Origin of the sequence: Amycolatopsis sp. NPDC051372, from assembly GCF_040682095.1 — a bacterium.
Lineage (GTDB): Bacteria > Actinomycetota > Actinomycetes > Mycobacteriales > Pseudonocardiaceae > Amycolatopsis.
The window spans coordinates 111520-167264 of sequence record NZ_JBFBAF010000010.1 but is presented as its reverse complement, the minus strand read 5'-3'; the positions used below and the strand labels follow the sequence as shown (position 1 = coordinate 167264).

Sequence of the window (55745 nt, the reverse complement as noted above, 5' to 3'; positions counted from 1 at the left end):
CGACGATGATGAGCGTGCGCTCGAACTGGCCCATGTTCTCGGTGTTGATCCGGAAGTAGGCCTGCAGCGGGATGTCCACCTTCACGCCCTTGGGCACGTAGATGAACGAGCCGCCGGACCACACCGCCGTGTTCAGCGCGGAGAACTTGTTGTCGCCGGCCGGGATCACGGAGCCGAAGTGCTCCTGGAAGATCTCCGGGTGCTCCTTGAGCGCGGTGTCGGTGTCCAGGAACAGCACGCCCTGCGCCTCCAGGTCCTCGCGGATCTGGTGGTAGACGACCTCGGACTCGTACTGCGCGGCGACACCGGCGACGAGGCGCTGCTTCTCCGCCTCGGGGATACCCAGCTTGTCGTAGGTGTTCTTGATGTCCTCGGGAAGTTCTTCCCAGCTGGCCGCCTGCTTCTCCGTGGAGCGCACGAAGTACTTGATGTTGTCGAAGTCGATCCCGGAGAGGTCGGCTCCCCAGTTCGGCATTGGCTTCAGCTCGAAGAGCTTGAGCGCCTTCAAGCGGGCTTCGCGCATCCACTCCGGCTCGGACTTCTTCGAGGAGATGTCGGTGACGACGTCCTCGTTCAGCCCGCGGCGGGCGGTCGAGCCCGCCTCGTCGGAGTCGGCCCAGCCGAACGCGTACTTGCCAAGGGACTCGATGGTCTCTTCCTGGCTCAGTGGCGCGGTGGTGGGAGTGCGCTGCTCGGCAGCGGCAGTCATGCGGGTTTCCCTCCATTCGGGATCCGTGCTGTACGCCCCCGGTCCGCCCGCGCCGGCTGCGTCGCCGCAACCGCCTCGGTCGTCCCGGAGGGCCTGGTGCTGTCCGGCTCGGGAAGGGCCGGGATACCCGTCGTCACGGCGGGTACGTGTGTGGTGCACGCGTTGTCGCCGCGTGCGATCGTCGCCAGCCGCTGCACGTGGGTGCCGAGCAGCCGGGCGAACGCGTCGGTCTCGGCCTCGCACAGCTGCGGGAACTCAGCCGCGACGTGCGCGACCGGGCAGTGGTGCTGGCAGAGCTGTTCACCGACACCGACCTGGCGGGTCGACGCAGCGTAGCCCTCCCTGGTCAAGGCCGTGGCCAGGGCCTCGGCGCGCTCCGCGGGATCACTCGAACCGGTGATGGCGGAGCGGTGCGGGCCCACCAGCGCGTCGACGCGGCTCTCCGCGAACGCGCGCACGGCGCCTTCCCCTGCGTGCTCGGCGAGGAACCGGATGGCCGACACCGCGAGGTCGTCGTAGGCGTGCCCGAACCGGGCGCGGCCCGACTCGGTGAGCAGGAAGAACTTGGCCGGGCGCCCGCGTCCGCGCGGACCGCGCCGGGGCGCGTCACGGGTCTCGGCCTCGCCGTCGGCCACCAGTGCGTCGAGGTGCCTACGGACGGCCGTGGGGCTGATGCCGAGCTGCTCCGCGACCACCACGGCGGTCATCGGGCCCTGCTCGAGAAGCAGGCGTGCCACCTCGTGGCGCGTGCGTCCTTCGAGCGAATTAGCCTGGCTGACCTGCACAGGAACGCCGAGATCCGCGGCGCGCGGCTGATCGCCGAACTCCTCGCAGACCTCTACCTCAGGCGTCCCGTTCTTTTTCACAACACAAGTGTGTCTTATTTCCGGCGCAGGGGCAAAGGCGGGGTGTCCGGCAGTGACCCGCGTCACGGCCGGAGGGACTCGATACCCTTCCTGACGTGGCAGTCGGCGAGCAACCCGTGCAGCGGGACCCGGAAGTGGGCACACCCGGCGACACGGCGACGGCCGTGGCGCCACCTTCGCCCGTCCTCCCGCGCGAGCCGCAGCCGCTCGACCAGGCCGAACACCGCGGCCTCGACATCGTCCGGCGGTTCGGCACGGTCGGCTCGCTGTTCCTCGCGCTCGGTTCGCTCGGCGCCGGCGCGGCGCCCGTGATCAACCCGGTGCAGGACCTGCCGGTGCTGCGCCTGTTCACCCGCATCCCCACCGTCTCGCTCGCCATCGCGTTCTCCGGCATGGGCATCCTCGTGCTGAGCTGGCTGATGCTCGGCCGCTTCGCCCGGCCCGCGAGCGCCCGCCTGGCCAGCCAGGGCCAGCTGGCCCGAACGATCGCGATGTGGGTGGCGCCGCTGCTGCTCATCCCGCCCCTGTTCTCCCGGGACGTCTACAGCTACCTCGCGCAGAGCGAGATCGTGCACCGCGGGATGGACCCCTACACCCTGGGCCCGGCCCAGGCGCTCGGCGTGGCCGACCCGCTCACCGCGGGCGTGGCCAACATGTGGCGCGAGACGCCGGCGCCGTACGGGCCGCTGCTGCTGCGCCTGGGCGGCTGGCTCGCGCCGATCGGCGGCACCAACATCGTGACGGGCGTGCTGCTGCAGCGCGGCCTGGCGCTCGTCGGCGTGGTCCTCATCGTGTGGGCGGTGCCGCGGCTGGCGCGCCGCTTCGGCGTTCAACCGGTGACGGCGCTGTGGCTGGGCGCAGCCAATCCCCTGCTGATCTTCCACTTCATCGCCGGCGCCCACAACGACGCGCTGGCCATCGGGCTGATGGTCGCCGGGCTGGAGGTCGGCATCCGGCGGCTGCCGGTGCGCGTCAAGGGCGACTCCCCGCCGCCGATGGCAAAGGGTGAGCTGCTGTGCATCGCGCTCGGTGTAGCGATCATCACGCTCGGAGCCGCGGTCAAGGTGCCCGCACTGCTCGCGTTGCCGTTCTTCGCGGTGATGGTGGCGCGGCGCTGGCACGGGAGCATCAAGGACCTCGTGCGGGCCGGCGTGCCGATGGCGCTGCTGTTCGGTGCGGTGCTCGTCGTGGTCTCCTACGGCACGGGTCTGGGCTTCGGCTGGATCGGCGCGCTCGGCACCCCCGGCCTCGTGCGCTCGTGGATCTCCCCCACCGCCGAGCTGGCGAACCTCACCGGGGTGCTCGGCATCGCGCTGGGGCTCGGCAACCACACCGACGCGCTGGTGCCCATCATCGGCGCGCTCGGCTACCTGGTGACGGCGTTCGTCACCGTCAAGTTCCTGTGGGCCAGCTTCAAGTGGCGCTACCGGCCCATCATCGGGCTCGGGGTGGCGCTCGGCGCCGCGATGATCCTGCAGATCAACCTGCAGCCGTGGTACGTGCTGTGGGCCGTGATTCCCCTCGCCGCGGCGGCGGGCACGTCGCGGTTCCGCGTGGCCGCGACCGTGATCAGCGCCGGGCTGCCGTTCCTGCTGCCGCCCACCGGGAGCACGTTCGACGGCCACGCCTACATCCTGCCGTGGGCCTACGGCGCGGCCGTGCTCGTGACGCTCGGCGGGCTCGCGTGGGTGTACCGGCTTTCGCCGCTCCTGCTCTCCAGGACGTCCCCGGAACGGCCCGCCGTGGTGGACGTCGTATCGTAATTCGTTGTGGACAACCCAGCGGTCGAGATCACCGGCCTGGTGAAAAGCTACGGCTCCACCACCGCGGTCGACGGGCTCGACCTGCGGATGGAGCGTGGCTGCCTGCTGGCCTTGCTCGGGCCCAACGGCGCGGGCAAGACGACCACGGTGGAGATCTGCGAAGGGTTTCGCAAGCCTGACGCCGGAAAAGTCCGGGTCCTCGGCCTCGATCCCGTGAAAAACAGCGCCCGGCTGCGCCCGCGCGTCGGCATCATGCCGCAGGGCGGCGGCGCCTACCCGGGTGTGCACGCCGCCGAAATGCTCGGCTTGGTCGCGTCGTGCGCGGCGAACCCGCTCGACCCCGCGTGGCTGCTCGACGTGCTCGGGCTGGCCGGCGCCAAGCGCACCCCGTTCAAACGCCTCTCCGGCGGGCAGCAGCAACGGCTTTCGCTGGCGTGCGCGCTCGTCGGGCGGCCCGAGCTCGTGTTCCTCGACGAACCGACCGCGGGCATGGACCCACAGGCGCGGCGCCTGGTGTGGGAGCTGCTGGCCGCGCTGCGCAGCGACGGCGTGAGCGTGCTGCTCACCACGCACCTGATGGAAGAAGCGGAAGCGCTCGCCGACCAGGTCGTGATCGTGGACCACGGCAAGGTCGTGGTCCAGGGCTCGCCCCACGCGTTGACGCTGGAAGCGGGCGACGCCGCGCAGCTGCGGTTCCGCGCGCGCACGCGGCTGGACCTGTCGCTGCTCACGGCGGCGCTGCCGGAGGGCTATCGCGTGAGCGAGTCCTCGCCCGGTTCGTACCTCGTGGAAGGCGCGGTGGATCCGCAGGTGGTGTCGACCGTCACGTCGTGGTGTGCGCAACAGGGCGTGCTGCCCGAACAGCTGCAGGTGGGGCGGCGCACGCTGGAAGAGGTTTTCCTCGAGCTGACCGGACGGGAGCTGCGAGCGTGAGCATGACGTTCCCGGAAGGCACCTTCACCCCCGCGCCGGGCCGCGGCCCACTGGGCCGAATGCTGCGCACGCACGCGCGCATCGAGGCCGCTTTGACGTTGCGCCACGGCGAACAGCTGCTGCTCACGCTGATCATCCCGCTCGCGCTGCTCATCGGCCTGAGCCTGCTGGACATCCTGCCCGCGAGCCAGCTCGGCTCGACGTCCAAAGTGGACTGGATCACACCGCGGATCCTCGCGCTGGCCGTGATGTCGTCGGCGTTCACGGGGCAGGCCATCGCGCTCGGCTTCGACCGGCGCTACGGCGTGCTCAAACGGCTTTCGGCCACCGCGCTGCCGCGCTGGCTCCTCGTGGCCGGGCGCGTGGTCGCGGCGCTCGTGGTGGTCGTGCTGCAGTCGATCGTGATCGGCGTGGTGGCGGCGTTCCTGGGCTGGTCGCCCTCGGGTGCCGGAATCGCGTCGGCGATCGTGCTGCTGGTGCTGGGCACGGCCGCATTCGGCGCACTGGGCGTGCTGCTCGGCGGCGCCCTTCGGGCCGAAGCGGTGCTGGCGCTGGCCAACATCGTGTGGTTCGTGCTGCTGCTCGCCGGCGGGATCCTGCTGGCGCCTTCGGCTTTGCCGGCGGGCCTCGGCGTGGTCGTCTCGCTGCTGCCCTCGGGCGCGCTCGCGGAAGGCATGCGCGCGGCGCTGGTGGACGGTCACTTCGCCGTCGGGCCGATGGCGGTGCTCGCCGTGTGGGCGATCGTGTCCGGACTTATCGCGACACGGACCACAAAACTCACCTGAGTGCGGCGTGAAACGGGTGTGAGAAAAGCGTCGCCGTGCATGCGGTGGGAAAGCGCGGAATTGCGCGCGAGTACGATTCCCCCGTGCCTCTTCGCAGTTTGATCGCCCGCTTGCCCTATCCCTCCGTCGGCGTGCAACGAGCCGTCGGGATCGCCGCCGTGGTGGCGATGGGCGGCATCGGCGTCACGGGGTCCGTGGTGCGGGTGACGGGTTCGGGCCTCGGCTGCCCGACGTGGCCGCAGTGCGTGCCCGGCAGTCTCGTGCCGGTGCAGCACCCCGGGATCCACGCGGTCAACCAGTGGATCGAGTTCTCGAACCGCATGCTGACGGGCGCGGTCATCGTCGTGGCCGCCTTGGCGGTGCTCACGGCGTGGCGCATCCTCATCGACCACCCGAGCCGCAAGCGGCTGCTGGTGCTGGCCTGGACGATGCCGGGCGGCGTCGTGCTGCAGGCCGTGCTCGGAGGCATCACCGTGCTGGCGAAGCTGGAGTGGTGGACGGTCGCGATCCACTTCCTCGCTTCCACGCCGTTGATCTGGCTCGCCGTGCTGCTGCTGCGCGCGTTCCGCGAGGGCGACGAACCCGCGCGCCCGATCGTGCCGCCACTGGGCCGCAAGGTGCTGGTGCTGCTGACGGTGCTGATGTGGGCCGTCCTCATCGCCGGCACGACCGTCACCGGCGCCGGCCCCCACGGCGGCGACATCCACACCCACCGCCTCGACGTCCCCATCGAGAAGCTCGCCCAGGTCCACAGCGGACTCCTGATCGTCTACCTCGTGGTCCTCGCGGTCTTCGGCCTGCAGCTGCTGCGCGTGGGCGCGCCGAAGAGCGTGTGGCAGCGCTACGCGTGGGTCTGGGCGGTCGCGCTCGCGCAGGGCGTGCTGGGGACCGTGCAGTACGCGCTCGGCGTCCCCGAGGCGATGGTGTCGTTCCACGTGCTCGGCTCGGCCCTGGTCATCGTCGTCACGGCGGCGCTGTGGACCGGCACCCGAGACCGCGGCCCGGTGGTGTCGCTGGAACCGGCGCCTCCGACGGACCGCGAACTCACCCCGGCGGGCTGACGCCCCGGACGGCCACGCCTTCGTAACTCTCCGTCGGCTCGCCGTCGGCGCAGCGGACAGAACGGGCACCTACTCTTCGGCTCGGAATCGCCATCCGAAGCGCCGCGAGGTGACGCTCATGACGTCCGTCCAGTCCAGCACCGTGAAGCCGTTGATCTCCGGACGCCGGGGTCCGGCGGAGATGGTCGTGCTCAAGACTTTCCTGCTGGTGCCGTTCGTGGCACTGGTCGCCGCCGTTCCGCTGTTGTGGGGCTGGGGGCTCAGCTGGGTCGACGCGGCGCTGTTCGTGGTCTTCTACACGTTCGGCACGCTCGGCGTGACCGTCGGGTACCACCGGTATTTCACGCACGGCGCGTTCAAGGCGCCACGCGCGCTGCGGATCGCGCTGGCCGTGTCGGGGAGCATGGCGGTGCAGGGTTCGGTGATCTTCTGGGTCGCGAGCCACCGCCGCCACCACGCGTTCGCCGACCGCGAGGGCGATCCGCACTCGCCGTGGCTGTTCGGCACGTCGCCCGCGGCGCTGCTGCGCGGGTTCTGGCACGCGCATATGGGCTGGATGTTCAAGCGCGAGGTGACCAACGCCGACCGCTTCGCCCCGGATCTCGTCGGCGACCGCGACCTGCGGCTGGTGAACCGCTTCTTCGCGCTGTGGATCGCGCTCAGCGTCGCCCTGCCGGCCGCGCTGGGCGGGCTGATCACCTGGTCGTGGTGGGGCGCCGTCACGGCGTTCTTCTGGGCGGGCCTGGTGCGTATCGCGTTGCTGCACCACGTGACCTGGTCGGTCAACTCCGTGTGCCATCTGATCGGTGAACGCCCCTTCGCCAGCCGCGACAAGGCCGCCAACTTCTGGCCGCTCGCGATCCTGTCGATGGGCGAGTCGTGGCACAACTCGCACCACGCCGACCCGACCTGCGCGCGCCACGGCGTGCTGCGCGGCCAGGTCGACGTGTCGGCGCGCGTGATCTGGCTGTTCGAGCGCTTCGGCTGGGCCACCGACGTGCGATGGCCCCGAGCCGATCGCTTGGCCGCCAAGCGAAAGCAGCCCGCCTAGTACCGCACCGGCTCAGTTCACGATGAACTCATCCGCGAAGGTGCGCAGAGTTTCTGCGTCGAGCGCGTTCCCGAAGCCGACGATCAGCTCGTCGACCCCGGCGTCGCGGTAGCCGTCGAGCCGCTCGCGGATCGTGTTGATGGTGCCGACGAGCCCGTACGCGGCCAGGTCGCCGGGGAACACCAGCGGCGCCCACGCCGGCACGGCGGCGCGGGCTTCCTCGTCGGTGTCCGCGATGATGCAGTACGTCGTCGATGTCTTCGTGATCGCCGAGAAATCACGTCCCACCGTGTCGCAGTGGCGAGCGAGGATCCCGTACTTGCGGCGCACCTGTTCGGGTGGTTCCTGCACGTTGCAGAGATCGCCGTACAGCGCGACCAGGCGGAGCGTCACTTTCTCCCCGCCCCCGGCGATCATCACAGGTGGGTGGGGGAGCTGGACGCCCGTCGGCGAATTCACTGCGGAGTCGGTCGTGAAGTACCGGCCGGTGAAGGTCGCGGGTTTCCCGGTCCACAGTTCCTTGATGATCTGCAGCGCCTCTTCCAGCCGCCGAAGGCGTTCTCCCGCGCCGGGGAAGTCGTAGCCGAACGCCCGGTACTCGTCTTCGTACCAGCCGGCTCCGATGCCGAAGGTCAGCCGTCCGCCGGAGACGACGTCGAGGTTCGAGGCCATCTTCGCCAGGAGAGCGGGATTGCGGTAGCCGTTGCCGGTGACGAGCTGACCGAGCCGCGCGGTGCCGGTCTCGCGGGCCAGCGCCGCCAACGTAGTCCAGGCTTCGAACACGTACGACCCCGAAGGGCCGAACGGGATGAAGTGGTCCGGAGCCCAGATGGTCGCGAAACCGGCCGCGTCGGCGACCTGGGCCAGCTCGAGCAGCTTGTCGAACGCGGTGACCGGGTTCGTGTGGCCCGCGAACTCGTGGGTCGTCCCGGTGGGCAGGTAGTAGCTGATTTTCATGGTCTCTTGGACCGCCGGCGCCCCGCGAAGGAATCGTCGCGCGGCACCCACCGGCCGGACCGATTCCTTTTCGGCCCGTGCCGGGTCCAACTCCCCATGACGAGGCAAACCCCGCGGCGACTGGTGCTCAGCACGCTCGTGTCGCTCAACGGTGTGATCAGCGAGCCGCTGAAGTGGGCGGGGCCCTACTTCGGCCCGGGTAGCGCGGCCGCGTCGCTGGCCGCGCTCCGTGGCTACGAGGCCATGCTGATGGGCAGGCGGACCTACGACATCTTCTCCCGGCAGTGGCCGGCGACGCCGGGCGAGTACGCCGCACACCTCAACGCCATGCGCAAATACGTGTTCTCCTCATCCCTGCGGCAACCTCGATGGACGAACACCGCGGTGATCGACGACGATGTCGTCGACGCCGTCGCCGCGCTGAAGCGGGAAGCAGGTGGGGACTTGATCGTCTGCGGTCACGGCCGGTTCGGCCAGACGCTGACAGCGGCCGGGCTGATCGACGAGCTGGCCCTGACCGTCGTGCCGGTCATCGTCCCCGATGGTGACACCTTCGCCCGCCCCGGTGGCACTGGCAGCGTATGGGAGCTCCTCAGCGCGGAGCCCGGGGCCGATCCGGGCCTGGTGTCGTTGCGCTACCGACCGGCGCGAGGTTGACGGACTTGTCGGATACGTGGGACGAACTGGAGAGCTTCCGACCGGAGCTGATGGCACTGTGCTACCGGATGACGGGCTCGGTGCACGAAGCCGAAGACCTCGTGCAGGAAACCTGCCTGCGGGCCTGGCGCAGCCGAGACGCGTTCGAAGGCCGCTCCTCGGTACGGACGTGGCTGTACCGGATCGCCATGAACGTGTGCTTGACGACGTTGCAGGGCAGAGGGCGCCGAGTGCTGCCGGCCGGTCTCGGTGTCCCCGGCGAGGACCCCGACGTTCCACTGGCGACAGCCGACGTCCTGTGGCTCGATCCGTTGCCCGCGGACCCCGCCCACATCGCCGAACAACGGTCGACGCTGCGGCTCGCGCTGGTCGCGGGTCTGCAGTACCTGCCTCCGCGCCAGCGCGCCGCGTTCATGCTGAGGGAGGTGCTGGCGATGCCGGCCTCGGAGATAGCCGAGGTCCTCGGCACGAGCGTGCCCGCGGTAAAGAGCGCGCTCCAGCGCGCCCGGGCCCGGCTCGACGAACTGTCGCCGTCGCCGGAGGCCGTCGTCGAGCCGGATTCGGTCGAAGCGCGACGCATCCTCGACTCCTACATCGCGGCCTTCGAAACCGCCGACATCGGGGCGCTGACGCGGCTGCTGCGCGACGACGCGACCCTCGAGGTCATCCCGTCCGGTCTTTCGCTGTCCGGGAAACGGCTGTGCGTGCCGTTCCTCGGGGAGCACGTGCTCACCGAGCCTGGCCTGTACCGGATGTTCCCGACCGTCGCCAACGGACAGCCGGCCGCGGCGGCCTACCACCGCGACCACACCGCCGCGCCGTTCCGGCCGTTCGGGCTGGCATTGCTGACCGTCGACGCCACGCACCTGGTGTCGATCACGACGTTCCTCGACCCGGGCCTGGTGGGCGCCGCGGGCTTCCCCGAGGACCTCACGCAGCTCCCGTGACGGCTGCGGCGGGCCGACGACGGCAGGTGATCACTGAGCCGCGCCGGTCCGGTATCCGCCGGGCGTGGTCGCGAACTCCCGCCGGAACGCCTTGGCGAAGGCGAACGCGGAGCCGTATCCGACCGCTGAGGCGACCTGCGCGAGGGTCTTGTCGGTGCCGCGGAGCAGCCGGGCCGCGGTGTCCATCCGCCACCGTGTGAGGTAGGTCAGCGGCGGTTCACCGACCACCTCGGTGAACCGGCGTGCGAACGCCGCCCGCGACAGGCCGGCGAGGCCGGCGAGCTGCTCGACGGTCCACGCCTCAGCCGGTTCGGCGTGCATGGCCGCGAGCGCCCGCGCTGTGGGCGGATCGCTCAAAGCCGCCGCCCAGCTGGTCGTGGCGGCGGATTCGTGCAGCCACGCTCGCAGCAGATACACCAGCAACGCATCGACCAGCGACGGCGCCACGACGGCGGCACCCGGCGGAGCGTCGCGCAATTCCGTGTCCAGGAGCTCCACCATCGCGCGCAGCCCAGGATTCCTGCCGCGCAGGGTGGACAGGTGCACGACTTCGGGCAAGTCCCGCAGTAGCGGGTGCGGCCGGCTGCGCACGAGCTTGTAGGCGCCGCACACGATCGTCGACCGGGCGCCGGGCCCGGGTAGCTCGAAGCGTCCGAAGGGGGCTCCCGCAGTGCCGCGGACCGGCGTGAAAGCCGTGAGGGGCACGTCCTGAGCGGAGCTCATCGCGTGCGCGGCGCCACGCCCGAGCAGCACCGCGTCGCCGGGGCCCAGTTCCCGGGGGGCGAAATCGCCGTCGGAGAGCGGAGTCAGCAGGCAGGTGCCCTGGAGCACCACGTGGAAAGCGGCCCCCATGACGTGGTCGAAACGCAGCCCCCACGGTGAGTGCACCTCGGTGAGCGCGGCGACCGGCTGACCTACCCGCATCGCGGTCAGGATGTCCCCCAGCACGTCCACAACGGAACTCTACAACGCGGAGACGATGAGACAAAGGTTCGCGCTTCTCAGCCATTACTCGTCTCGTCTCCTCGCTCTACTTTGATCCTCGGAGACCGGATGAAAGGAGCCGCAGATGATCGCGAAGACGGTATGGGTGGAAGGCGCCACCGGTAAGGCGGGCAAGCGCGTGACCGAGGCGCTCACCGCCGCCGGGCTCGACGTGCGCGCAGCGAGCCGCCATCCGGGCGCGGCAACGGGTCACCTCACGCCCACCCTGTTCAACTGGTCCGACAGGTCCACTTGGGACACTTCGGTCGCCGACGCGGATGCCTTGTTCCTCAAGGGCCTCGACAGCGACGACGACGCGGCGGGCACGATTGCGAGCCTGATCGCCGCGGCGCCGCGCGCGCGGCACGTGGTGCTCATGTCGGCGTTCGGCGTCGACAAGGGGCCCGCCGCGGGCAACCGCGCACGGGTCGAGCAGGCGGTACGGGAGTCGGGTCGCGACTGGACCATCCTGCGGCCCAACTGGCTGATGCAGAACTTCGACGAAGACGAGGCCGTCTACGCGAGGGCGATCCGCGAAGATGACGAGCTGTACGCGGGCAGCGGCGGCCACCGCGCGAGTTTCGTCGACACCCGGGACGTGGCCGATGCGGCGGTCACGGTCCTGACGACCGACGGCCACCACGGCCGGGCTTACGACCTCACCGGCCCGGAGTCGCTGACCTTCGGAGAGGTCGCCGAAGTGCTCGCGAAAGCGTCGGGGCGTCCCGTCCGGCACGTCGACGCCGACCTGGCGCAGCACCGTGCCCACTTTGCCCGCTCAGGCCGGCCGGACGCCTGGATCGACCACATGATGCACCTGTTCGTCCTCGTTCGCGCGGACGCCTGCGATGGTGTGACCGACCACGTCGAACAGCTCACCGGACACGCACCCCGCACCCTGGCCGACTACGCCCGGGAGAACTTCGCAGAGGTCCGGGTGTAGCGCCCGGAGTGGTGGGGAACGGGGCGACGCGTGATCGGATGATCTCGGTTCGAGGGAGGACCTCCGGGTTTGGTGTGGATCACCACGATCTGCACCAGCCACGGAGGTCCTCGTGTCACACCATGATGCCCCGCTGAGCCTGACCGGCAGAGGCCGTCTGGCTCGTGTGTCGTGGATGAGGGCCGGCCGGATCAAGCCGCGAGCAGGCGCAGCAGGCGCGCGGTCTCCGTTTCGACGGCCGCGCGCCCGAGGCGGACGTACTTGCGCGGGTCGACGACGTCCGGCCGCTCGTCGAGGAACTGCTTGAGCGAGCGGGTGAACAGGCCGTTCAGGTGCGTCGAGATGTTGATCTTCGTCATCCCGCTCTCGACGGCGCCACGCAGCTCGTCGTCGGACAGGCCGGACGATCCGTGCAGCACCAGCGGCACCGCCACCGCGTCGCGCAGCCGCGAGACGAGCGCGCGGTCGACGCTGGCCGTGCGCGACACCATGGCGTGCGACGTGCCGACGGCGACCGCCAGCGCGTCGACGCCTGTGGCCTTCACGAACGCGGCGCCCTCGGCCGGGTCGGTGCGGGCGCCGGGAGCGTGGACGCCGTCCTTGCCGCCGACCTCGCCGAGCTCCGCCTCCACGGCGATGCCCGCCGCGTGGCACAGGTCGGCGATCTCGCGGGTGGTGCGCACGTTCTCGTCGTAGGGCAGACGGGACCCGTCGTACATCACGCTGTCCACGCCGAGCTCGACGCCTTCGAGGACCAGGTCCTGGTCCTCGATGTGGTCCAGGTGCACGAGCACCTCGACCTTCGCGCGCTTGGCGATCTCCAGCGACGCGAGCGCGATCGGCGCCAGCCCGCCGTGGTAGCGCACGCAATTCTCGCTGATCTGCAGCACCACGGGCACGCCGGCCTGCTCGGCGCCGCTCGCGATGGCCTCGGCGTGTTCGAGCAGGATCACGTTGAACGCGCCGACCGCGGCGTTGCGCTCACGCGCCGACGCGAGGATCCGGGCGAGAGCCGGGCGGGTGATCATGCGGGTTCTCCGTTCGGTTCGAGAAAACGTCGGTAGGCCTCGACATCGACCTCGCCCGCCACCGGGCGCAGTACGGCCGCCGCCCCGAGCGCGGCGGCGCGGCGAAGCGCTTGGACGAGGGGGACGCCGTCGACGAGCGCCGCCGCGAGGCCGGCGGTCGCGGCGTCGCCGGCTCCGGTCGGGTTTCCGGTGACGCCGGGGACGGCGGGGATTTCGATGGTGTCGTCCGGTGTGTGCGCGGCGATCCCTTCGGCGCCACGCGAGACGACCACGAGCCCGGCGCCTCGCCGCTTCAGTTCGGCGGCGCCGGCATTTTCGTCCACAGTGGACGTCGCGTCGAGCAGCTCCGCGAGGTTCGGCTTCACGACATCCGCCCCGGCATTCGCCGCTGCCACCAGTGCGGGGCCGGAAACATCGGCGAGCACCCGGGCACCGGCCTCGTGCGCCGCCCGCACCCAGTCCCCGAGCAACTCGGCCCGCGCCCCCCGCGGCAACGACCCCGAGACGACCAGCAGCTCCGCGCCCGCGAGCCGCCGTCCGAGCACCTCACCGAACGCGGCCCACTCGGCTTCGCTCGTCTCCGGCCCGGGCTCGGTGTAGACGGTCGGATGCCCCTCACCCACGACGGTCACCGTCGTCCGCGTCTCCCCCGCAAGCGGCGAGACTTCATGCGGCACAGTCAGTTCACCCGCGACCCACCGCCCGGCCTCACCTCCGAGCGGCAGCAGGGCCAACACCTCGACCCCCAGCCCGGCCAGCACCCGCGCGACGTTCAGCCCTTTGCCACCGGGCCGGCGCTGAACCTCCAGCACCCGGTTCGTCTCCCCGGGCTCGTGCCGCGCCACGCGGTAGGTGACGTCCACCGCCGGATTCGGCGTGACCACGACGATCATCGGGCCACTCCGGCGGCCGGTAAGTCCTTCATCGGCAACGTCGCACGGAGCACGGGAGCGCGCCCACCACGAGCGAGTCCTGAGCCGACAGGCACCGCGCCACCTCGGTGAGCTCGCACGATCACCGACTCGTGCCGAGCCACGCGATCGGTGGCTCCCGCTGCCGGACCGAGCACGATCACGCCGGTCATCGGGCCACTCCCGCGGCCAGCAAGTCCTGCGCCAGCAAGGTCGCACCGATGACCGCGGCCGCGTCGCCGTGGTGGGCGCGGACGACCGACGGCGCGCGGAGGATGCCGAGGCGGGCAGCGACCTCGTGGGTGAGCGGGTCGAGCAGCAGGGCGCCCGCCTCGGCCAGTCCGCCCCCGACCACGACGGTGCCGCAGCCCACGGCGGCGGTGGTCCAGGCGATGGACTCGGCCAGCACACGGACGCACTCGCGCCAAGCGGTAAGGGCGGCACCGTCGCCGCCGCGGACGCGTTCGGCGACTGTAAAGGCGTCGGGCGCGCCGGCGTGGCGCGCGAGGGCGGAGGCCGAGGCGACCTCCTCCACCCGTCCGCCACCGGCCAAGAGCACCTGGCCGATTTCGCCGGCCCACGGGCTGTCGAGCACCCGGCCGTCGACCACCAAAGCGCCGGCCAGACCCGTCCCGACGGCGGCGAACAACACCGGCTCCGAAGAACCGGCCGCCGCGCCCGTGCGGACCTCTGCGAGCGCGCCGGCGCGGACGTCCTGCCCGAACGCCAACGGCACGTCCACCGCAGCGGAAACGAGCTCCCGCACCGGAACGTCGCGCCAACCGAGGTTCACGGCCTGCAGGCACAGCCCCGCGCGCTCGTCGACGATGCCGGGCACGACGAGGCCCACAGCGTCGACCGGGTACCACTCGGTGGCGCGGCGCACGAGCCCCGCGAGCGCCTGCGGATCGCCCGTCGGCGTGGGTTCACGCCACTGCGCGAGCACCGCGCCGTCGTCGCCGGTGACGCGCGCCTTGACCGTGGTGCCGCCGACGTCGACACCGAGCACCGCCATCAGGTGAGGATGACCGAGCGCGTGAGCGAGCGCGGGTGGTCGGGGTCGAGCCCGCGGCGCACGGCCAGCGCGACGGCGAACCGTTGCACCACAACCAAAGCCGCCATCGGGTCGAGGTCGTGGTGGACGAACGTCGCGCCCGTGCGGGCGATGTCGTCGGCCAGGCCCTCGGGCGTCGCGCCGAGCGACCACACGAGCCGGCCGGGCTGAGCGATCGCGATCGGGCCGTGGCGGTAGTCCATTGCCGGGTACGACTCCGCCCAGAACTGCGCGGCCTCGCGGGTCTTCAACGCGGCTTCGAACGTGAGGCCCACCGCGGCGTCGCGGCCGACGAAGCTCACCTGCTCGGCGTCGAGCAGCTCGGTGATCGGCACCTGCAGCGCCTGCTCGGCCTGCGCCGCCAGCGCTTCGACGTCGTCGCCGAGCCCCGCGCGCAGCAGCGCGAGCGTGGTCGTCGCGAACCGCGTCTGCACCACGGATTCCTCGTCGGCGAAGGGAAGTTCGACGACCTCGTCGGCCACCGCGGCGGCCGGCGCGTCGCCCACGGCCGTGATCAGCACCGTGCGCTGCGAGTCGAGCGCGCCGAGCAGGTCGACGATCTCGGTCGTGGTGCCGGAGCGCGAGATCGCGACCACGCGGTCGTACTGGCGCTCACGCGGGTACTCGGAGCCGGCGAAGGCGTCGGTCAGGCCGTGCCCGCGCTGCTCGCGCGCGACGGCGTAGCTCATGGCGATGAACCAGCTGGTGCCGCACCCGACGACGGCGACGCGTTCCCCCGGCTGCGGCAGCGCGCTCGCGACGGAAGGGAACAGCTCGGCGGCCGTGCGCCACATCTGCGGTTGGGACGCCAGCTCACGGGACACGAAGGAGTCGGACATGGAGACCTTTCGATCCGAGGGCGATCGACGTGATCGCATGGTGAGCATAGACGATCATTCTTGATTGGAGTGAGCGATATACGTCATCTTCAATCATCCGGCTCAGTGGAGATGACCTCTAGGATGAGTCGGTCCTACCCCTCGACCTCGAACGCGAGCCGCCCGATGACACCCCAGCAACGCCTCAACGCCCTGCTCGAGCTGGTGAGCGAACGAGGGAACGTGACGATCACGGAGATCGGTGAAACGCTCGGCATCTCCCCCGCCACCGCGCGCCGCGACCTCTCGATCCTCGCCGACCAGCGCCTCATCACCCGCACGCACGGCGGCGCGGCGGCCCTCGGCGCCGGCTACGAGCTGCCGCTCCAGTACAAGATCGCACGCCAGGCCGAGGCCAAGACCGCGATCGCCCGCACCGCCGCCGAACTGGTCCGGCCCGGCGAGACGGTGGGGATCAACGGCGGCACCACGACCACCGAGGTCGCGCGGGCGCTCGGCAAGAGCGAGCGGTTCATCCGCGCCGACGGCGAAACCGGCCTGACCATCGTGACCAACGCCCTGAACATCGGTTACGAGCTGTCAGTGCGCGCGCACGTGAAGATCGTGGTCACCGGCGGCGTGGCCCGGCGCCAGTCCTACGAGCTGGTCGGCTCGCTGGTGTCCAACGCGCTCGCGGCGTTCGCCCTCGACACCGTGATCCTCGGCGTCGACGGGCTGAGCGCGCAGTACGGCGCCACCACCCTGCACGAGGGAGAAGCCGAGGTCAGCCGGCATTTCAGCCAGGTCGCGCGGCGCGTGATCGTGGTCGCCGACGCCACGAAGCTGATGAAGTCCACCTTCGCGCGCATCTGCCGGCTCGCGGAGATCGACGTGCTGGTCACAGACGCCGAAGTGCCCGCTTCGTTCGCCTCCGAGCTGGCGGCCGCGTCGGTCGAGCTCGTGGTCGCGAGCTGACCCCGGGCCGACCCCGGACTGACCAAGGCCCACGTAACGGTTCGCGCACGCGTCTGAGCAGACGCATCATCGCGTGTTGTGCATTAGTGATTGGTTTGCCATCATACGGATCAATATCACGCAGAGGTGAGGTGACCAGGTGGGAAACGGCGAAGCTGTCCGCGTGGGTGTGGTGGGAGTCGGCCAGCGGGCCGTCATCGCCCGGCACATCGCGGAATCCGGGCTGGCCGCGACCGTGGTGGCCGCGGCCGACCCGACCGAGGCCGGCCGCGCCCGGGCCCGTGAGCTGTTCGGCGAGATCGACGTCGTCGAGCAGCACACGGATCTGATCGACCGCAAACTCGTCGACGCCGCGATCGTGACCGCGCCGGACTGGACTCACGCCGAGATCGCCGTCGACCTGCTGCGCGCGGGCATCGCCGTCTACCTCGAGAAGCCGCTCGCGATCACGCTCGAAGACGCCGACGCCGTGCTGGCCGCCGCGCAGGAGTCGAACACGCCGCTCTACATCGGACACAACTTCCGGCACTCGGGCGTGACCCGCGCGCTGCGCGAAGTGGTCGACCGCGGCGAGATCGGCGAGGTCAAAACCGTGTGGTGCCGCCACTTCGTGGGCAACGGCGGCGACTACTACTTCAAGGACTGGCACGCCGACCGCAGCAAGGTCAACTCCCTGCTGCTGCAGAAGGCCAGCCACGACCTCGACGTGATCCACATGCTCGCCGGCGGTTACACCCGCCGCGTCGTCGGCATGGGGCAGCTCGCGGTCTACGGCGGCATCACCGACCGCGGCGGCCACGAGAACGAGCTGATGCACGACTGGTTCTCCTTCGACAACTGGCCCCCCGCCGCGCAGACCGGCCTCAACGAGGTGGTCGACGTCGAGGACGTCTCCCTGGTGCTCATGACCCTCGACAACGGCGTGCTCGCCAGCTACGAGCAGTGTCACTTCACCCCGGACTACTGGCGCAACTACACGGTGATCGGCACCGAAGGCCGCGCCGAGAACTTCGGCGACACCGGCGGCGGTGTGGTGAAGGTCTGGAACCACCGCCGCGGCTGGTCCGCCGACGGCGACCGCGAGTACCCGATCTCGGGCGTCGAAGAAGGTCACGCCGACGCCGACCTGCTCACGATGACCGAATTCCTGCGCTACGTGATCGACGGCGAGACGCCGACGCTCTCGCCGGTCGCCGCCCGCGAGGCCGTGGCCGCCGGCGCGCTGGCCACCCGGTCGCTGCGCAACGGCTCGGTCCCGCTCGACGTGCCCGAACTGCCCGCCGCCGTGCGCGCCCACTTCCCCGCCGGCACCCGCTGACCCTGATCGTCTCCCCCGCCCGCTGAAAGGAATCCCGATGGCTTCATTCCCCCGCCGAGCCCTGGCCGCGGTGGCCGGCACGGTGGCCGCCGCCGCCACGCTCGCCGCGTGCTCGTCCACGGGTGCGTCCACTGCGTCCGATTCGGACACCCCGTACAGCCCGCCCGACGCCGGCGTCTCGGCGAACCTGACCTACGCGGTCTGGGACCAGACCCAGGTGAAGGCGATCAACGCCAACCTGGCCGAGTTCAACAAAAAATATCCGAACATCAAGGTGAACGTGGACGTCACCCCGTACGCGAACTACTTCACCAAGCTGCAGACCGAGGCCTCCAGCGACAGCCTGCCCGACCTGTTCTGGATGAACGGCCCCAACTTCCAGCTCTACGCGAGCAACGGCAAGATCGCGCCCGTCACCAGTGAGGTGAAGGCCGGCGCGATCGACCCGAAGAACTACCCGCAGTCACTGGATCAGCTGTACACATTGGACGGCGTGCAGTACGGCGTGCCGAAGGACTTCGACACCATCGGCGTGTGGATCAACAAGGCACTGTTCGCCGAGGCCGGCGTGCCGATCCCGAGCAAGGACTGGACGTGGGCCGACCTGCAGTCCACCGCCACGCAGATCTCGCAGAAGCTCTCGAGCAAGGGCGTCTACGGCATCACCGCCGGTATGGACAGCGGCCAGAGCACGTACTACAACACGATCTTCCAGGCCGGCGGCTCGGTGATCTCACCCGACGGCAAGAAGTCGGGGTACGACAGCCCGGCCACCGCGAAGGGCATCCAGTTCTGGACCGACCTCGTGAAGTCCAAGGCGATGCCCACGATCAAGCAACTCACCGACACCACGGGCGACCAGTGGTTCGTCTCCGGCAAGTCGGCGATGTACCAGGGCGGCAGCTGGGCTCGCAGTGAGGTGGCCGCCGCGCCCGTCGCCAAGGACATCGCCGTGCTCCCCGTACCGAAGGGCGACCAGCAGGCCACGGTGATCCACGGTCTGTCCAATGTGGTCGCCGCGAACAGTCCCAACAAGCAGGCCGCGCAGGCGCTGCAGGTGTTCCTCGCGAGCAAGGAAGCCCAGCAGCAGCAAGGTGACCTCGGTGCGGTGATCCCCGCCTACACCGGAACGCAGGACGCGTTCGCGAAGTCCATGCCCGGTGTCGACCTGCAGCTGTTCCTGGACGAGGTCCCCTATGCCAAGCCGCTGCCGGTGTCGAAGAACACCGCCGCGTGGAACACGCTCGAGACCAACCTGCTGCCCGACGCGTTCGACGGCACCAAACCCGTCGACGCCGCGCTGAAGGACCTGGCGTCACAGATGAACGCGGACCTGGCCAAGGAATGAGCGCCGTGTCCGCCGACGTCTCCGAGTCCGCTCCGGCGCCCGCCGCTCCCGCCACCCGGCGGAAGCGGCGCGGCGTCCGGCGCGGGGACGGCCTGTGGCCCTGGGCGTTCGTGCTGCCGTTGCTCGCCGGGGTGCTCGCCTTCTACATCTGGCCGATCCTGCAGACAGCGTTCTACTCGTTCACCACCTGGGGCGTGTTCGGCGGCTTCAAGTGGTCAGGGCTGGACAACTACAGCCGGCTGTTCACCGACCCCCAGCTGTACCGGTCGCTGCTGAACACCCTGATCTACACGGCGGTGGTGCTGCTCGGCGTGCCGATCGCGGCGTGGCTCGCGAGCCTGCTCAACACCCCGGGCCTGCGGTTCGCGCAGTTCTACCGCGTGCTGTTCTTCCTGCCGTACGTGGCGATGCCCGCCGCCGTCGCGCTGGTATGGCGCATGATCTTCAACGGCGACTACGGCATCCTCAACTGGGCGTTGTCGCGGGTCGGGATCACCGGCCCATCGTGGGTCAACACCCCCGGCTTCGCGCTAGCCGCGGTGGCCGTGGTGGGCCTGTGGTCCTCGCTGGGCTTCTCGATGATCGTGCTCGGCGCGGGCCTGAAGAACATCCCGACGGAGCTGTACGAGGCCGCCGAGCTCGACGGCGCGAGCCGCTTCCGCCAGTTCCGCTCGATCACGCTGCCGCAGCTGGCGCCCAGCGTGTTCTTCGTGATCGTGGTGACCACCATCGCGAGCTTCCAGCTCTTCGACCTGCTGTATGCGTTGCTGGGCAACCACAACGCGGTGCTGCCGAAGACGATGTCGCTCGTCTACTACTTCTACGACGCGGGTTTCGTAGAGAACGACAAGGGTTTCGCCGCGGCCATCGCGATGGTCATCTTCGTGCTCATCGGTCTCGTCACGCTCGTGCAGTTCCGCTTGCAACGGAGGTGGACCGGCAATGCCTAGAACACGGCGCCGGCGGCAGTCCCACGCGCTGATCCACCTCGTGCTCGGGGTGGGCGGGCTGATCATGGCCTTCCCGTTCCTGTGGCAGATCGTGATGTCGTTGTCCACCAACGCCGAGGTGCAGAGCGTGACGCCCACGTTCTGGCCCGCGCACCTGCAGTGGCAGAACTACGCGGCCGTGTTCCAGCGGCTGCCGTTCCTGTCGCAGCTGTGGACCTCGGTGCTCATCACGGTGATCCGCACGCTCGCCCAGATCGTGCTCTGCACGCTGGCCGGGTACGCGTTCGCCCGCATGCGCTTCCGCGGGCGGGCGGTGCTGCTCGGTCTCGTGCTGTCGATCCTGCTGGTGCCCTCGCAGGCGTACCTGATCTCGCAGTACCAGATCGTGCAGGGCCTCGGCTGGCTCAACACCCTGGCCGGCATCGTCGCGCCCGGGCTGTTCAGCGCGTACGGCACCTTCCTGATGCGCACGGCCTTCCTCAACCTCCCGGCGGAGCTGGAGGAAGCGGCGCGCATCGACGGCAGCGGGCCGTTGCGGACGTTCTGGAGCGTGCTGCTGCCGGTGGTGCGCCCGAGTATCAGCGTGCTCGCGATCTCGGCCGTGCTGTGGTCGTGGAACGAGTTGCTGTGGCCGCTCGTGGTGTCGACGCGCGCCACGCAGATGCCGCTGTCTGCCGCGCTGGCCACGCTGGCCGGCGACGTGACGGTGAACTACCCCGTGCTGATGGCCGCCAGCCTGCTGGCGATGGCGCCGATCCTGATCCTGTTCATCCTGCTGCAGCGCCGGGTGATCGACGGGCTGGCGTCGTCGGGCTTGAAGTGACCGGGCTTGAAGTGACCGGGTTTGAAGTGACCGGGCTTGAAGTAACTAGGCCAGCTGCTGCCGCACCGCCGACGCGAACCTCAACGGGGCCCCCGCGTCGGCGTTGCGGAAGCCCAGTGACGGTTCGGCCAGCTCGAGCTCCAGCACCAGCGGGTGCCCGTCTTCACCGCGCACGATGTCCACGCGGGCGTAGAGCAGTTCGGCGCGCAGGATGCCCATGAGCGAGCACGCCGCGTCCAGGGCGTCTTCCGCGACGGCACGCACACCGGACGCCGGGACGGCCGGGGCGAGCTTCTCCGTGAGGAACAGGCCGGACGGATCGGTGCCGGCGCCGAGCATCGCCGCTTTCGTGAAGGCGTGCGAATAAACGCCGCCGAAGTACACGAGCGCGATCTCGCCCTGGGTGTCCACACTGGACTGATACGGCTGGATGACGGCGGTGCGGCCGTCTGCGTGCAGCTCGCGCAGGTGCTCGGCCGCACCGGCGGCGTCGGCGCCGAAGCGGGCGGCGCCGCGCGAGCCCGCACCGACCGAGGGCTTCACCACGAACGGCACCTTCGGCCACTTCGCCTGCTCACCCGGCTCGACCAGTGTGGTCGGCACCGTGGGCACGCCGGCCTCGATCAGCTCGGCGAGGTAGGACTTGTCGGTGTTCCAGCGCACGACCGCGGCGGGGTTGGCCAGCGTCGGCACGGTCTCGCACCAGTCTAGGAACTCGGCGCGGCGCTCGGGGTAGTCCCAGGTCGCGCGCAGCACCACGAGGTCGGCGCTCGCGTAGTCGGCGCCCGGGTCGTCCCACACGGCCCAGCGCACGGCGAAGCCCAGGTCGTCGAGGGCGGCCGCGGCGCCGGTGTCGTCGCCGTCGCCTTCCGGCATCTGCGCGCAGGCGACGAAGATCGCTTCGCGGTTCACCGGCCGGCTCGCGGACCGGCCATCTTGCGGCGGTGGGCCGCGCCGATCTTGGTCGCCTTCACCGTCTCGCTGTCCCATTCGGCGGGTTCGAGGTCCTCGACCGCCTCGACGAGCGCCGTGCCCGTCTCCGGGACCGGCACGATCACGTCGCCGAGGGCCCCGTCGGCTCCCACGAGCACCACGCGAGCGCCGGCGCGGCCGATGTTCTCGACCACCGCGCGCGACGGTTTCCCGTGCCGCGCCACGAAGTCACGGGCGGCGGCCAGCTGCCGGCCGGTCGGTGCGGGGGGCGTCTGCTCGGTCTCCTCAGCCACGTCGGCGAGCTTAACCGGTCTCACCCGGTGGCGCGGAACAAGCGTGGCGTCGGCCATAGTTGGCACTTGGTGAGAGCCGAACCCGACGCGAGGAGGAAACATGCCGTCCGCTGTGCAGGTCAGGACGACCGGTGGTCCCGAGGTACTGGAGGTCACCGAGGTCGAGGTCGGCTCGCCGGGTGCCGGTGAGCTGCTGGTGGACGTGGCCGCGGCCGGTGTCAACTACATCGACACCTACCAGCGTCAGGGCATCTACCCGATCGACCTGCCGTTCGTGCTCGGCCTGGAGGGCGCGGGCACCGTGGCCGAGGTCGGCGAGGGCGTGACGGCGTTCGCCCCGGGTGACCGCGTGGCCTGGCAGGGCTCGCTGGGCAGCTACGCGGCGCGCAAGCTCGTGCCCGCGGCCGGCGCCGTGAAGGTGCCCGACGGCGTGTCCGACGAGGTCGCCGCCGCCACGATGCTGCAGGGCATCACGGCCCACTACCTCGTCCGCTCGACGTACGAGGTCAAGCCGGGCGACGACGTGCTGGTCCACGCCGCGGCCGGCGGCGTCGGCCTGCTGCTGGTGCAGCTGGCGAAGGCGCGGGGCGCGCGCGTGATCGGCACGGTGTCCACCGAGGAGAAGGCCGAGCTGGCCCGCGGGGCCGGCGCCGACCACGTGATCCGCTACGACCGGGAGGACTTCGCCAAGGTCACGCGCGAACTGACCGACGGCGAGGGCGTGCACGTGGTCTACGACGGCGTCGGCAAGGACACCGTCGACGGCAGCCTGGCCAGCCTGAGGATCCGGGGCATGCTCGCGCTGTTCGGCGCGGCCAGCGGCCCGGTGCCGCCGATCGACCCGCAGCGCCTCAACTCGGGCGGCTCGCTGTTCCTGACCCGCCCGACGTCCGGCCACTACGTCCGCACGCGCGAAGAGCTCGACTGGCGCGCGGACGAGCTGTTCGCCGCCGTGACCGACGGTTCGCTGAACATCCGCATCGGCGGGCGCTACCCGCTGGCCGACGCCCGCAAGGCCCACGAAGACCTGCAGGGCCGCCGGACGACCGGGAAGCTGATCCTCATCCCGTGACACGTCATCCGCCGGGCCAGGCTCGCGCCCGGCCCGGCGGTTCAGCGTCCCGGCAGGACAGCACCCTCAGCGGCTGTAGTCGATGTCGAAGCGAGTGGAAAAATTGCGCTCGGGGTGGGTTGATGGACGGGGTCCGCAAGGACCGCAGAACATGGAGTACTCGAACACGAACTTCAGATTCGCGGTTCCGGAATTCTTCACTTTAAATGTGCAATAACCATACAAGGTGTACTTGGTGTTGTCGGACATGTTCCCCGGCACCGTGGAGTGCCAGACGTAGTCAACCGGTACACCGCGATGTGAATCGTGATACGTCAACTGCATGTGGCCAGCCGTGCAATCCATGGGGCTAGCAGCGATCGCTTGCACGGCTGGCGAGATACGAAAAGACCACGCCATAGGCACGGAATTCATCGGGCGAGTATCAGCCAAGCCAGTGAACCGACCATTCGAGTCCGATGCGTCAAACGATCGATGATCCGTCGTGAACGTGAAGTAGAAATCAGCACTGGCAGAACCCGCAGTCAACTCGGTGAAAATAAGCAAGAACGCACCCAGAAAAACACATCTAACCGTTCGCCTTCGGTTCATTGCCACCCTCGTTCGTCGACTTTACCCAGACTGCCCGGAGATGAAACTCATCCTGTTCGGCATGCTCGACGATCAGCTCAACCTCGTCACCAGCGTAGAGATGGAGAAAACCGCCAGCGAGCACTCCCCAACTGGTCGGATCAATCGAGGAGTAATGAACCCAGATCGGATCGTCGAAACTGTCGGAATCGACGATCCCCCACCCGTTGTACTTGTCCCACTGACGAACCCGGCCGATATACTTCCGACCATCGGACCACGCCATTCGAGATTTCACCTCCCCTTAAGCAAGGTATGAGCAGCGGGTTTCAAGGTCAACATCTCCTGAAAAATACACCCGAAAGCGCAGGACTCCATCAGCCCTTGTCCAGCGGTACCTCGACGGCATCGGTCACGAAGACCAAGGTCTCCTGCGGCTTGATTCCGGGACGGCCGTCACCGTATGCGAGGTCCGGCGGGATGATGAGCAACCTTCGCCCGCCTTGCTTCACGCCTACGAGGCCCTGATCCCACCCCGGAATAACCTCGCCGGCCCCAAGGCTGAGCGAGAACGGCTTCGAATCGAACGAGCTGTCGAGCACCTGCTTGTCCGACCAGGTCACGACCGTGTAGTTCATCGACAGTTCCTGGCCGGCCTTCGCGCCGTTGCCGGTACCCGCGACCAGGTCCTTCGTGATCAGCTTCTTCGGCGGATCGCAGTCGTCCGGGATGGTGATGGTCGGCGCCTGGCCGAAGGTCCCGGTGGTCTTGATGTCGTCCGCGGTGCACTCGCGGCCCTTGGTCTGAGCGCCGGCCGCAGCGGCCGAGCTCGACGGGGCGGCCGGGGCCGACGGGGTGCCGGACGGCTGGGCCGCGGTGTCGTCGCCGCCGCACGCGGTCAGGCTGAACGCCGCGGCCACGGCCACGGCGCCCACGGAGGCGATCTTGCCGATTCTCTGCATGCCCGGCACCCTAGCGCGCTGCCAGGCACCCATCCGACCACAGCCACGGCGGGAACAGTTGCGGCATACGAGAACGGTCCCGCCGGGGACCCGTCTACTTTTGGTCGGCTGGGTGACCGAGCCCCTTCAGCGCCTCCACGGCCTCACCGGTCTCGACCACGCCGAGCCGCTGGGTCGCACGCGTGAGGGCCACGTACAGGTCGTTGAGCCCGCGCGGTGACGCCGCGACGATCTCGTCCGGCGCGACCAGCAGAACGGCGTCGAACTCGAGGCCCTTGGCGCGCTCGACCGTGAGCACGCTCACGCGTTCGTCGGCGGTCACCGCGGCTTCCACGGCGGCGAGCCGGGCCGCCGGTGTGAGCACGGCCACGGTGCCACCGTCCACTGCGGACAGCTCCTGCGCGACGAGGCCGCCCAGATCGGCGTCGAGGTCGCTCGTCGCCTTCGACCACGGCGCCACGCCCGTCTCCCGGACCGACGCCGGGGCCGCGAGGTCCACGTCGAGCACGGCGAGCACGCGCGCGGCCACGGCCATGATCTCGGCCGGCGTGCGGTAGTTCACGGTGAGCTGCTCGAGGCGCCAGCGATCCGCGACGTAGGGCGAGAGGACCTCGTCCCACGTGCGCGCTCCCCCGGGCGTGCCGGTCTGCGCGACGTCGCCCACGAGTGTCATCGAGCGGTTGGGCGAGCGGCGCATGAGCAGGCGCCAGTCCATGGCGGACAGTTCCTGGGCCTCGTCCACGATCACGTGCCCGAACGTCCACGTGCGGTCCTGCGCGGCGCGCTGGGCCGCGGTCAGCTCGCTGCGCTCCTGCTGGCGCTCGGCGAACAGCTCGGCGTCGAGCACGTCGGACACGCGCAGGATCTCCTCGTCCTGGATCTCCTCGTCCTGCTCCAGGACGTGCAGCACGCCCTCGGCGTAGGCGCGCTCGACGCGCTCGCGGCGCCGGCGCTCGGCGCGCTCCTCGCTGTCGTCCTCGCCGAGCAGCTCGGCGAGCTCGTCGAGCAGCGGCACGTCGGCGGGGGTCCACTTCGCGTCGTGGCCGCTCTCCAGGTGCCCGCGGTCCGCCTCCGACAGCAGCTTGCCGGCGGCGCGATCGAGGTGTTCGCGCTCGGCGAACAGGTCGTCGAGCAGGCCTTCCGGCGTCAGTTTCGGCCACAGCTCGTTCACGGCGGCGGCCACAGCGGGGCTGGCGGCGAGCTCCGCGCGGATGTCCTGCACGTCCTGCGCGTCGAGCAGGTCCTCCCCCAGCTTGCGGGCGGCCTGGCGGGTGAGCGCGTCGAGCACGTCGGACACGAACAGGCGCCGCGCGAGGTTGTGGGGCCGGCGCGAGCGGCGCGCGCGGGTGCGGGCCTCGACGCAGGTCTTGCGGTCGAGCTTGAGGATCTCCCGCTCGTGCTCGATCTCCACCACGGGCTCGGGCACGCGCTGGCGGTCGCGTACGGCGTTGGCGAGCACGTCGGTCATCACCAGGCGCCCCTTGACCTCCGCGGCTTCCGGCGCCTCGATGCCTTCCGCGTCGAGGCCCGGATAGAGCTGCCCGATGGTGGCCAGCAGCACGCCGGTCTCGCCCAGCGACGGGAGGACCTGGCCGATGTAGCGCAGGAACGTGCTGTTGGGCCCGATCACGAGCACGCCGCGCGTGGTGAGCTGCTGGCGGTGCGTGTACAGCAGGTACGCGGCGCGGTGCAGCGCGACGGCGGTCTTGCCCGTGCCCGGCGCGCCCTGCACCACCATCACCCCGCCGAGCGGCGCGCGGATTATCCGGTCCTGCTCCGCCTGGATCGTGGCGACGATGTCGCTCATCTCGCCCGTACGCCGCCGCTCCAGGGCGGCCAGCAGCGCGGCCTCGCCCGCCAGCCCGAGGTCCTGGCCCTGGTCCGCAGCGCTCAGGTCGAGGATCTCGTCGTCGAAGCCCGTCACCTTGCGGCTCAGCGACCGCAGGTGCCGGCGCCGGCGCACACCGTCGGGCGATGCCGCCGTGGCGAGGTAGAACGGCCGCGCGACGGGCGCCCGCCAGTCCACCAGCAGCGGCTTGTAGTCGTCGTCCTCCTCGAACAACCCGAGGCGGCCGATGTAGGTCGTTTCCTCGGCGCTCTCGGGCACGAAGTCGAGGCGGCCGAAGCACAGCCCCTGCTCCACCGACCCGAGCTGCGCGAGCCGGTCGGAGTACAGCGTGGTGGCGACGTCCCGCTCGGTGCGTGCCTGCGGGGTGCCGCCGGTCTGCCGCAGCGTGGTGTCGAGGCGCCGCTGGGCCTCGACCCGCTCGGTGTCGAGCTTCGCGTACAACGTCGTGACATACGCCTGCTCACGCGCCAGCTCGGCGGCGTGCTCGGGCGTACCGTCCTCGAGGGCGCGGTCTGCTTCCCGGTCCGGGGACACGGACAAGTGAGATCCTGCTTTCGCATCGGGGGAAGGCGGCGGAGAGCCGGAAGAACACAACGGCCAACCAGACTACGCCATTCCCGAGCGCGGCTCAGGAGGATCGGAGGTCGTGGAGAGTGCGGAACAGCTCACCTTCACGCGACTCCGGGGTGGCGAACACCGGCGAACTCAGGTTGTGGACGTCGCCCGGATCGCCGTAGTAGCAGCGGTTCAGGGTGGCGGCGCGGGCAAACCGAGCGGCCCTGCGCAGAACGCGGAGTGACCGGACCGGGCAGGCGAGACCGGGCCAATCCTGTGAGAACTCGACGAGGCCGAACTCGTACCCACAGCCGACCGCGCAGCCGGCACGGAGGCCGTGGAGGCTGGTCCACACGCCAAAACGCCGCCGGGCCGAAGCCACGGCGGCGCTGCTGGTCAAAAAATCAGAACGGCAAGCCGAGCGTCGGCAACCCGATCGCCGAGTCCACGGCCAGCGCGACGAACACGATCATCAGGTACGTGTTCGAGCGGTGGAACAGCGACATCGGCTTCGTCTCCTCGCCGCGGCGGACCGCGGCCTGGAGGCGGTGGGCGTAGAAGAGGAACCAGGCTCCGGCGAGCACGGCGAAGGTGGCGTACAGCCAGCTGGTGACCGGCAGCAGCAGGAGCGTCCAGGCGACCATCACCCACGAGTAGATGACGATCTGCTTGGCCACGTGCTGCGGCGTCGCCACGACCGGGAGCATGGGGACGCCCGCGCGCTCGTAGTCGTCGCGGTACTTCATGCCCAGCGCCCAGGTGTGCGGGGGCGTCCAGAAGAAGATGACGCCGAACATCACGAACGCGGGCCACTGCACGGTGCCGGACACGGCGGCCCAGCCGATGACCACCGGCATACAGCCTGCGGCGCCGCCCCACACCACGTTCTGCGACGTGCGCCGTTTGAGGCCCAGGGTGTAGACGAAGATGTAGAAGAGGATGGTCGCGATCGCGAGGATCGCCGACAGCAGGTTCACGGTGAAATACAGGACCGCGAACGAAGCGACGCCGAGCACGAGACCGAAGATCAGCGCGTTGCGCCGCGGCACCGAATCCTTCACCAGCGGGCGCTTCTTGGTGCGGTTCATCACCTTGTCGATGTCCGCGTCGATCACGCAGTTGAGTGCGTTGGCGCTGCCGGCGGCCATCGTGCCGCCCACGAGCGTGGCGAGCACGAGCCACGGCGAAGGGATCTCGCGGCCCGCGAGGAACATCGCCGGGATCGTGGTGACGAGGAGGAGCTCGATCACCCTCGGCTTGGCGAGCGCGGCGTAGGCGCCCACAACCTGGCGGACACTTCGCCGGGCACCACGCGGTCGTTCACCGGTCGGGTGTTCGGCGCTGGTGTTCTCACTGCGTCCGTGCGCAGCGTTCACCAACGACATTTCACTCCCTGGGTCAGTTCGGGGCCGGGCTGCGATCCGGAAGACCGCGATGGAACTGGTGAAGCTCCCGGACCAGGCCCGCGTTCGATGTTAGACGTGGCGAATCCGGTGGGTGATCGAGGGTCCTCGACACGCCGAGGTCTGTCTTCTGCGTCACGCCACCGGGTTCACGCTCGACGACAACGGCGGCGCACGGTGTGTCCGGAAGGACCGGTCGCGGTGTCCGGCGAGTCCGGTCGGTCCCCTCGATCGTCCCTTTTGCACGGTCCGTGACCAGCGGCGGACGGCGGGCGACCCGCATGGGCGGGATCACCCGGCCGGAAGGGCCGGGCGCGGCCGTCGCGGCTGCCCGGAGCACACCCCAAGCACTAGGCTGTCGCGGACGGGCCGCGTGGCACCCCGGCGCAGTGCTCCCAGCAGGAATATCGTCCCTTCGGGATCGATTGAGATTACTGGCAGTGCACACCGGCTACACCATGACGGAAAGCAAGCGACAACCTCAGGACGGGGAGTTCGAGTTCAGTGTCCGAAACCGCCTCTACCAGCGAGAACAACCCTTTGCTCCGGCGTGACGTGCCCGCCGACTGGACCGGGACCGATTCCCGCGCCGTCGACACCGTCCGGGTCCTCGCCGCGGACGCCGTCGAGAAGGTCGGCAGCGGTCACCCGGGCACCGCGATGAGCCTCGCCCCGCTCGCCTACACGTTGTTCCAGCGGACCATGCGCCACGACCCGACCGACCCGCACTGGCGCGGGCGCGACCGCTTCGTGCTCTCGGCGGGGCACTCCAGCCTCACCCTCTACATCCAGCTGTACCTCGCCGGCTACGGCCTCGAGCTCGAGGACCTCAAGCAGCTGCGCACGTGGGGTTCCCTGACCCCGGGCCACCCGGAGTTCGGCCACACCAAGGGCGTCGAGACCACCACCGGCCCGCTGGGCCAGGGCCTGGCCAACGCGGTGGGCATGGCGATGGCCGCCCGTCGCGAGCGCGGCCTGCTCGACCCCGACGCGGCGCCCGGCGAGAGCATCTTCGACCACCACATCTACGCGATCGCCTCCGACGGCGACATCGAAGAGGGCGTGACCTCCGAGGCCTCGTCGATCGCGGGCCGCCAGGAGCTGGGCAACCTCATCCTCTTCTGGGACGACAACAAGATCTCCATCGAGGACGACACGAACATCGCGCTGTCCGAGGACACCGCGAAGCGCTACGAGGCCTACGGCTGGCACGTTCAGGTCGTCGAGGGCGGCGAGAACGTCACCGCGATCGAGGAGGCCATCAAGGCCGCCAAGGCGGAGACCGAGCGCCCGTCGTTCATCGCGCTGCGGACGATCATCGGCTACCCGGCGCCCACGAAGATGAACACCGGCAAGGCGCACGGCGCCGCGCTCGGCGCCGACGAGATCAAGTCGGTCAAGGAGATCCTCGACTTCGACGTCGAGCGCACTTTCCAGGTCGACGACGAGGTCATCACCCACACCCGCAAGGCCCTCGACCGCGGCAAGCAGGAGCACGCCGCGTGGCAGGAGCGCTACGACGCGTGGGCCGCGGCGAACCCGGAGCGCAAGGCGCTGGCCGACCGGCTCGCGACCCGCACGCTGCCCGAGGGCTTCGCCGACAACCTGCCCCACTGGGACCCGGACCCCAAGGGCATCGCGACCCGCAAGGCCTCCGGTGAGGTCCTCAACGCGCTGCGCGACCCGCTGCCCGAGCTGTGGGGCGGCTCCGCCGACCTGGCGGAGAGCAACAACACCACGATGAAGGGCGCCGACTCGTTCGGCCCGGCGAAGGCCACCACGTCCGCGTGGAATGCGAACCCGTACGGCCGCACGCTGCACTTCGGCATCCGCGAGCACGCGATGGGCTCGATCCTCAACGGCATCGCCCTGCACGGCGGCACCCGCCCGTACGGCGCGACGTTCCTCATCTTCTCCGACTACATGCGCCCGCCGGTCCGGCTCGCGGCACTGATGGGCCTGCCCACGCTGTACGTGTGGACGCACGACTCCATCGGCCTCGGCGAGGACGGCCCGACGCACCAGCCGATCGAGCAGCTCTCCGCGCTGCGCGCGATCCCGGGCCTCAACGTCGTCCGCCCGGCGGACGCCAACGAGACCGCCTACGCGTGGAAGGCCGTGCTGGAAGACGTGCACCACCCGTCGGGTGTCGCGCTCACCCGCCAGAACGTGCCGGTGCTCGAGGGCACCAGCGCCGAAGGCGTGAAGCGCGGCGGCTACGTGCTCGAAGAGGCGTCCGACGGCACTCCCGAGGTCGTGCTGATGGCCACCGGTTCCGAGGTCCAGCTGGCCGTCGCGGCCCGCAAGACCCTCGAGGCCGACGGCGTGCCGACCCGCGTCGTCTCGATGCCGTGCGTCGAGTGGTTCGACGAGCAGGAGCAGTCCTACCGCGACGCGGTGCTGCCGCCGGCAGTCAAGGCGCGCGTGTCCGTCGAGGCCGGGATCGCGCAGTCGTGGCACCGCTTCATCGGTGACGCGGGGGTGAACGTTTCGATCGAACACTTCGGTGCTTCGGCCGACGCCGCCACACTGTTCCGTGAGTTCGGGTTCACCCCGGAGAAGGTCGTCGAGGCCGCCCGTCGCTCGATCGCCAACACCAAGAACTGAATTTTCTTCCTTGAAGGGGATGAAGAAGGTATGAGCACCACCGATCGGCTCGCACAGCTTTCGGAGGCGGGCGTCTCCATCTGGCTGGACGACCTCTCCCGCGAGCGCCTCAACTCGGGCAACCTCGCCGCGCTGATCCGCGACAAGCACGTCGTGGGCGTCACGACCAACCCGACGATCTTCGCCAACGCGCTGTCAAAGGGCGAAGCCTACGACGCGCAGGTCAAGGAGCTGGCCGAGCGCGGCGCGGACCTCGACGGCACCGTCCGCGAGCTGACGACCAGCGACGTGCGCAACGCCGCCGACCTGTTCCGCGACGTCTACAACGCCACCAACGGCACCGACGGCCGCGTCTCCATCGAGGTCGACCCGCGCCTGGCGCGCGACACCGACAAGACGATCGCCGAGGCCAAGGACCTGTGGAAGGCCGTGGACCGGCCGAACCTGATGGTCAAGATCCCGGCCACCGACGAGGGCCTGCCCGCCATCACCGCGGCGCTGGCCGAGGGCATCAGCATCAACGTGACGCTGATCTTCTCCGTCGAGCGCTACGCGCACGTCATCGAGGCGTTCTTCGCCGGCCTGGAGCAGGCGAAGGCCAACGGCCACGACCTCAAGGGCATCCACTCGGTCGCGTCGTTCTTCGTGTCCCGTGTGGACACCGAGGTCGACAAGCGCCTGAACAAGATCGGCACCGACGAGGCCAAGGCTCTGCTGGGCGAGGCGGCCATCGCCAACACCCGGCTCGCCTACGCCAAGTTCGAGGAGCTCTTCGCGAGCGACCGCTGGCAGGCGCTGGCCGCCGCCGGCGCCAACGCGCAGCGTCCGCTGTGGGCCTCGACCGGCGTCAAGGACCCGGCGTACTCCGACACCCGCTACGTCGACCAGCTCCTGGTCCGCGACGTCGTGAACACGATGCCGGAGAAGACCATGGACGCGGTGGCCGACCACGCCGAGCTCACCGGTGACACGGTGACCGGCCGCGGCGCCGAGGCGCAGGCGGTGTTCGACAAGCTGAGCGCGGCCGGCATCGACGTGCCGGACGTGTTCGTGACCCTCGAGACCGAGGGTGTCGAGAAGTTCGAGAAGTCCTGGCAGGAGCTGCTCGAGACGGTGACCGGCCAGCTGAACAAGGCGAAGGGCTGAAGCCAGACCATGACAGGGGACGAAACCGGCGTCGAGCTCGTCGACGCCGAACTGGCAGGCAAGGCGGCGCCGCTGGTCGAGCGCCTTGTCGCCGACCAGGCCGCGTCGAAGCTCGCCGCGCAGGACGCGACGCTGTGGGGCCCGGACGCCGAGTCCGAGGCGTCGATCCGGCTCTCGTGGACGTCGCTGCACAAGTCGTCGCGGCCGCTGATCGGTGAGATCGAGGCGCTGCGCGCGGAGCTGCAGTCCGAGGGCGTGGACCGCGTGGTGCTCGCCGGCATGGGCGGCTCGTCGCTCGCGCCGGAGGTCATCACCGCGACCGCGGGTGTCGCGCTGACGGTGCTCGACACGACCGACCCGGGCCAGGTGGCCGACGCGCTGGCGGGCGACCTCGAGCGCACGGTGATCGTGGTGTCGTCGAAGTCGGGCGGCACCGTGGAGACCGACAGCCACCGGCGCATCTTCGCGAAGGCCTTCACCGACGCGGGGATCGACGCGGCGCGGCGGATCGTGGTCGTGACCGACCCGGGCTCGCCGTTCTCGGAACTGTCCGAAAAGGAGGGTTACCGCAAGACCTTCCTGGCCGACCCGCACGTCGGCGGCCGCTACTCGGCGCTGACCGCGTTCGGCCTCGTGCCGGCCGGCCTCGCGGGCGCGGACATCGCGCGCCTGCTGGACCAGGCCGCCGCGGTGGCCGAGGTGCTGGGCTCCGACTCGCCCGACAACCCGGCGATCAAGCTCGCGGCCGCCTGGGCCGCCGCCCACGAGGGCGGTGCGGAGAAGGTCGTGCTGGCCGACACCGGCTCCGGCGTCAAGGGCTTCCCGGACTGGGCCGAGCAGCTGATCGCGGAGTCGACCGGCAAGCTGGGCACGGGCCTGCTGCCCGTGGCCGTCGAGGGTCCGCAGGCCGCCGGCTTCGCCGACGCGAAGTCCGACGCGACTCCGGTCGCCGTCGGCGCCGCGGAAGGCGCCGCGAAGATCTCGGTGACCGGCCCGCTCGGCGCGCAGTTCCTGCTTTGGGAGTTCGCGACCGCGCTCGCCGGCCGGCTGATCGGGATCAACCCGTTCGACCAGCCCGACGTCGAGGCTGCGAAGAAGGCCGCACGCGCGTTGCTGGACGAGCCGGAGAAGCTGTCCGGCAAAGAAACTCCGGCCACTGTGGACGGTTCCGTCGAGGTCTTCGGCAGTGAAGGCGTTGCCACGGAAGGAAAGCTGGTGGACGTGCTGCGCGCGTTCTTCGGCTCGGTCGCCGACGGCGGCTACTTCGCTGTGCAGGCCTACCTCGACCGGCTCGACGACGCGTCGACCTCGCTGCTGCGCGGCGAGATCGCCAAGCGCACCGGCGTGCAGACGACGTTCGGCTGGGGTCCGCGGTTCCTGCACTCCACCGGGCAGTACCACAAGGGCGGCCACCAGAACGGCAGTTTCCTCCAGATCACCGGCGCGGTCGCCGAGGACCTGGGTGTGCCGGACCGCCCCTACACCCTGGGACAGCTTCAGCACGCGCAGGCCCTCGGCGACGGTCAGGTCCTCGCCGAGCACGGCCGCCCCGTGCTGCGGCTGCACCTGACCGACCGGGCCGCCGGGCTTGCCGAGCTCGTGCGGGCCGTACAGGAGGCCGGCGAGTGACGACCTGGCAGAACCCGCTGCGGGACCCGCGCGACAAGCGCCTCCCGCGGATCGCGGGCCCGTCGAGCCTGGTGATCTTCGGGGTCACCGGCGACCTGGCCCGCAAGAAGCTCATGCCCGCCATCTACGACCTGGCCCACCGCGGCCTGCTGCCCGCCGGCTTCTCGCTGGTCGGGTTCGCGCGCCGCGACTGGGAGCACCAGGACTTCGGCGAGCTGGTGCACGACTCGGTGCGCGAGCACGCGCGGACGCCGTTCAAGGAGTCGGTCTGGAACCGCCTCGCCGAGGGCATCCGCTTCGTGCAGGGCACGTTCGACGACGACGACGCCTTCGACCGCCTCGCCCAGACCGTGAAGGACCTGGACGCCGAACGCGGCACCGGCGGCAACACGGCGTTCTACCTCTCGATCCCGCCGGGCGCGTTCCCGGTGGTGACCAAGCAGCTGGCCCGCTCGGGCCTGGCCGACACCGACGCCACGACCTGGCGCCGCGTGGTCATCGAGAAGCCGTTCGGCCACGACCTCAAGAGCGCCAAGGAGCTCAACGGGATCGTGAACGACGTCTTCCCCGAGGAGTCGGTGTTCCGCATCGACCACTACCTCGGCAAGGAGACGGTGCAGAACCTGCTGGCGCTGCGGTTCGCCAACCAGATGTTCGAACCGATCTGGAACGCGAACTACATCGACCACGTGCAGATCACCATGGCCGAGGACATCGGCCTCGGTGGCCGCGCGGGGTACTACGACGGCATCGGCGCCGCGCGCGACGTCATCCAGAACCACCTGTTGCAACTGCTCGCACTGACCGCGATGGACGAGCCGCTGTCGTTCGAGCCGAAGGCGCTGCGCTCGGAGAAGGCGAAGGTGCTGGCGGCGACCATGCCGATCCGGCCCTTCGACGAGACCACCGCGCGCGGGCAGTACGCCGGCGGCTGGCAGGGCGGCATGAAGGTGCCGGGCCTGCTGCAGGAAGCGGGCTTCGCGAAGGACTCCAAGACCGAGACCTACGCCGCGGTGACGCTGGAGGTGCAGAACCGCCGCTGGGCGGGTGTGCCGTTCTACCTGCGCACCGGCAAGCGGCTGGGCCGGCGCGTCACGGAGATCGCCGTGGTGTTCAAGCGCGCACCGCACCTGCCGTTCGACTCCACCTCCACCGAGGAGCTGGGCCAGAACGCGCTGGTCATCCGCGTGCAGCCCGACGAGGGCATCACGCTGCGGTTCGGCTCGAAGGTGCCGGGGACCACGATGGAGGTCCGCGACGTCACCATGGACTTCGGCTACGGCCACGCCTTCACCGAGTCCTCCCCCGAGGCGTACGAGCGGCTGATCCTCGACGTGCTGCTGGGCGAGCCGTCGCTGTTCCCGGTGAACGAGGAGGTCGAGCTCTCCTGGGAGATCCTCGACCCGATCCTGCAGCACTGGGCCAAGGAAGGCGCGCCGGAGCAGTACGCGCCGGGCACGTGGGGTCCGCAGAGCGCCGACGAGATGTTGGAGCGTACGGGCCGGAACTGGAGGCGTCCGTGATCCATAATCGCGAAGCTGATCGCGGACGCCGACTGGGTGCGGGTATCCCGCAAAAGCACTGGAGGCGTCCGTGATCATCGACCTGCCATCCACCACGACTTCGCAGCTGAACAAGAAGCTGGTGGAGATCCGCGACCAGGGCGGTCAGGTCGCGCTGGGCCGGGTGCTGACCCTGGTCATCGTGGCGGACGACGACGCCAAGCTCGAGGAGGCCATCGAGGCCGCGAACCACGCCAGCCGGGAGCACCCGTCGCGCGTGATCGTGGTCGCGAAGGGCGCGCGCACGGCGGCTCCGCGCATCGACGGCCAGATCCGCGTGGGCGGCGACGCCGGCGCGAGCGAGGTCATCGTGTTGCGCCTCTACGGGCCGCTGGCCGCACAGGGCCAGAGCGCGGTCGTGCCGCTGCTGCTGCCCGACGCGCCGATCGTCACGTGGTGGCCGGGCGCGGGCCCGAAGGCCCCGGCGGAGGACCCGCTGGGCCAGATCGCGCAGCGGCGCATCACCGACTCGGCCGCGGAAAAGAGCCCCATAAGGGCTCTGACCACGCGGGCGAAGGCCTACGTGGAGGGCGACACCGACCTGGCGTGGACGCGGCTGACGCACTGGCGTGCGCAGCTCGTGTCGGCGCTGGACCTGCCGCCGTACGAGGAGATCACGGCCGCGACCGTCACCGGTGAGGCCGACTCGCCGTCCACGGAGCTGCTGGCGGGCTGGCTCGCCGAGTACCTCAAGGTGCCGGTAAAGCGGATCAAGAGCTCCAGCGCGCAGGGCATCATCTCCGTCGAGCTCGAACGACGTTCGGGTGCAGTGGAACTGACCCGGCCCGACGGCCGTGTCGGCACGCTGACGCAGCCGGGCCAGCCGACGCGGCGCATCGCGCTGCAGCGGCGGAGCAACCCGGAGTGCCTGGTGGAGGAGCTGCGCCGGCTCGACCCGGACGAGGTCTTCGAGGCGGCGATGCACGGGCTGCCCAAGATCACCGCGCCGACGACCGCGGCGAAGGCTTCGTCTGCGGCTGCTTCTGCTGCTGCTGCTGCGAAGCCGAAGGCCTCGGCGGCCAAGGCTCCGGCGAAGAAGGCCGGCAAGGCCAAGGCGGAAAAGAGCGGTTCGTGAGCCGCACGGAGGTCGTCGTCTACGAGAACGCCGGCCTCCTGGCGGCCGCCGCGGCGGCGCGGCTGGTCACCCGGATCGTCGACGTGCAGGCGGCCAAGGGCTCGGCTTCGGTCGTGCTCACCGGCGGCGGCACGGGCATCGCGGTGCTGGAGGAGCTCAACTCCTCCAGCGCGCGCGACGCGATCGACTGGTCGCGCTTGGACGTCTACTGGGGCGACGAGCGGTTCGTCCCGGCCGACTCCGACGAACGCAACGAGAAGGGCGCGCGCGAGGCCCTGCTGGACCACGTGCCGCTCGACCCGAAGCGCGTGCACGTGATGGCGCCGTCGGACGGCGAGTTCGGTGACGACGTGGACGCCGCGGCCGCGGCGTACGCGGAGGTGCTGGCTTCGCAGGCGGGTCCGGACGAGGGAGGCGTGCCCGCGTTCGACATCTGCCTGCTCGGCCTCGGCGGGGAGGGGCACACCGCTTCGGTGTTCCCGGACTCCCCCGCCGTCCACGAGACGCGGCTTTCGGTGGTGGCGGTGCGCGACTGCCCCAAGCCGCCGTCGACCCGCGTCTCGCTCACGCTCACGGCCATCCGCCGCGCGCGTGAGGTGTGGCTGATGACCGCTGGTGAAGCGAAGGCCGAGGCCGTGTCGCTGGCTCTCGCGGGTGCGCCGGAGGTGCAGGTGCCCGTGTCGGGTGCCCGCGGCTACCGGCGGACGCTGTGGCTCCTGGACCGCACGGCGGCCGGGAAGCTGACGAAGGTGTACGAGCCGCCGACCGCGTGACGCTCGTCGGTTCTCGAAGGCCGCCCCGGGTTCGCCCGGGGCGGCCTTTTCTGTCTCCGCGCAGCCGGTTCGCGGCCCTGACCGTGGGTTTCCGGGCCCGCTCGACCGGCTGACGCCCGCCACCCGTAAGCGTGAAGATCATTCATGTGCGAACGGAGCAGTGACCACTACTCCATCAAGCGGCTCACCAGTATGTGGGATCACCCGTAAGGTGAACGTAGGGTGTTGTGATCGACACCAGGTGACGTCAGACGTCTTCGCCTCACCTGGTTGCTGTAGTGATGGAGATCAGACGACCAAAGTTGTGGGTCCGGGTGAAACTTACCGTCGTCACACGTCTTCTCGTTAGCATCCGCACATTTGTTGCCCGCCGCGCGTCCCGATCGGGTGTCCGGCGCATCTCATCATCAAGTCCACAAGACGAATGGGGTCGCCACATGAGCACTGAGGGACTCTCGATTCCAGGAATCTCGATGGGCAGCCCCGGCGCGGGGGCCGCCGATCGGGTCCGGCGGTTCAGCCTGCGCGGTGCGTTCGCTTCGCTGCGCCGGCCGATCGCGACGACGGTCGGAGTTGAGGCCGTCGCCGTGCTGCTGGCCGTGCTCGACGTGTGGCTGGTGATCCCGCCGAAGGCGCCGCCGTACTCGATCTACCTGTCGGCGGCCGCGTGTCTCGCGGTGGTGCTGCGGCGGAAGCTCCCGTTCCTCGCGGTGGTGCTCGCGGTGCCGGGCTTCCTCGCCGGGTGGGCGCAGCTGGCGTCGATGATCACGCTGGGCACGCTCGCGACCAAGCGCCAGATCCACTGGCAGACGTGGGTGGGCGCCGGGCTGGTGTTCACCTGCCGGTTCGTGCAGTGGCCACTGGACGACTTCGCGCAGCTCAGCTGGCGCGAGCACGTGCTCGACGGCATCTACGGCGTGCTCGTGGCGGGCATGCCCATCGCGATCGGCCTGCTGATCGGCGCCCGCGCGGAGATCTCCGCGAAGCTCGCCGAGCTGGCCAAGAGCCGCGACCGCGAACGCCGCTTCCACGCCGACGCCGTGCGCGCCGAGGAGCGCGCCCGCCTGGCCCGCGAGATGCACGACGTGGTCTCCCACCAGATCACCCTCATCGCCATGCAGGCCGGCGCACTGCAGGCCCAGGCCACCGACGGCCCCGCGCTGCAGACCGCGCAGGTAATCCGCCAGCTCTCCACCCGCACGCTGGAGGAACTGCGTTCGCTCGTGAGCGTGCTGCGCTCCGGCGCCGAGGACGACGGCCCGCGCCCCGGCATCGGCGAGCTGGACCACCTGATCCGCACCGCCGACGTCCCGGTCCACCTGACCGTCGAGCGCCTGCCGGACACCGTGCCGAGCCAGGTGTCGGCCGCCGCGTACCGCACCGTGCAGGAGTGCCTCACCAACGTCCACAAGCACGCCCCCGGCGCCACCGCCACCATCCGCATCCAGGGCGGCAGCGGCGCCCTGAACATCGAGGTCCGCAACGAACGCGCCGAACGCGCCGGCGAACACCTCCCCTCGGGCGGCCACGGCCTCACCGGCCTCGCCGAACGCGCCCGCCTCCTGGGCGGCAGCTTCGAAACCTCGGACACCGAAGACGGCGGTTTCCGCGTGCGGGCCAGGTACCCCCTGGACCGCTGACCCTCTGACCTTCCCCGGTCCCCCGCAGGTCGAAGGGGTGGCCCCAGTGCGCGCCGCGATCCGGCTGCGCCTGGGTGCCACCCCTTCGCCGCGTTCGGGGCTTCTCGGGTTCGGGCTCGGGTTCGTCGGGTTCGGGTTCGTCAGGTTCGGAGCTCGCGCTGACCGGCCCCCGCATGTCCCAGAAGCCTCTGGCGGAGTCTTTGCACTGCGCCGACTCCGATTTGCCGGGTGGGCGTTTGGTGCTGTTCGCCAGACACCCCGCCTCGCCAGACACCCCGCCTCGCCAGACACCCCGCCTCGCCAGACACCCCGCCTCGCCAGACACCCCGCCCTCCCTGGGGGGCCGTGCCCAGTTCCATTCTATCGGCCGCCCCCGACAGAACCTGCTCGAAAGCCGGTCGAGGGCCGAGTTGTCCACACCCGGGGTCTGGTGTGGACAACTCGCGCTCGCGGCCTCAAAGGGCTTGCCGGAGAAGGGGTTTCAACCCTGGCCCGCGCTCCGGCGACCGCGCCGGGCGGAACCGAGCCACGAGCGACCGCACCGGGAGCAGTCGCACCACCAAGACCAACACCGCAACCAGCATCTGCGCCAGCACCGGAAGCAGCCTCGCCACCCCGTACCCAAGCCGGCGCCAACACACCGGAACCCCCCGAAACGCGAAAACCACCGGCCAGAGCCGAACCGAATCGGCCTGGTCGGTGGTTTCCGACAGGGAAAACCTAGATCAGTTCCCGGCGCTGACGCAGACGCTCGAGGGCCTCGGCGAGGATCGCTTCGCCGTCGGCGTCGCTGCGGCGCTCCTTGACGTACGCGAGGTGCGTCTTGTAGGGCTCGGTCCGGGGCGCGGCGGGCGGGTTCTGCTCGTCCTGTCCGCCGGGCAGACCGCAGCGCGGGCAGTCCCACTCGTCGGGGATTTCGGCCTCCATCGCGAACGACGGACGGGCCTCGTGGCCGTTTGCACACCAGTAGGAGATGCGGCGCCGCGGCGCCGACTCACCCCGCTCCGATTCGCCCGAAGGACCGGCACCCACCCGGGTGCCTCGAATCGCGTTACCGCCAACCATGAATCCTCACACCTAGGAATCGGCGGCGCGCCCCCCAATAGGCACGCCGATGCACACAGAGCCCCTGACTCGCCGGGCCCCGAGCGGGGAGTCCGGTCAGACCTTGAGCAGCAGGCCGAGGCCCACGATGCTGATCAGCCAGATGGCACCCAGCAGCAGGGTGATCCGGTCGAGGTTCTTCTCGGCCACGCTCGAGCCCGAGAGGCTGGACTGCATACCGCCGCCGAACAGCGACGACAGACCGCCACCCCGGCCGCGGTGGAGCAGCACGGCCACGACCAGCAGCACGCTGGAGACGATCAACAGGATTTGCAGGAACAGCTTCATGTCATCCTCTGTGCTCATCGGAGAATGCAGGGGTACGGCTCGAATATCACCGTACCCCTGGACTCGTCCACTGCTGTGTGACGGACCGGATACACAGGTTACCCGGTAGTGGCCTCGATCAGGGCAGGGGGCCACCCGCCGCGAGTGCGCAGAGTTTGGTGAACTCGTCACCGTCGAGGCTCGCGCCACCCACGAGAGCACCGTCGATGTTCTCGCAGCCCACCAGCTCGCCCACGTTGCCCGACTTCACCGAACCGCCGTAAAGCACCCGAACGGCCGAAGCGACCTCGTCGCCGTACTTCTCCGCCAGCACCGTGCGGATGGTCTTGCAGACCTCCTCGGCGTCGGCCGGCGTCGCCACCTTGCCGGTGCCGATGGCCCACACCGGCTCGTAGGCCACGACGACGTCCTTGACCTGCTCGGCCTTGAGCCCCTTGAGGCCCTCGATCAGCTGGGTCGTCGCGTGCGCGTGGTGCTCGCCGGCCTCGCGGACCTCGAGCTTCTCACCGACGCACAGGATCGGCGTGATCCCGTGCTTGACGGCCGCGCGCACCTTCTTGTTGACCAGCTCGTCGGTCTCGGCGTGGTACTCGCGCCGCTCCGAGTGGCCGATGGCGACGTAGGTGCAGCCCAGCTTCGCGAGCATCAGGCCCGACACGTCACCGGTGTAGGCACCGGAGTCGTGCGGGGACACGTCCTGCGCGCCGTAGGTGAGCGACAGCTTGTCGCCGTCGGTGAGGGTCTGAACGCTGCGGATGTCCGTGAACGGCGGCAGCACCGCCACGTCCACCTTCGCGTAGTACTTCGCCGGCAGCGCGAAGGCGATCTTCTGAACCAAGGCGATGGCCTCGAGGTGGTTCAGGTTCATCTTCCAGTTGCCGACGATCAACGGCTTGCGTGCCACTAGTGCTTCTCCTCCAACGCCGAAACGCCGGGCAGTTCCTTGCCCTCCAGGTACTCCAGGGAGGCGCCGCCCCCCGTGGAGATGTGGGAGAAGCCGTCCTCCGGCAGGCCCAGCTGCCGCACCGCGGCCGCCGAGTCACCGCCGCCGACCACGGTGAACGCGTCGCTCTTCACGAGCGCCTCGGCCACGACACGGGTACCGCCCGAGAACGCCTCGAACTCGAACACGCCCATCGGGCCGTTCCAGAACACGGTGGCCGCGTCGGCCAGTTTGCTCGCGAACAACTCGCGGCTCTCCGGGCCGATGTCGAGGCCCTGGCGGTCGGCCGGGATGGCCGTGGCGGCCACGACCTCGTGCTCGGCGTCGGCCGCGAACTCGGTGGCGGCCAGCACGTCGACCGGCAGCACGAGTTCCACGCCGCGCTTCTCCGCTTCGGCGAGGAAGCCCGACACCTGGTCCAGCTGGTCGGCCTGCAGCAGCGACTGGCCCACCTCGTGGCCCTGGGCCTTGAGGAAGGTGTAGGCCATGCCGCCGCCGATGAGCAGGCGGTCGACCTTGGTCAGCAGGTTGGCGATCACGCCGAGCTTGTCCGACACCTTCGCACCGCCGAGCACCACCACGTAGGGGCGCTTGACGTCGTCGGTGAGCTTCTTCAGCACGTCGAGCTCGGCCAGCACGAGGCCGCCCGCGTAGGCCGGCAGCACCGCGGCGATCTCGTAGACCGAGGCCTGCTTGCGGTGCACCACGCCGAACCCGTCGGACACGAACGCCCCGCCGGGGACGAGCGCGGCCAGCTCGGCGGCCAGCTCGGAGCGGTCCACGGCGTCCTTGCTGGTCTCGCGCGCGTCGAAGCGCACGTTCTCCAGCAGCGCGACGCCGCCGTCGGCGAGGCCGCCGACGAGCGCCTTGGCCGAGTCGCCCACGAGGTCACCGGCGAGCGGGACCACCGTGTCGAGCAGCTCGCCCAGCCGCTTCGCGACGGGCGCGAGCGTGTACTTCGGGTCGGGCTCGCCCTTGGGTCGGCCCAGGTGCGCCGTGACGACGACCTTGGCGCCCGCGCCGGCGAGCTTCTCGATCGTCGGCAGAGCCGCGCGGACGCGGCCGTCGTCGGTGATCCGGTCCGCGGCGAGCGGGACGTTCAGGTCGCTGCGTACGAGTACGTAGCGGCCCTGAACGCCCTCGCTCAGCAGGTTTTCGAGGTTCTTGACCGTCATCGGGTTCAGGAGAGCTTCGAACCGACGAGCTTGACCAGGTCGGCGAGGCGGTTGGAGTAGCCCCACTCGTTGTCGTACCAGCCGACGACCTTGACCTGGTTGCCGATGACCTTGGTCAGCGGCGCGTCGTAGATGCACGACGCCGGGTCGGTGACGATGTCGGCCGACACGATCGGGTCCTCGTTGTAGCGCAGGTAGCCCGACAGCGGGCCCTCGGCGGCGGCCTTGTACGCGGCGTTGACCTCTTCCAGCGTCGCCGGCTTGGTCAGCGTGACCGTGAGGTCGGTGGCCGAGCCGGTCGGCACCGGGACGCGCAGCGCGTAACCGTCGAGCTTGCCCTGCAGCTCCGGCAGCACCAGGCCGATGGCCTTCGCGGCACCGGTCGAGGTCGGCACGATGTTCAGCGCGGCGGCGCGGGCGCGGCGCAGGTCCTTGTGCGGCGCGTCCTGCAGGTTCTGGTCCTGCGTGTACGCGTGGATCGTGGTCATCAGGCCCTGCTCGATGCCGAACGCGTCCTGCAGGACCTTGGCCAGCGGGCCGAGGCAGTTGGTGGTGCAGGAGGCGTTGGAGATGATGACCTGCGAACCGTCGTACTTGTCGTCGTTGACGCCCAGCACGATCGTGAGGTCCTCACCCTTGGCGGGCGCGGAGATGATGACCTTCTTGGCGCCGCCGGCGATGTGGGCCTTCGCGGCGTCGGCGTTGGTGAAGAAGCCGGTCGACTCGACGACGACGTCCACGCCCAGCTCGCCCCACGGCAGGTTCGCCGGGTCGCGCTCCGCCAGGGCCTTGATGGTCTTGCCGTCGACGACGATGCCGTCGTCGCTCAGGCTGACCTCGCCCGGGAAACGGCCAAGGATGGAGTCGTACTTGAGCAGGTGGGCCATCGTCGCGACGTCGCCGAGGTCGTTGAACGCGACGACCTCGATGTCGTGACCGCTCGCCTTCACGGCGCGGAAGAAGTTGCGGCCGATCCGGCCGAAGCCGTTGACACCTACGCGAACGGTCACTGCTGCCACTCCTCTTATCGCTGTGTTTCCGAACCGGGGCCCACGCCCCGGAAGACTTCCGGGCTCGGCGCAACCCTAGCGTGCGGGCGCGGTCGACCCTGACTGCCCCGACGAGACTTCCACCACTGCGCCGAACCGTCAAGAATCGATTAAGAAGCCAGCTCACGAGCTTGCGACAGGAAATCCGGCGGTGTCACAGGAGGGGTGCGGACCACACGCTTGATCGGTCTTGGTGCCGCGGTTCACGCGGTGGCCTGACGGGGGGTGGAGTCCGGAAGGTCGGGATCGGGGGGCGGGCCCGGGCGCGTCGCGAGCAGGATGCGCGGGGTGGCGCGTCGGGCCGCGGCCGCGTCTCGCGGGTGTGCGGCCGGCTCGCCGAGGCGCGGGGTTGCCGTGGACCTCCTGCCCGGTGCGGGCGGCGAAGGCCGAAGCCGTGGAGATCGTGTCCGCCAGCGACACCACCGCGATGCCCACCGCGCCGGCCAACAGCGGCGCGAGATCGGCCAACCCCACGTGCGGGAACGTCAGCGGAGGAAACCCGGCCGGAAGAACGCCGACCACCTGCACGCCGTGCTCGGCCAGGTCGAGCAGCGGAACCGCGATGAGCGCGAGCACGACGACGACCAGGACCGCGGGGACTTTGCGCACCCATCGCTGCAGCACCAAGATCACCGCGAGCGCGCCGAGGCCCACCGCCGCGGCCGCGCCGACCACCTCGCCGCCCGCGATTTGCCGGGCCACCGCGCCGATTTCGGCGATGAGCCCCTCCGCGTCGACGCTGAACCCGCACAGCTTCGGCAGCTGGCCCACCACGATGGTCAGAGCCAGCCCGTTGAGATACCCGATCATCGTGGGCTTCGAGATGAGGTCGGCGATGAACCCGAGTTTCGCGACCGAGGCGACGATCATGATCACCGCCACCATGATCGCCAGCATCGACGCCAGTGCGACGGCCCGCGCCGGGTCGCCCTCCGCCGCCACGAGCGGCAGAATGGTCGCCGCGATCATCGGCCCGAGCGAGGAGTCGGGCCCCAGCACGAGGATCCGTGACGGCCCGAACACCGCGTAACCCAGCAGGCACAGGATCGACGTGTACAGACCGGTGATCGCGGGCAACCCGGCGAGCTCCGCGTACGCCATGCCTTGCGGCACCAGGAGCGTCGTGAGGACGACACCCGCCACCACGTCCTTGACCAGCCACTGGCGCCGGTAGGTCCGCACCACCCGCAGACCGGGGATCCATTGGACCATGGCGCCGATCCCTTCTGTCGACAGCCGGTGCCTGCGATGGTAATCAAGCCACCGGTACCGGTCCTCGCCTCAGAAGGAGGAGCCAGCGCGCGGATTCCGTCCACTGTGGAGATCGTCCGCCGACGACGGTCAGTCCGTGACGCCGGCCGCGTCCAGCAGGGTCCGCGCGGTGGCGAGGGCCAGGCCGCGCAGGTCGTCGGCGCCGACACCGGCGAGGCTGCCGGCCCCGTCGTAGAGGACGGCGAGCTGGCGGGTGAGGAAGTGGGGGTCGGTGGCGACGCCCCGCTCGGCTTCGGCGCGGAAGAAGCCCTCCAGGTGCTCCTTCTTGAGATGGGCGGCCGCGACGCTCGCGGGGTGGGCGGGGTCTTTCAGTTCGAGCTGCGTCACGAGGTAGGCGCAACCCCGGTAGTCGGGTGACGTCGCGAAGGCTTCCAGCTGCCCGAAGACGTACAGCAGTCGCGCGCGGGGGCTGGAGCTGAAACCGAGCGGGGGCAACAGGAAGGCCGCGTCGTCGTCGATGCGGCGTTGCAGCGCGGCTTCGAGCAGGGCGTCTTTGCTGTCGAACAGCTCGTACATCGATTTTTTGAGATTCCCGCCCGCCGGCACAGCGCGTTGGCACCGACGGCGACGCCGTCGCGGTAGAAGAGCTCGATCGCGGCACGCAGGAGCCGCTCGCGCTGGGACTCCCGGACGACCCGACCTTTGCGACGGGTGCGGCGGTTTCGGTGTTCGTCCTCGGTGAGCCGGCCGGGGCGTCGGGCTTCCTGCCGCTGGCGCTGATCCGGACGGCGGCCGTGCCCCTCGCCATCGCGCTGCACGTCGTGTCGCTCAGACGCCTGGCTGCCGCACCTCGCGACGCCGGGATGGTCGGCGCCGCAACCGCTTGACCGGCGCGCACGTCGGAGTCACACCGCGTGCCCGCAGTGGGGGCACGCGGTGTGAGCCCCCAGGCTGGGGGCCAGCACGTCGGCGGCCGACACGACGAGCAGGCCGTGCTCGGCGGCAAACGACGCCAGTTCCTCCGGTCCGGCCAGGTCGCCCGCCTCCCGTTGCGACACGATGCCGCTGAGCACCGCGGCTTCCCGCTTGCCCGCGAGCCGCACCAGGGCGAGGGCGGCCTCGCCGCGCCCGGCGCGGTGCTGGGTGTTTTCGCGGGCCGTCCGGATGGGCACGACATGGCGGGGCCGGGTGAAGTCGGCCGGCGTGGCCACGGGATCGGCCAGTAGCCGGATGGTGCGAGCCCGGTCGGCCGCGGAGATGCCGGTCGTCCCGCCGGCGCGGGCGTCGACCGTGACGGCGAAGGCTTCTCCTCCGCACGAGGGCACCCCCGGGTGCATCAGTGGGAGCCCGAGGCGGTCGCACTCCTCGTCCGGCAGGGCGACGCAGACGAACCCGTCGGTGTAGCGCACGGACACCGATACCAGGTGCGGCGTGGCGTCCTGAGCGGCGAACACGAGGTCGCCGTGCGTGCCCGCCACCACCACCGGCCGGCCGGCCGCGATCGCAGCCGCGGCCCGCTCGGCGCTCACCGTGTCGAACCGGCTGCCTGCTGAGGAAAGCTGCTGTGTCATCGTCGTCTTCCTTCGTGGGCTCCGGCGATGGAGAGTCGGCCCTCTCCGCCGCCGGACCCGGGTCGCTCAGCCGGCGGCGGGCTTCGAGGCGATGCGGTGGAAACCACCGCGGTCGAACAGCAGCGGCTCGGCGCCGTCCTGCGCGTCCGGCGAGCTCATCTCCAGCACCCGGCCGAGGACGAGGTGATGGTCACCCGCCTCGTGCTCGGCGTCGATGTCGCAGTCGAGCCACACGAGGCTCCCGGCGAGGACGGGGTTTCCGGTCGCGGTTTCGGTGTGCGCGACCCCGCTCCACCGGTCGACGCCCTTGCGGGCGAACGCGGAGGCGACCTCCCGGTGGCCGTGGCCCAGCACGGACACGGCGAACCGGCCGACGTCGCGGATCAGCGGATAGGTGCTCGAGGTCAGGGCGACGCCGATCAGGATCAGCGGCGGGTCAAGGGAAACGCTGTGGAACGACTGGCACGTGAACCCGAGACGCTGCCCGTCGTCCGCGGTCGCACCGACCACCACGACACCGGAGGCGTAACGCCCCACGGCGTCGCGATACGCGCGGGAATCACCGACGCTCGTCAACTGTCGCGTCACGGGATCCGCACCCCCTCGGCCAGGCGGGCGAGCTGCCCGATCGTGCGGGCGTAGCGCGCGGCCGCCTCGTCGGCGAGAGCGTCCAGCGCGTCCATCGACGAGGTCTCGAAGTACCACCCGGCTCCCGGAACCACGGCGCCGAGCTCGGTCAGCAGCGGCGCGAGGTGGCTGTCGACGCCCATCGAGGGGCGGGGCTCCCCCCGGTCATCACGGGGATCGCCGTCACCCCGGCCAGCGCGCCCGCCGCGTAGCGGTCCAGGAAGGCCTTGACCAACCCGGTGTAGGTGGCCTTGTAGGTCGGGCTCGCGATCACCACGAGATCACTGCCGGCAACGCGCTCGGTCAACACCGACATCACCTCCGAAGGCCACGCGAAGATTTCGGCGGAATGGTCCCCGGCCGGCGGTTCAGGAAAAACAAGTTTGACGTCCGCGGACGCGCCGCAGATGATGGGTGCACACCAGCGAACGAAGGGACAGGTCATGACGAACACGCGGAAGCGAGGGACGCAGCGCCGGAATCCGGCCGCCGCGATCGTCGCCGTGCACTCGTCGGGCCGGAAACCCTTCGGCTGCACTGTCAACGGCATTACCGACGGCTCCCCACCTCCGAGGTGACACGTCATCAGGTCGAGGGAGCCGCCCATCGGGAAACCGATCCGGGCGGCTTTCTCTGTTTCGCGCTGTCGATTTACCGGTGAGCTTCCGGAGAGAGCGCGGCGGTCTCCAAAACCGTTCGCCGAAGGTTCGACTCCTTCCACCGGTGCTTCACGCCGCCTTTCCGGTGGCGTGTTCCTTGACATTTTCACAGTGGATTTTTTCACGCCACGGACTCGCGGCGTCGCGCGGTCGTGGTGAACTCGGCGGACACGTCGGTCTTCCAAACCGAAGCAGAGGGTTCGATGCCCTCCGGCCGCTCGCAGCAGTAGTTCGCCTCTTCAGCTCACCAGGCAGAGCACCCGTCTCGTAAACGGAAGGACCGGGTTCGAGTCCCGGAAGAGGCTCGTGACGGCGGAGCGCGGCCTCCGCCCGCACCCGAGGTGGAGCACAGCGGTCTGTGCAGCGCCGGCGATGAAGCGCCGGACCAGGTTCGACCCCTGGCATCTCGACTCGAGCGACACCCGTTGCCGCGCAGAGGGATCAGCCTCGCGATCGCGCGGGTGTCCCTCGCTTTCCGGATCGCTGGCTCAACGGCAGAGCAGCCGACTCTTACTCGGCGGGTTCGGGGTTCGACTCCCCGGCGATCCACTTTCGCGCCGTCCCCGGCGCGAGGGCCGCTAGCTCAACCGCGCAGAGCAGCCGACTTTTACTCGGCGGGTTCAGGGTTCGACTCCCTGGCGGCCCACTCTTTCCCCTGAGGCGCAACAGGCTGCGCACCCGACCGTTACTCGGGAGGTACCAGGTTCGAGTCCTGGCGGGGGAGCTCGCCGCGCCCGGCGTCCCCTGTGGACCCGGGCACGACCGCCGGGAGACGCGCCGGAGCGCAGACGATCCTTGCAAGATCGCCGCAGTGGGTTCGACACCCACGTCTTCCACTCCGCACAATCCACCCGGCCCCGCGCGCGTGGCTCAGCGAAAGAGCACCCCGCCGACGCCGGGCAGCCCCGGGTTCGACCTCCGGCACGCACACACCGCCGCCACTGGCTCCCGATGGCAACGTCCCGTAGCGCAGCGGAAGAACGCCCCGCTCACACCGGGGAGGCCCCGGGTTCGACCCCCGCCGGGACGACCACGGCCGATGCCGGAGAACCCCCGCGTCGCGGCCCCGGCGCGGCCGGTACGAGTCCGGCCGCGAACCGGCCTTCCGGGAGTACGCTGCTGACCAGCGACCGTGTTCGTTCCGGCGCAAGCTGGGCCGGGACTCGGCTACGCGGTCTTCGGACGGAGGCGACCATGTCGTTGTTCCACACCGCATCCAAATGGGCCAACGCCACCGCGCGCAAGGCGAGGGGATCCCTTCCCCTCGCCGGCAAACGCCGAGGCGCACCCGACCTCGGCACGATGATCTTCCACGGCAGCTCAGTCACGGCGGTTCCGCGACGCCTGGGCACCGATTGTGCGCTACACCGGCCAGGGCCTCTCCGTGACCAACCTCAGCGACGTGCCCATGGTCATCGGAACCGTCGACGACGCCGGAACCTTCACGACCGGCGTGATGGTGCTGCCCCAGGAGTCCCTCGACGTCTCTCTCCTCACCGACCCGAACGCCGCGGCCTACGCCGTCCGGATCGCTCCCGGCGCCGCGTCGATCACCGGCGCGTCCCTGAAGTGGCACGAAGGGCCGAGCAACTCGTAAGCAGCAGTGACCACGGGTCGGGACCGACGCGCCGGAATCTCAGCACTGCTCACCCCACAGCGGCAAGGACGCGCTGCACGTCCTCCACACTGCCATGACCAACGCACGCGAAGGCGTCTTCCGCTCTACACCGGTGGTCGGACGGCGTTGCGCTACCACACCCAGCTTTGCCGCTTTGTCGACGTTTCGGCGGCGGCCGTCGTCGAACCTGCACCCCGTCCCGGCGTAACGTTCTACAAAACCTCGTCGACGCCGACCCGATCCGCGGCGCGTTCGTCTCCCCACTACTGCTGTGGTGCGACGGCACAGCCGAATCGGCGCCGCACGAAGTCGAAGCCTTCGGTCCGGTCAGCAGGCTCATGCCCCTACGAGGGAGCCGAGCCGGCGGTCGCGCTCGCCGCGCGCGGGACCGGCAGCCTCGCGGGCTCGATCGTCAGCGACGACCCCGTGTTCGCCCGCGAGGTCGTGCTGGGCGCCGCCCCCTGGCACGGCCGGCTGCTGGTGCTGAACAAGACGAACGCGGAAGAGTCCACCGGACACGGTTGTCCCTTACTCCACACCGTCCACGGCGGCCCGGGCCGCGCCGGCGGCGAAGAACTCTGCTGGCCACGTTCGACGCCTGAAATCCGGCCGCCGTCACCGAAACGTTGCGGCGCGGTCAGTCCTGTCGGAGTTCTCGTTCGAACCAGTGGTGGGCATAGGACTCGTCGTTGAACGCGTCGACTTCGACGAACCCCGCGGTTTCGTAGAGGCGCCGGGCTTCGACGAGCGCTTTGTTCGTCTCCAGCCGCAACGTGTGCATGCCCCGCGAGGATGCCTGCTGCGCCAGGGAATCGAGCAGTCGCCGGCCCAGACCCAGCCCCCGGACCGTCGGCGAGACCCACATGCGTTTGATCTCGGCGATCCCGGTGTCGGCGTGGAGTTTCAGGGCGCCGCAGCCCACCGGGGAGTTCGGCAGGGCCGCGACGAGCAGCAGGCCCGAGGGCAGCGTCATCTCGTCGTCGCCGGCCGAGATGCTCTTCGCGGGGTCGAAGCCCGCATCGAAGCGGTGGCCGAGCTCGTCGAAGTAGGACCGGAGGCAGTACCGGGCGTCGGGGCCGCGCGGGTCGGTGATCTCGATGCGGACGAGCGATGCCGTGACCAGCTTCTCGACGTCGGCCATCGCGCTCACCAGGCGTTCTCGCTGCGCGACGGTCAGCGGTTCCAGCATCGACCCGGCCAGCTCGTCCGACGCGTGGTCGAGCAGGTCGCGCTCGGCGAGGCCGGCGGCGGTGAGCTTCACGGTGCGCACCCGCCCGTCGTGGTCACCGGGATTCGTGGTCACCAGTCCCTGCGACTCCAGCAGCCGAAGCTGGCGGCTCACGTAACCGGAGTCCAGCCCCAGGCGCCCGCGCAAGACCCGGATTTCCGACCCGTCCGGCCCGATCTCCCACAACAGCCGCGAAAGCCCGAGCGAACGCTCGCGCGACAAGTACGCGTCCTCCAGCGCCCCCACCCGCTGCGTGACGACGCGGTTGAACCGCCGGACCGCTCCGACCTGCTCCTCCATTCTCTGACCATAGTCAGAGAATTCCGCGGGACGCAAGTTCTCACCGCCGGTGCAGGCCGGCGCCGAGGTACTCCAGCCCCGAGCCGACCAGCAGGGTCGCGGCCCTGGCCCGAAGCAAGGGGATCAGGGCCTCGGGTTACACCCGGCGGCCGCGACTCTGAATGTCCACATCGGACAACCACCCTCACCAGCACACAACCGAACAAAAGCAAGCCCTGGTCCCATCCCCTGAGAACCCTTGTGCCCGCCCGGACCAGCTCTTATGGTCCGTCAGACGTCTGACGTCTGAGGAGGCAGCGGATGGTGGCGAACCGTGTCGACGGCCCGGCCGACCGAACCGAGCGTGACGGACCGGTGGACTCCCAGGACGACCTCGACCGGCGGGCAGACCGGCGCCACCGGTGGGTGGTCCGCGGCGGGCAGTGGGGCGTCGGCGTGCTGATCATCGTGCTGTGGCAGCTGGCCGGTCAGGTGTTCGGGTCGTTCACGGTGAGCAGTCCGTGGCTGATCGTGCAGCGCATCGTCGAGCTGGTCACCGGGGGCACGCTGTGGCCGGACCTGGGGACCACGCTGGCGGAGACCTTTGCCGGGCTGGCGATCGGCATGGTCATCGGCGTGGCGCTGGGTGTGCTGATCGCGCCGTCGAAAACCGTCGGACGCTGGTTCTACCCGTACATCATGGCGCTCTACAGCCTGCCGCGCGTGGCGCTCGCGCCGCTGTTCATCGTGTGGTTCGGGATCGGCCTGGAGTCGAAGATCTTCATGGTCGTGACCATGGTCGTGTTCGTCGCCTTCTACAACACCTACCAGGGCATGCGCGGCATCGAGCCGGACCTGCTGGAGATGACGCGCAGCTTCCGCGCGCCGTGGAGCGCCCGGCTGCGCTGGGCCATCCTCCCCTCGATCGCGCCCTGGATCCTGACCAGCCTGCGGCTGTCGATCGCGCTGGCGCTGATCGGCGCGGTGATCGCCGAGCTCGTCGGCGCGAGCCAAGGCCTGGGCTACTACATGGGGTACGCCGCCAACGTGCTCGACACCACCGGAGTCTTCGCGGGTCTGGTGATCATCACCGTGATCGCCATGCTCGCCGAACAGCTCGTCGCGCTCGTCGAGCGACGGGTCCTGCGTCACCGCGCCACCCGCTGAGGTCCCCTCCGAGACAGATGAGGACACACCGATGACCACCCTCTCCCGCATCACGGCCACCGTGGCCGCGCTCGCACTGGCCGCGACCGCCACCGCGTGCGGCAGTTCGTCGGCCGGCAGCGGCGGCGACACCAAGACGATCCGGGTCGAGCTGTTCTGCAGCGGCCTGGCACCCATCGCCGCCGAGCTCGCGCAGAACAGCGGGATCGCGGCTCAGAAGGGCATCACCATCGAGCCGATGTGCGTCACCAGCGGCTCCACGGCCACCAACGCGCTCATCGGCGGCAGCGCCGACGTGTTCATGGGCGACATCGGGCACGTCGTGCTGGCGCAGAAGAAGGGCGTGAAGATGCGCGCCTACGCCGTGGCCAACGACCGCTTCTCCTACCTCATGGTCGCCCGCAACGACATCGCCTCGGTCAAGGACCTCGCCGGCAAGAAGGTGGCCGTGACCGCGCCGGGCACGCTGTCGGACACGGAAATGCAGAAGGCGGCGCTGGACGCCGGGCTGAACCCGAAGAAGGATCTGACCGTCGTCAGCGGCGGGGCCGGCGCGACGATGCAGGCCGAGCTCAACGGCGGCCAGGTCGTGGCCGGGATGACGAGCCAGCCCGACACGCTGCAGCTGCTGCGGACCGGAAAGTTCAAGGTCCTGTGGCAGGAGCCGGACTACCACTACGTCGACATCGTGGCGATGGCCGACCAGGACTGGGTTTCCGGGCACCAGGACCTCATGAAGACCTTCCTCGCCGCGATGGACGAGGCGTCCGCGCAGGCCAAGGCCAACCCGGACCAGGCGGCGACCTGGATGAAGAAGCAGGGCTACAAGATCAGCGACGCCGACCTCAAGACGATCGTCACCGAGGCCATCAAGAGTGTGCCCGACGGCCTCAAGGCCCAGGACGCGGTCGTGAAGTCCTCGACGGATCTGTTGGTGCGCACCGGGTTCCTCACCAACCCGGTCCCGTCCACTCAGGACATCTTCGACTACAGCCTGCTGCCCGCGAAGTAGCCGGGAGGACCACGATGACCGCGAAACCCGAGGCCCTGGCGCCCTCGGCCGGGCCCGCCAAGTCGACTCCGAAGCTCAGCCTGCGCGAGGTCGGGCTCAGCTACCGCACTTCGAAGGGCCGGTTCGTCGCGCTCGACGACGTGACCCTCGACCTCGCGCCCGGTGAGTTCGTGGCGCTGGTCGGGCCCAGCGGCTGCGGGAAGTCCACACTGCTCAAGCTGATCGCGGGCCTGCTGCCCACCACCACGGGCGAGATCCGGCTCGACGGCGCACCGGTGCCCGAAGGCGTGCCGGAAGGCGTGGGCCTGGTTTTCCAGTCCGACGCGCTGTTCCCCTGGCGCACCGTCGCGGACAACATCCGCTTCCCGTTGGCGTTGAAGGGAGTCTCCGCCGAAGAGCAACGCGCGGAGGTGCGCCGGCTGGTCGAGCTGGTCGGGCTCACGTCGTTCGAGCAGAGTTACCCCAACCAGCTCTCCGGCGGCATGCGTAAGCGCGTCGGCATCGCCCGCGCGCTGGCGTACGACCCGGACGTCTACCTGATGGACGAACCGTTCGGGCCGCTGGACGCGCAGATGCGGATCCGCCTCGGCGGCGAATTCCTCTCGATCTGGGAGAACCTCGGCAAGAGCGTGGTCTTCGTGACCCACGACGTCGAGGAGGCCGTGGCGATGGCCGACCGCGTGCTCGTGATGAGCCGCGGTCCCGGCACGATCAAGGAGGAGTTCCGCATCTCCCTGGACCGGCCGCGGCACTTCCAGGAAGTCCGGTTCGAACCCGAGTTCCAGCGCCTGCAGCGGGCGATCTGGCGAAGCCTGGCCGAGGAGTTCGACGAGTGATCATCGACTGCCACAACCACGTGCTGGCCACCGCACTGCCACCCGGTCACGACCGGTTCGTGCGCGAGATGCGCGCGCCCGGGCACCGGCGGGCGGGACGGCTGCCCGCCTACCGGCCGGCCACCGACGAGGACTGGGTCGGTCTGGAAGGCGACCTGGACCCGATCGACCCGGGCACGCTCGTCGACGACCATGTGAGCGCGGGCGTGGACCGCGCGACCGTGCTGGCCGTCGCGCCCTCGACCTACACCGCCTACGGTGAACGCGGGACCATCGACCTCGGCCGCGTGACCGATGTGGACGGTCCGCTGGAAGTGGCCAAGAGCAACGACTACATCGCCTCGCTCACCCGGCGCCACCCCGAGCTCATCGGCATGAGCGCCGTGAACCCGAAGTTCCGCGGCGTCGAGTGGGCCCGCGACGAGCTGACCCGCGCCGTCGGCGAGCTGGGCCTGCAAGGGCTGAAGCTCTACCCCATGTACGACCACTACGCCCCCGCCGACCGCGACCTCGCCTTCCCGATCTACGAACGCGCGGTCGAGCTCGGCATCGGCGTGATGGTCCACATGGGGACGTCCTCGGCCAAGGACACCGTGCTCGACTACGGCCGGCCCGGCGCGCTCGACGAGGTCGCCCGGCACTTCCCCGACCTGCCCTTGCTGGTGTGCCACGCCGGGTTCCCCTGGGTCGACGAGTGCCTCGCCATGGTGGCCCGCCACGACAACACCTACCTCGACATCAGCATGTTCGCCACGAAGTCCACGCAGCGCCAGCTCTACGAGTTCCTCCTGCGCGCGCGGCAGCTGGGCTGCCCGCTGTCGCGGATCTGCTGGGGCACCGACTACCCCGGCGGCGGCAAACCGGCCGTCCTGCTGCCGAAGCTCACCCTCGTCAACGACGTCGCCGACCCCGGCGCGCCGATCTCGCGCCTGGACGTGGCGAACATGGTGGGCGGGAACTGGGCGCGCTTCGCCGGGCTGACCGACTGGAGCGAGCAGGAGACGCTGGAGCAGCTTGAGGCGTGGGAACCTCGGTGGCGCGACTCGTGACAGCTCGTGATCACCCGTCTGCCTGGCCCAGGGTGGGTTCAGGACCCGGCGCGAGGTCATTACGCTCGGAGGGTGCCGATCGACTGTGCGTGTCGGCAGCGTTGCCGTACAACGGGCCGTGAGGCCGCCCCGGGGAGGACAACCGATGGTCATGCGTGAGCCGGAGCTGACACCCGTCTCGATCCAGACGGTCGCCGCGGACTCCTACCGGCAGGCCAAGGAGCGGATGCGTGAGGCCATCACGCGCTACGCCGCCGAGGGCCGCTACCGCCTGCCGTCGGAGGAAGAGCTCAGCACCGCGCTCGGGGTCAGCCGCGCGACGCTGCGCTCGGTGCTGCAGTCGCTGCAGAAGGAAGGCCGCATCCGTCGCCTGCACGGCAGCGGCACCTTCATCAACCGCCACACGATCGGCCTCGCCGCCAACCTCGCCGAGGCCAGCCCCTTCGTCGACCTGCTCACCGAGGCCGGCTACCAACCCGCCGTCCGCACGCTCGACCAGCACCTCATCGCCCTCGACGACGAGCTCGCCACTTCCCTGGAACTCCCCGCCGGCGAGCGCGCGCTGCGCATCGAACGCGTCTTCGACGCCGACGGCAAACCCGCGGTCCACAGCGTCGACCACGTCCCCGCCACCTTGCTCGGCGAACACCCCGAAGACAGCGACCCGCGCCGCTCCACCTTCGAGTTCGTCGAAACCGACACCGGCACGCCCGTCTGCTACTCGGTCGCCGAGATCCGCCCCGTGCTCCCGCCCGCCGCGATCGCCACGGCCCTCGGCCTCCCCCGCACCCGCCCCGTCCTTCGCCTGCGCCACACCCACATCCGGGCCGACGAGCTCCCGGTGGCGGTCACGGTGGTGCACGTCAACGACGACTACCTGCGGTTTTCGGTGATCAGGACGTATCTGGACCAGTGAGGCGGCCGCTTCCACGGCTGGGCGCTCCACGGCAAACGCATACGGCAACCGACTCCAATCAC

Annotated in this window: 55 protein-coding genes, 6 tRNA genes and 1 pseudogene (1 of these 62 running past the window's edge); 35 read left to right on the top strand and 27 right to left on the bottom strand. The window is 70.0% G+C overall.

Annotation, left to right across the window (positions count from 1 at the left end):
- Positions 1-709, bottom strand: the start of a protein-coding gene (sufB, locus tag AB0M56_RS17680) for a Fe-S cluster assembly protein SufB (RefSeq protein WP_364047737.1). It extends 740 nt beyond the left edge of the window; 709 of the gene's 1449 nt are visible here — the first part of the coding sequence; its start codon is at positions 707-709; the stop codon falls past the left edge of the window.
- Entirely contained in the window at positions 706-1494 is a 789-nt protein-coding gene (locus AB0M56_RS17675; protein WP_364177077.1) for a metalloregulator ArsR/SmtB family transcription factor, read from the bottom strand. Before AB0M56_RS17675 ends, sufB begins: the two co-directional genes overlap by 4 nt.
- Before the next feature lie 245 nt (positions 1495-1739).
- Between AB0M56_RS17675 and mptB the strand changes: the two genes are divergently transcribed.
- From mptB to AB0M56_RS17650, 5 genes are all read left to right on the top strand, one after another.
- Positions 1740-3338 carry a polyprenol phosphomannose-dependent alpha 1,6 mannosyltransferase MptB gene (mptB, locus tag AB0M56_RS17670; protein ID WP_364177074.1) on the top strand — a complete coding sequence of 533 codons (1599 nt, stop codon included), beginning with the start codon at positions 1740-1742 and terminating at the stop codon, positions 3336-3338.
- Positions 3339-3344: 6 nt separating this feature from the next.
- The gene (locus AB0M56_RS17665) at positions 3345-4271 is read left to right on the top strand and encodes an ABC transporter ATP-binding protein (protein ID WP_364176861.1); all 927 of its coding nucleotides are present in this window, start codon (positions 3345-3347) and stop codon (positions 4269-4271) included.
- 2 nt (positions 4272-4273) lie between these two features.
- Positions 4274-5056, top strand: coding sequence for an ABC transporter permease (locus tag AB0M56_RS17660; protein WP_364177071.1), 783 nt, complete (start codon positions 4274-4276; stop codon positions 5054-5056).
- Positions 5057-5139: 83 nt separating this feature from the next.
- A complete protein-coding gene (locus AB0M56_RS17655; protein ID WP_364176858.1) occupies positions 5140-6117 on the top strand; it encodes a COX15/CtaA family protein in 978 nt (325 codons plus the stop codon).
- A 118-nt stretch (positions 6118-6235) separates the two neighbouring features.
- Positions 6236-7168 (top strand): acyl-CoA desaturase, encoded by a 933-nt coding sequence (locus AB0M56_RS17650; RefSeq protein ID WP_364176856.1) that lies wholly within the window; start codon positions 6236-6238, stop codon positions 7166-7168.
- A gap of 12 nt (positions 7169-7180) precedes the next feature.
- Here the strand turns inward: AB0M56_RS17650 and AB0M56_RS17645 are convergent, their stop codons facing one another.
- A complete protein-coding gene (locus AB0M56_RS17645) occupies positions 7181-8125 on the bottom strand; it encodes an LLM class F420-dependent oxidoreductase (protein WP_364176853.1) in 945 nt (314 codons plus the stop codon).
- 96 nt (positions 8126-8221) lie between these two features.
- On the opposite strand from AB0M56_RS17645, the gene AB0M56_RS17640 reads away from it, so the two are divergent.
- Together AB0M56_RS17640 and AB0M56_RS17635 are read left to right on the top strand one after the other, a co-directional pair.
- On the top strand, positions 8222-8782 hold the full coding sequence (locus AB0M56_RS17640) for a dihydrofolate reductase family protein (RefSeq protein ID WP_364176851.1): 561 nt from the start codon (positions 8222-8224) through the stop codon (positions 8780-8782).
- A 5-nt stretch (positions 8783-8787) separates the two neighbouring features.
- Entirely contained in the window at positions 8788-9729 is a 942-nt protein-coding gene (locus tag AB0M56_RS17635) for an RNA polymerase subunit sigma-70 (RefSeq protein ID WP_364176848.1), read from the top strand.
- A 30-nt stretch (positions 9730-9759) separates the two neighbouring features.
- Here the strand turns inward: AB0M56_RS17635 and AB0M56_RS17630 are convergent, their stop codons facing one another.
- On the bottom strand, positions 9760-10683 hold the full coding sequence (locus AB0M56_RS17630) for an AraC family transcriptional regulator (protein WP_364176845.1): 924 nt from the start codon (positions 10681-10683) through the stop codon (positions 9760-9762).
- 115 nt (positions 10684-10798) lie between these two features.
- Between AB0M56_RS17630 and AB0M56_RS17625 the strand changes: the two genes are divergently transcribed.
- Entirely contained in the window at positions 10799-11656 is an 858-nt protein-coding gene (locus AB0M56_RS17625; RefSeq protein ID WP_364176842.1) for an NAD(P)H-binding protein, read from the top strand.
- 191 nt (positions 11657-11847) lie between these two features.
- On the opposite strand, the gene AB0M56_RS17620 is transcribed toward AB0M56_RS17625, so the two are convergent.
- The 4 genes from AB0M56_RS17620 to AB0M56_RS17605 all read right to left on the bottom strand — a co-directional run bounded on the left by AB0M56_RS17620 (position 11848) and on the right by AB0M56_RS17605 (position 15488).
- Positions 11848-12684 (bottom strand): class II fructose-bisphosphate aldolase, encoded by an 837-nt coding sequence (locus AB0M56_RS17620; RefSeq protein ID WP_364176839.1) that lies wholly within the window; start codon positions 12682-12684, stop codon positions 11848-11850.
- Complete coding sequence (locus AB0M56_RS17615) at positions 12681-13577, bottom strand: hexose kinase (RefSeq protein WP_364176836.1); 897 nt, start codon at positions 13575-13577, stop codon at positions 12681-12683. The genes AB0M56_RS17620 and AB0M56_RS17615 overlap by 4 nt, the downstream gene beginning before the upstream one ends.
- Positions 13578-13764: 187 nt before the next feature.
- On the bottom strand, positions 13765-14610 hold the full coding sequence (locus tag AB0M56_RS17610) for an ROK family protein (RefSeq protein ID WP_364176833.1): 846 nt from the start codon (positions 14608-14610) through the stop codon (positions 13765-13767).
- Positions 14610-15488 carry a sugar isomerase gene (locus AB0M56_RS17605; RefSeq protein ID WP_220238718.1) on the bottom strand — a complete coding sequence of 293 codons (879 nt, stop codon included), beginning with the start codon at positions 15486-15488 and terminating at the stop codon, positions 14610-14612. The genes AB0M56_RS17610 and AB0M56_RS17605 overlap by 1 nt, the downstream gene beginning before the upstream one ends.
- A 165-nt stretch (positions 15489-15653) precedes the next feature.
- Here AB0M56_RS17605 and AB0M56_RS17600 point away from each other — a divergent pair, with 165 nt between their 5' ends.
- From AB0M56_RS17600 to AB0M56_RS17580, 5 genes are all read left to right on the top strand, one after another.
- Positions 15654-16442: a DeoR/GlpR family DNA-binding transcription regulator gene (locus tag AB0M56_RS17600; RefSeq protein ID WP_364176830.1), complete on the top strand. Its 789-nt coding sequence runs from the start codon at positions 15654-15656 to the stop codon at positions 16440-16442.
- 139 nt (positions 16443-16581) lie between these two features.
- Positions 16582-17760, top strand: a complete 1179-nt coding sequence (locus tag AB0M56_RS17595; protein ID WP_364176828.1) for a Gfo/Idh/MocA family oxidoreductase — start codon at positions 16582-16584, stop codon at positions 17758-17760.
- Between the two features lie 37 nt (positions 17761-17797).
- The gene (locus AB0M56_RS17590) at positions 17798-19108 is read left to right on the top strand and encodes a sugar ABC transporter substrate-binding protein (protein WP_364176825.1); all 1311 of its coding nucleotides are present in this window, start codon (positions 17798-17800) and stop codon (positions 19106-19108) included.
- A gap of 5 nt (positions 19109-19113) precedes the next feature.
- Positions 19114-20058 carry a sugar ABC transporter permease gene (locus tag AB0M56_RS17585; protein WP_364176823.1) on the top strand — a complete coding sequence of 315 codons (945 nt, stop codon included), beginning with the start codon at positions 19114-19116 and terminating at the stop codon, positions 20056-20058.
- Positions 20051-20881: a carbohydrate ABC transporter permease gene (locus AB0M56_RS17580; RefSeq protein ID WP_220238713.1), complete on the top strand. Its 831-nt coding sequence runs from the start codon at positions 20051-20053 to the stop codon at positions 20879-20881. The genes AB0M56_RS17585 and AB0M56_RS17580 overlap by 8 nt, the downstream gene beginning before the upstream one ends.
- Before the next feature lie 45 nt (positions 20882-20926).
- Here AB0M56_RS17580 and AB0M56_RS17575 read toward each other — a convergent pair whose 3' ends face one another.
- Together AB0M56_RS17575 and AB0M56_RS17570 are read right to left on the bottom strand one after the other, a co-directional pair.
- Positions 20927-21793 carry a hypothetical protein gene (locus AB0M56_RS17575; protein WP_364176820.1) on the bottom strand — a complete coding sequence of 289 codons (867 nt, stop codon included), beginning with the start codon at positions 21791-21793 and terminating at the stop codon, positions 20927-20929.
- On the bottom strand, positions 21790-22107 hold the full coding sequence (locus AB0M56_RS17570) for a hypothetical protein (protein WP_364176818.1): 318 nt from the start codon (positions 22105-22107) through the stop codon (positions 21790-21792). Before AB0M56_RS17570 ends, AB0M56_RS17575 begins: the two co-directional genes overlap by 4 nt.
- A gap of 100 nt (positions 22108-22207) precedes the next feature.
- Here AB0M56_RS17570 and AB0M56_RS17565 point away from each other — a divergent pair, with 100 nt between their 5' ends.
- Positions 22208-23179, top strand: coding sequence for a quinone oxidoreductase (locus AB0M56_RS17565; RefSeq protein ID WP_364176816.1), 972 nt, complete (start codon positions 22208-22210; stop codon positions 23177-23179).
- 66 nt (positions 23180-23245) lie between these two features.
- Here AB0M56_RS17565 and AB0M56_RS17560 read toward each other — a convergent pair whose 3' ends face one another.
- The 5 genes from AB0M56_RS17560 to AB0M56_RS17540 all read right to left on the bottom strand — a co-directional run bounded on the left by AB0M56_RS17560 (position 23246) and on the right by AB0M56_RS17540 (position 28500).
- On the bottom strand, positions 23246-23725 hold the full coding sequence (locus tag AB0M56_RS17560) for a hypothetical protein (RefSeq protein WP_364176813.1): 480 nt from the start codon (positions 23723-23725) through the stop codon (positions 23246-23248).
- Positions 23726-23747: 22 nt separating this feature from the next.
- Positions 23748-24035 (bottom strand): cold shock domain-containing protein, encoded by a 288-nt coding sequence (locus tag AB0M56_RS17555; RefSeq protein ID WP_364176810.1) that lies wholly within the window; start codon positions 24033-24035, stop codon positions 23748-23750.
- 91 nt (positions 24036-24126) lie between these two features.
- Entirely contained in the window at positions 24127-24711 is a 585-nt protein-coding gene (locus tag AB0M56_RS17550) for an FKBP-type peptidyl-prolyl cis-trans isomerase (protein ID WP_364176807.1), read from the bottom strand.
- 94 nt (positions 24712-24805) lie between these two features.
- Positions 24806-27100, bottom strand: coding sequence for an ATP-binding domain-containing protein (locus tag AB0M56_RS17545; RefSeq protein WP_364176804.1), 2295 nt, complete (start codon positions 27098-27100; stop codon positions 24806-24808).
- A gap of 419 nt (positions 27101-27519) precedes the next feature.
- A complete protein-coding gene (locus tag AB0M56_RS17540) occupies positions 27520-28500 on the bottom strand; it encodes a heme o synthase (RefSeq protein ID WP_364176801.1) in 981 nt (326 codons plus the stop codon).
- A gap of 522 nt (positions 28501-29022) precedes the next feature.
- On the opposite strand from AB0M56_RS17540, the gene tkt reads away from it, so the two are divergent.
- The 7 genes from tkt (at position 29023) to AB0M56_RS17505 (ending at position 38950) form a co-directional block, all read left to right on the top strand.
- Positions 29023-31125 (top strand): transketolase, encoded by a 2103-nt coding sequence (gene tkt / locus AB0M56_RS17535; protein ID WP_364176799.1) that lies wholly within the window; start codon positions 29023-29025, stop codon positions 31123-31125.
- 30 nt (positions 31126-31155) lie between these two features.
- The gene (gene tal, locus AB0M56_RS17530) at positions 31156-32271 is read left to right on the top strand and encodes a transaldolase (protein ID WP_364176796.1); all 1116 of its coding nucleotides are present in this window, start codon (positions 31156-31158) and stop codon (positions 32269-32271) included.
- Between the two features lie 9 nt (positions 32272-32280).
- On the top strand, positions 32281-33900 hold the full coding sequence (locus AB0M56_RS17525) for a glucose-6-phosphate isomerase (protein WP_364176793.1): 1620 nt from the start codon (positions 32281-32283) through the stop codon (positions 33898-33900).
- Complete coding sequence (zwf, locus tag AB0M56_RS17520) at positions 33897-35423, top strand: glucose-6-phosphate dehydrogenase (protein WP_364176790.1); 1527 nt, start codon at positions 33897-33899, stop codon at positions 35421-35423. The genes AB0M56_RS17525 and zwf overlap by 4 nt, the downstream gene beginning before the upstream one ends.
- Positions 35424-35493: 70 nt before the next feature.
- Positions 35494-36537, top strand: a complete 1044-nt coding sequence (gene opcA, locus AB0M56_RS17515) for a glucose-6-phosphate dehydrogenase assembly protein OpcA (protein WP_364176787.1) — start codon at positions 35494-35496, stop codon at positions 36535-36537.
- Positions 36534-37310: a 6-phosphogluconolactonase gene (pgl, locus tag AB0M56_RS17510; protein WP_364176784.1), complete on the top strand. Its 777-nt coding sequence runs from the start codon at positions 36534-36536 to the stop codon at positions 37308-37310. The genes opcA and pgl overlap by 4 nt, the downstream gene beginning before the upstream one ends.
- A 437-nt stretch (positions 37311-37747) precedes the next feature.
- Entirely contained in the window at positions 37748-38950 is a 1203-nt protein-coding gene (locus AB0M56_RS17505; protein WP_364176782.1) for a histidine kinase, read from the top strand.
- Positions 38951-39670: 720 nt separating this feature from the next.
- Here the strand turns inward: AB0M56_RS17505 and AB0M56_RS17500 are convergent.
- The 7 genes from AB0M56_RS17500 to AB0M56_RS17470 all read right to left on the bottom strand — a co-directional run bounded on the left by AB0M56_RS17500 (position 39671) and on the right by AB0M56_RS17470 (position 45297).
- A complete protein-coding gene (locus tag AB0M56_RS17500; RefSeq protein WP_220238699.1) occupies positions 39671-40015 on the bottom strand; it encodes an RNA polymerase-binding protein RbpA in 345 nt (114 codons plus the stop codon).
- Between the two features lie 96 nt (positions 40016-40111).
- A complete protein-coding gene (gene secG, locus AB0M56_RS17495; protein ID WP_220238698.1) occupies positions 40112-40342 on the bottom strand; it encodes a preprotein translocase subunit SecG in 231 nt (76 codons plus the stop codon).
- Positions 40343-40460: 118 nt separating this feature from the next.
- Positions 40461-41246 carry a triose-phosphate isomerase gene (tpiA, locus tag AB0M56_RS17490; RefSeq protein WP_364176779.1) on the bottom strand — a complete coding sequence of 262 codons (786 nt, stop codon included), beginning with the start codon at positions 41244-41246 and terminating at the stop codon, positions 40461-40463.
- On the bottom strand, positions 41246-42460 hold the full coding sequence (locus tag AB0M56_RS17485) for a phosphoglycerate kinase (protein ID WP_364176776.1): 1215 nt from the start codon (positions 42458-42460) through the stop codon (positions 41246-41248). Before AB0M56_RS17485 ends, tpiA begins: the two co-directional genes overlap by 1 nt.
- Positions 42461-42465: 5 nt before the next feature.
- Entirely contained in the window at positions 42466-43470 is a 1005-nt protein-coding gene (gene gap, locus AB0M56_RS17480; protein ID WP_364176773.1) for a type I glyceraldehyde-3-phosphate dehydrogenase, read from the bottom strand.
- Between the two features lie 162 nt (positions 43471-43632).
- On the bottom strand, positions 43633-44721 hold the full coding sequence (locus AB0M56_RS17475) for a SulP family inorganic anion transporter (protein WP_364176770.1): 1089 nt from the start codon (positions 44719-44721) through the stop codon (positions 43633-43635).
- A 129-nt stretch (positions 44722-44850) separates the two neighbouring features.
- Positions 44851-45297: a TetR/AcrR family transcriptional regulator gene (locus AB0M56_RS17470; protein ID WP_364176768.1), complete on the bottom strand. Its 447-nt coding sequence runs from the start codon at positions 45295-45297 to the stop codon at positions 44851-44853.
- A 149-nt stretch (positions 45298-45446) separates the two neighbouring features.
- Here AB0M56_RS17470 and AB0M56_RS17465 point away from each other — a divergent pair, with 149 nt between their 5' ends.
- The gene (locus AB0M56_RS17465; RefSeq protein ID WP_364176766.1) at positions 45447-45608 is read left to right on the top strand and encodes a hypothetical protein; all 162 of its coding nucleotides are present in this window, start codon (positions 45447-45449) and stop codon (positions 45606-45608) included.
- 18 nt (positions 45609-45626) lie between these two features.
- Here AB0M56_RS17465 and AB0M56_RS17460 read toward each other — a convergent pair whose 3' ends face one another.
- The 4 genes from AB0M56_RS17460 to AB0M56_RS17445 form a co-directional block, all read right to left on the bottom strand.
- Entirely contained in the window at positions 45627-46292 is a 666-nt protein-coding gene (locus AB0M56_RS17460) for a 3,4-dihydroxy-2-butanone-4-phosphate synthase (protein WP_364176763.1), read from the bottom strand.
- 66 nt (positions 46293-46358) lie between these two features.
- On the bottom strand, positions 46359-46880 hold the full coding sequence (locus AB0M56_RS17455; RefSeq protein WP_364176760.1) for a flavin reductase family protein: 522 nt from the start codon (positions 46878-46880) through the stop codon (positions 46359-46361).
- Positions 46877-47062, bottom strand: a complete 186-nt coding sequence (locus AB0M56_RS17450; RefSeq protein WP_364176758.1) for a hypothetical protein — start codon at positions 47060-47062, stop codon at positions 46877-46879. The genes AB0M56_RS17455 and AB0M56_RS17450 overlap by 4 nt, the downstream gene beginning before the upstream one ends.
- On the bottom strand, positions 47029-47457 hold the full coding sequence (locus tag AB0M56_RS17445; RefSeq protein WP_364177068.1) for an NAD(P)H-dependent oxidoreductase: 429 nt from the start codon (positions 47455-47457) through the stop codon (positions 47029-47031). Before AB0M56_RS17445 ends, AB0M56_RS17450 begins: the two co-directional genes overlap by 34 nt.
- Positions 47458-47572: 115 nt before the next feature.
- Between AB0M56_RS17445 and AB0M56_RS17440 the strand changes: the two genes are divergently transcribed.
- The 8 genes and pseudogenes from AB0M56_RS17440 to AB0M56_RS17405 all read left to right on the top strand — a co-directional run.
- A tRNA-Trp gene (locus tag AB0M56_RS17440) sits at positions 47573-47645 on the top strand.
- 79 nt (positions 47646-47724) lie between these two features.
- Positions 47725-47797: transfer RNA gene (locus tag AB0M56_RS17435), tRNA-Gly, on the top strand.
- 14 nt (positions 47798-47811) lie between these two features.
- Positions 47812-47883, top strand: a tRNA-Thr gene (locus tag AB0M56_RS17430).
- Positions 47884-48055: 172 nt separating this feature from the next.
- A tRNA-Lys gene (locus AB0M56_RS17425) sits at positions 48056-48127 on the top strand.
- A 23-nt stretch (positions 48128-48150) separates the two neighbouring features.
- Positions 48151-48224, top strand: a tRNA-Lys gene (locus tag AB0M56_RS17420).
- 5 nt (positions 48225-48229) lie between these two features.
- Positions 48230-48302: transfer RNA gene (locus AB0M56_RS17415), tRNA-Asn, on the top strand.
- A 660-nt stretch (positions 48303-48962) separates the two neighbouring features.
- A complete protein-coding gene (locus AB0M56_RS17410; protein ID WP_364176756.1) occupies positions 48963-49175 on the top strand; it encodes a hypothetical protein in 213 nt (70 codons plus the stop codon).
- A gap of 242 nt (positions 49176-49417) precedes the next feature.
- Positions 49418-49775, top strand: a pseudogene (locus AB0M56_RS17405) (phenylacetic acid degradation bifunctional protein PaaZ); the annotation flags it as partial.
- 58 nt (positions 49776-49833) lie between these two features.
- Here the strand turns inward: AB0M56_RS17405 and AB0M56_RS17400 are convergent.
- Positions 49834-50724 (bottom strand): MarR family winged helix-turn-helix transcriptional regulator, encoded by an 891-nt coding sequence (locus AB0M56_RS17400; protein WP_364176753.1) that lies wholly within the window; start codon positions 50722-50724, stop codon positions 49834-49836.
- A gap of 300 nt (positions 50725-51024) precedes the next feature.
- Between AB0M56_RS17400 and AB0M56_RS17395 the strand changes: the two genes are divergently transcribed.
- The 5 genes from AB0M56_RS17395 (at position 51025) to AB0M56_RS17375 (ending at position 55683) form a co-directional block, all read left to right on the top strand.
- Positions 51025-51870: an ABC transporter permease gene (locus tag AB0M56_RS17395; RefSeq protein ID WP_364176751.1), complete on the top strand. Its 846-nt coding sequence runs from the start codon at positions 51025-51027 to the stop codon at positions 51868-51870.
- 31 nt (positions 51871-51901) lie between these two features.
- The gene (locus AB0M56_RS17390; RefSeq protein ID WP_364176748.1) at positions 51902-52882 is read left to right on the top strand and encodes an ABC transporter substrate-binding protein; all 981 of its coding nucleotides are present in this window, start codon (positions 51902-51904) and stop codon (positions 52880-52882) included.
- A 14-nt stretch (positions 52883-52896) separates the two neighbouring features.
- A complete protein-coding gene (locus tag AB0M56_RS17385; RefSeq protein WP_364176745.1) occupies positions 52897-53718 on the top strand; it encodes an ABC transporter ATP-binding protein in 822 nt (273 codons plus the stop codon).
- Positions 53715-54767 carry an amidohydrolase family protein gene (locus AB0M56_RS17380; RefSeq protein ID WP_364176743.1) on the top strand — a complete coding sequence of 351 codons (1053 nt, stop codon included), beginning with the start codon at positions 53715-53717 and terminating at the stop codon, positions 54765-54767. Before AB0M56_RS17385 ends, AB0M56_RS17380 begins: the two co-directional genes overlap by 4 nt.
- Before the next feature lie 145 nt (positions 54768-54912).
- Positions 54913-55683, top strand: coding sequence for a GntR family transcriptional regulator (locus AB0M56_RS17375; protein ID WP_364176740.1), 771 nt, complete (start codon positions 54913-54915; stop codon positions 55681-55683).
- Positions 55684-55745: the final 62 nt, after the last annotated feature.

What these genes read in the sequence shown, in the direction of transcription:
- AB0M56_RS17660 (WP_364177071.1), top strand. Translation starts at nt 4,274, where the DNA reads ATGACGTTCCCGGAAGGCACCTTCACCCCCGCGCCGGGCCGCGGCCCA.
- AB0M56_RS17650 (WP_364176856.1), top strand. Translation starts at nt 6,236, where the DNA reads ATGACGTCCGTCCAGTCCAGCACCGTGAAGCCGTTGATCTCCGGACGC.
- AB0M56_RS17645 (WP_364176853.1), bottom strand. Translation starts at nt 8,125, where the DNA reads ATGAAAATCAGCTACTACCTGCCCACCGGGACGACCCACGAGTTCGCG.
- AB0M56_RS17640 (WP_364176851.1), top strand. Translation starts at nt 8,222, where the DNA reads ATGACGAGGCAAACCCCGCGGCGACTGGTGCTCAGCACGCTCGTGTCG.
- AB0M56_RS17625 (WP_364176842.1), top strand. Translation starts at nt 10,799, where the DNA reads ATGATCGCGAAGACGGTATGGGTGGAAGGCGCCACCGGTAAGGCGGGC.
- AB0M56_RS17620 (WP_364176839.1), bottom strand. Translation starts at nt 12,684, where the DNA reads ATGATCACCCGCCCGGCTCTCGCCCGGATCCTCGCGTCGGCGCGTGAG.
- AB0M56_RS17615 (WP_364176836.1), bottom strand. Translation starts at nt 13,577, where the DNA reads ATGATCGTCGTGGTCACGCCGAATCCGGCGGTGGACGTCACCTACCGC.
- AB0M56_RS17610 (WP_364176833.1), bottom strand. Translation starts at nt 14,610, where the DNA reads ATGGCGGTGCTCGGTGTCGACGTCGGCGGCACCACGGTCAAGGCGCGC.
- AB0M56_RS17605 (WP_220238718.1), bottom strand. Translation starts at nt 15,488, where the DNA reads ATGTCCGACTCCTTCGTGTCCCGTGAGCTGGCGTCCCAACCGCAGATG.
- AB0M56_RS17600 (WP_364176830.1), top strand. Translation starts at nt 15,654, where the DNA reads ATGACACCCCAGCAACGCCTCAACGCCCTGCTCGAGCTGGTGAGCGAA.
- AB0M56_RS17590 (WP_364176825.1), top strand. Translation starts at nt 17,798, where the DNA reads ATGGCTTCATTCCCCCGCCGAGCCCTGGCCGCGGTGGCCGGCACGGTG.
- AB0M56_RS17580 (WP_220238713.1), top strand. Translation starts at nt 20,051, where the DNA reads ATGCCTAGAACACGGCGCCGGCGGCAGTCCCACGCGCTGATCCACCTC.
- AB0M56_RS17565 (WP_364176816.1), top strand. Translation starts at nt 22,208, where the DNA reads ATGCCGTCCGCTGTGCAGGTCAGGACGACCGGTGGTCCCGAGGTACTG.
- AB0M56_RS17555 (WP_364176810.1), bottom strand. Translation starts at nt 24,035, where the DNA reads ATGGCGTGGTCCGATGGTCGGAAGTATATCGGCCGGGTTCGTCAGTGG.
- AB0M56_RS17550 (WP_364176807.1), bottom strand. Translation starts at nt 24,711, where the DNA reads ATGCAGAGAATCGGCAAGATCGCCTCCGTGGGCGCCGTGGCCGTGGCC.
- AB0M56_RS17540 (WP_364176801.1), bottom strand. Translation starts at nt 28,500, where the DNA reads ATGTCGTTGGTGAACGCTGCGCACGGACGCAGTGAGAACACCAGCGCC.
- tal (WP_364176796.1), top strand. Translation starts at nt 31,156, where the DNA reads ATGAGCACCACCGATCGGCTCGCACAGCTTTCGGAGGCGGGCGTCTCC.
- AB0M56_RS17525 (WP_364176793.1), top strand. Translation starts at nt 32,281, where the DNA reads ATGACAGGGGACGAAACCGGCGTCGAGCTCGTCGACGCCGAACTGGCA.
- AB0M56_RS17505 (WP_364176782.1), top strand. Translation starts at nt 37,748, where the DNA reads ATGAGCACTGAGGGACTCTCGATTCCAGGAATCTCGATGGGCAGCCCC.
- AB0M56_RS17500 (WP_220238699.1), bottom strand. Translation starts at nt 40,015, where the DNA reads ATGGTTGGCGGTAACGCGATTCGAGGCACCCGGGTGGGTGCCGGTCCT.
- secG (WP_220238698.1), bottom strand. Translation starts at nt 40,342, where the DNA reads ATGAAGCTGTTCCTGCAAATCCTGTTGATCGTCTCCAGCGTGCTGCTG.
- AB0M56_RS17485 (WP_364176776.1), bottom strand. Translation starts at nt 42,460, where the DNA reads ATGACGGTCAAGAACCTCGAAAACCTGCTGAGCGAGGGCGTTCAGGGC.
- AB0M56_RS17475 (WP_364176770.1), bottom strand. Translation starts at nt 44,721, where the DNA reads ATGGTCCAATGGATCCCCGGTCTGCGGGTGGTGCGGACCTACCGGCGC.
- AB0M56_RS17470 (WP_364176768.1), bottom strand. Translation starts at nt 45,297, where the DNA reads ATGTACGAGCTGTTCGACAGCAAAGACGCCCTGCTCGAAGCCGCGCTG.
- AB0M56_RS17460 (WP_364176763.1), bottom strand. Translation starts at nt 46,292, where the DNA reads ATGACACAGCAGCTTTCCTCAGCAGGCAGCCGGTTCGACACGGTGAGC.
- AB0M56_RS17450 (WP_364176758.1), bottom strand. Translation starts at nt 47,062, where the DNA reads ATGGGCGTCGACAGCCACCTCGCGCCGCTGCTGACCGAGCTCGGCGCC.
- AB0M56_RS17400 (WP_364176753.1), bottom strand. Translation starts at nt 50,724, where the DNA reads ATGGAGGAGCAGGTCGGAGCGGTCCGGCGGTTCAACCGCGTCGTCACG.
- AB0M56_RS17395 (WP_364176751.1), top strand. Translation starts at nt 51,025, where the DNA reads ATGGTGGCGAACCGTGTCGACGGCCCGGCCGACCGAACCGAGCGTGAC.
- AB0M56_RS17390 (WP_364176748.1), top strand. Translation starts at nt 51,902, where the DNA reads ATGACCACCCTCTCCCGCATCACGGCCACCGTGGCCGCGCTCGCACTG.
- AB0M56_RS17385 (WP_364176745.1), top strand. Translation starts at nt 52,897, where the DNA reads ATGACCGCGAAACCCGAGGCCCTGGCGCCCTCGGCCGGGCCCGCCAAG.
- AB0M56_RS17375 (WP_364176740.1), top strand. Translation starts at nt 54,913, where the DNA reads ATGGTCATGCGTGAGCCGGAGCTGACACCCGTCTCGATCCAGACGGTC.